This window comes from Curtobacterium sp. UNCCL20 (genome assembly GCF_900101675.1).
Taxonomy (GTDB): Bacteria; Actinomycetota; Actinomycetes; order Actinomycetales; family Microbacteriaceae; genus Curtobacterium.
This window is the reverse complement of the sequence record NZ_FNKG01000001.1, coordinates 833,578-889,322: the sequence shown is the minus strand read 5'-3', so window position 1 is coordinate 889,322 and position 55,745 is coordinate 833,578. Positions and strand designations below refer to the sequence as shown.

Here is a 55,745-nt window from a genome sequence, read left to right as displayed (position 1 = left end):
CGGCTTCGCCGTGCGGCAGCCGCCCGAGCACCCGTCGACTGTCCGGGCGGAGCGCTGCCCACGCCTCGAGTTCGGCCTGCAGCGGCCCGGGACCGACGATCGACAGCCGCGCGCCCGGTAGCGCCGCCTCGACGGTCGACCACGCCGCGGTGAGCCCCCGCAACCCCTTGCGCGGCTCGAGGACCCCGAGGAACACGCACGAGAGCGGCTCACCGCGGACCGGTGCGTCGTGGGCACGTGGGAGCTCGAGGGTCGTGCGCTGTTCGACGCCCGAGAGGAACGGCAGTCGGGCGTAGGCGATCCGAGCGGCATCGCTCGCGAAGCAGATGCGGTCGAGGGTGAGGCGCGCGACACCCCCGATGAGGAGCGCGACGGCCCGGACGACCCACCCGGGAACTCGACGGCGTCCGCCGACCAGGGTCGCGAGGTCGTTGTTCTCCATCGCGTACGTGACGACGCGGTGCCGCCGACGCCGCAGCACGCCGGCCGCCGTGAAGCCCAGCACGAGCGCGACGTGCTTCGGCCAGAAGCGGATCCAGTACGGCTCCGGGACCTCGAGCGTCGTGGCTCCGGTGCGCAGGAACCGTCGCAGCGCCCCCACCATCGTGAAGCGCTGGACGCCCGCGGCGAGCGGCGTGCCCGCGAGGTCGTAGTTCGTGTCGAGGTACAGCAGCTCCGCAGGGGTCCCGAGCCGGTGACGTTCCATGTGCGCAGCCCGGAGTTCCGGGACGATCCGCATGCTCGTCGCCGGAACGGGCCGGAGCCGCTGCTCTCGATCGGTCACGGCTGTCTCCTGTCGATGGTGCTGGTCGATGACATATCTCATGCTATACAATACACTGAACCCGACAGAAGGAGCAGCGATGACCGTGTTGATCACCGGAGCCGGCGGCATGATGGGGTCCCACCTCGCCGAACTCCTCCTGAGCGACGGGGACGACGTGATCCCGACCTCGCTCCACCCCACCATCGACCTCTCGACCGTGGACCCCGCCGTGCGGTTCCGCGAGCTGGACGTCCTCGATCGGCAGGCCGTGACGGCGTCGATCGCAGAGCACCGACCGACGGTCATCCACCACCTCGCTGCGCAGAGCCTGCCGACGGTGTCGTGGTCGGATCCGTGGACGACGATGCGGGTGAACTCCGAGGGCACGATCAACGTGTTCGAAGGGGTCCTCGACGTCCGACGGCAGGACCCCGCGTACGACCCGACCGTCGTGGTGGCGTGCTCGTCGGCGGAGTACGGAGCGAGCCTCACGCCCACGAACGTCCCGGTGACCGAGGACACCCCGCTGCTCCCCCTGCACCCCTACGGCGTCAGCAAGGTCAGTCAGGACCTCCTGGCGTACCAGTACCACGCGAACCACGGGATCCGGGCCGTCCGTGCACGCATCTTCAACTGCACGGGACCCCGGAAACGCAACGACGTCGTCTCGGACTTCGGCCGGGCAGTCGTCCGAGCCCTGCACGAGGGAACGCCGGTCCGCCACGGCAACCTCGAGACCCAGCGCGCGATCATCGACGTGCGCGACATGGTCCGGGCACTCCGCGACCTCTCGCTCGCCGGCCACCCCGGCGAGGTGTACAACATCTGTGCCGACGGCGCCCACCGCATCTCCGAAGTGCTGGAGATGTACTTCCGCGCCGCGGGGCAGACCCTTGCGACAGCGGTCGATCCAGCCCTCCTGCGTCCGTCGGACGAGGCCATCATCTTCGGGGACACGTCGAAGATCCGGTCGCACACCGGCTGGCGTCCGGAGATCGCACTCGAGACGACGGTCGCGGACGTCCTCGCGTTCGAGGAAGACCAGTACGCGCGAGGTGTGCGGTGATCGACCTCCTGTTCTCCGACCCGATCCCGGTCGTGCAGCACCACTACCAGCGACAGCTCCACGACGTCTTCGCGAGCGGTGGGGGCTCCGCGACCCAGGCAGCGTGGTCCCGTCCGGTCGAGGGACTCCCCGGTGCCCTCGGCAAGGCGCGCATGCTCGCGAACGCGGTCCACAACCTCCGGCACCAGCGCGCCGAGCGACAACCGGTCCTCCAGGCGTGGCCGAGCCTCGGCCTCCTCGAGACCCGGCTCTGGTCGTCGCCGAACGGCACTCGCTACGTGATGCTGCACGACCCCGCTCCGCTCCGCCGTCAGTACGGGCACTCCGAGCGGTCTCGTCGCTGGGCAGCCGCCGCCCCCGCGGAACACCGACCGACGGTCCTCGTCTCCAACGACAACGCCTTCGCGATGGCCCGCCGGGCACTTCCGCACCACCGGATCGAGAGCGTCCTGCACCCGATGCTCCGCACGCAGCGCTCCGTCGAGAAGACCGCACGGCCGTCGATCCTCGTCGCCGGTCAGTACAAGCCGGCCCGGAACGTCGAGCTGCTCGCCGCGCTCGGACCGCGCCTCCGCGCCCGCGGGTGGGAGACGTCGATCGTGGGGCGGGGCTGGCCCGAGATCGACGGCTGGAGGGTCGAGGACCGGTTCGTCGCGGAGCACGAGCTCGAGCACCTCCTCGGCCGCTCGTGGGTGCACCTGTTGACGTACCGGCAGTACTTCCAGTCCGGCGTGTCACTGCGAGCCGTCGAGATGGGCACGCCGACGGTCGGCGAGGACACCGACTTCCTCCGCGGGCTCTTCGGGGCCGGGCACCCCGGTCTCGTCTCCACGGGCGGAGACGCCACAGCGTACGAACGTGCGATCGAAGCCGTCATCGACGGCGCGGGCCCGTCCCTCGAGACCGTGCAGGCTGACTACTTCGACCGCTGCAGGGAGAGCTGGCTCGTGGTCCGCTGAGGCTCACGCTCGGTCGACGATCCGCTGCATGGCACGTGCCGCGCCGCTCGCGTCGCCACCGGCGACCGCACGCGCGACGACCAGGTGGAGCCCGACGTCGTGCGCGTCGGGGCGGATGCCCGCGCGCTCGTCGAGCGCCCGGGCGACCACGCGGTGCAGGCGTCCGTACATCGCGTTCCCGGAGAGCTCCAGGACCAGTCGGTGGACTTCGCGGTCTGCCTGGAGGAACGTGGCCGCATCGTCCGGACCGGTGGCGGCGTCGAGACGGTCGGCGGCGGCGAGCAGCGCCTCCAGGCCGTCACGGTGCGACGAGTCGGACGCGCGCCCGGCGGCTGCCGCGGCCGCCACCGGCTCGACGGCGCGCCGGAGCGCGCGCAGTTCGCCGAGGACGACCTCACGCTCCGGACCGGCGAGCCGCCATCCGATCACGCGTGGATCGAGCACGTCCCACTCCGATGCGGGCAGGACCCGGAGCCCGACGCGACGGCCCGCACTGAGCAGGCCGAGCGCGACGAGGACCCGGACCGCCTCGCGGACGATGCTGCGGCTGGAGCCGGTTCGGGAGACGAACCCGTCGATGCTGTCGCGGTGCCCGGCCGGGAGGGACCCGTGGACGATCGCGGAACCGAGTCCGTCGAGCACCCGGTCGAAGATCACCGCTGGGCGACCGGGCTGACCACGAGCTCGTCGACCCGCATGTGCGACGGGGCCCCGAGCACGAAGGCGACCGAGCGCGCGATGTCCTCCGGCTGGAGCATGACCGCGCGCGCGGCCTCGTCCGGCACCGAGGGCCGCTGGTCGAGGAAGTCGGTGGCGACGTCGCCGGGGCACAGGTGGGTCGCTCGGACGCCGTGCCCGGCCTCCTGCTGGTTGAGCGTCCGGACGACGGAGCCGAGCGCGGTCTTCGACGCCGAGTAGGCGACCCCGGCCCCCGGTTGGAATGACCAGCCGGCGTACGAGGACACGACCACGACCACGCCACCGGAGTCGCGCAGGGCCGGCAGTGCCGCATCGACGACCGTGACGACGGCGGTGAGGTTCGTGTCGACGATCGCGCGGAAGTCCGGCAACGTCTGGTCGTCCCACCGACGCTTCGGGCTGTTGCGCCCGGCCGCGAGGACGAGCCCGTCGAGCCGCCCGTGCCGCGCGAGCAGTGTGGCGCGCGCGCCGGCCACGGCGTCCGGATCGTCCACGTCGAGCGCCAGCGTGTCCGCGGAACCGCCGTCCCCGCGGATCGCGTCCGCCACCGAGGTGAGCCGGTCGGCTCGGCGTCCGCTCAGCACCACCGTCCACCCGTCACGGGCGGCCGCGCGGGCGCTCGCCGCCCCCATGCCGCTGCCGCCGCCGGTCACCCAGAGCACTCGTCCGTCCGTCATGCGGGAATGGTATGCCTATTACAGCGCGACCGAGCCGCGGCCGCACCGACGACGGGAGCGACGATGCACCTCGACCTGACTGACCGCGTGGTCGTCGTGACCGGGGCCGCACGCGGCATCGGCGCCACGATCGCAGCGCGGTTCCACGCCGAAGGGTGCCGGGTCGTCGCGCTCGACCTGGCCTTCGACGAGCCAGCTGACGACGACCACCAGCCCACCGCCGAGGAGAGCACCGGTGCGCCGATCGACCGGGTCCGCTGCAACGTCGCCGATCCCGCATCGGTCCGGTCCGCGGTCGCCACCGTCGTTGCGCGGCACGGCACGATCGACGTCCTCGTGAACAACGCCGGCATCAACGTCGACGGCACGGTCGCCGAGCTGCAGTGGGACGCCTGGCGCCGCTGCATGGACGTGAACCTCGGTGGCACGTTCCTGATGAGCCAGGCCGTCGCCCCCGTGATGCAGGCGGCCGGCCGCGGACGGATCATCAACGCAGCCTCGTTCGCAGCGATCGTGCCGAGCGTCGGGAGCGCCGCCTACGCGGCATCGAAAGCCGCCGTCGTGTCCTTCACGCGGGTGCTCGCGTCGGAGCTCGGCCCGTGGGACATCACCGTGAACGCGTACGCGCCCGGGATGGTGCCGACCGCGATGAACGGCTTCGCGACGATGCCCGCCGAGGCCCAGGACCGGCTGCTCGACACCCTGTCCCTGCGGCGGTGGGAGGCGCCCGACGACGTCGCCGACCTGCTCGTCTTCGTCGCGAGCGACGCCGCGGGGTACATCACCGGGACGCTGCTGGACGTGTCCGGGGGCAAGTTGGCGACCCAGATCCCGGCGCGGGCACACGGGCGCTGACCGCCCGGCCACGGTCGAGCACCCCGTGGACGCGCACTGCCCGTCCGGGGTCAGGTCCGCTGTCCGTCCGGGGTCTGGTCAGCTGTCCGTCCGGGGTCAGGTCCGCTGCCCGTCCGGGGTCAGTCGTCCGTCGTCGTCACGACACGACGGGCCCCGTCGCCACTCCGGAACCAGGCGTCGGCGGCACGGAGGTCGTCGGGGACGCCGATGTCGAAGAACGTCCCGAAGCACGCGGTGAACGGCGGCCGCAACTCCGGTACCCGGGGCTCCATGACGTCGCGCTCGAACGACAGGAACGAGTCCGCGGGGAACGACTCGACGAACCGTCGGCGCATCGCGTAGACGCCGGCGTTGATCATCCCCGGACCGCTGGGGCCCTTCTCGCGCAGTGCGGTCACTCGTCCGTGCTCGATCGCGACCCCGCCGAAGCGCCCGACGTCCGGTACCGAAGCGAGGGCCATCGCGAACTCGGCGTCGTCGAGCGCTCCCACGAGGTCCCGGAGCGGAGCGCCGACGAAGGTGTCCCCGTTCATCACGACGAAGCGGTCCTCGAGGAGCGGGAGCGCGTCCCGGACGGCTCCGCCGGTTCCGCTCGGAGCCGCCTCGGTCGCGTAGCGGATCGGCACACCGGAGTACGTCGAACCGAAGTGGTCGCGGATCACGTCGGCGCGGTGCCCGACGAGGAGCACGAAGTCCGTGGCCCCTGCGCGCAGACAGTCGTCGAGGACCCACTCGAGGAACGGTCGCCCGGCCACCGTCGCCATCGGCTTCGGCGTGCCGTCGGGGATCACCCCACGGAGCCGGGTGCCGAGGCCCCCTGCGAGCACCACCACCTGCATCAGCGCACCGCCCTCTTGACCGGCCACGACTCGACACCGTGGTGCGTCACGTGGGCACCCGTCACGGTGCCGCCGCACTCCGACTCGAGTGCACGCGCCACCTCGAGTCGACGTTCCGGGTCGACGACGAGCATCATGAAGCCCCCGCCTCCGGCCCCCGAGACCTTCCCGGCGATCATCCCGTGCCGTGAGGCGACGTCGTGTGCGCGTTCGATGGCGGCGTTGCTGATGCTCGTGGCGGTGCGCTTCTTCGCGAGCCACCCGTCGTTCAGGCTCGCGGCGAACTCCGGGACGTCGCCGACGAGCAGGGCGTTCTTCATCCGCTCGGCCTCGGCCCGGACGGCGTGGGTCGCAGCGAGCGCGTCTTCGCGCCCCGCGACGACGTTCCCCTGCTGTTGCTCGATGACCACGGCGGAGTCACGGGACACCCCACCGAAGTAGAGCAGGAGCGACGCCTCGAGCTCCGCGTGCACGGCACGCCGGATCCGCAGCGGGTTCACGACGACACGGTCCCGGTCGGCCTCCATGTAGTTGAACCCGCCGAAGACCGCGCTGTACTGGTCCTGCCATCCGCCGGCGAGGCCGAGTTCCACCCGCTCGATCTCCCAGGCTGTCCGAGCGAGTTCGTACTGTCCGAGGCTCGCGCCGAGGAACTCCGCCATCGCCTGGACCATCGCGACGACGAGCGCCGAGGACGAGCCCAAGCCGGACCCCGGGGGTGCGTCCACCTCGGTGGCGAGCCGAACCGCCACGTCGCGGCCCCCGTTGTGATCACGGATCATGCGCCGGTACACCGCGACGTGGAGTCCGAACTCGCCCAGCAGCGTGTCGAGGTCCGAGTGCGCTGCGCGGCCGGTGCACTGTCGGTCCGGCGAGTGGAACTCGACACCGGCCGGCGCCGGTGAGACGGTCGCGTAGGCGTACCGGTCGATCGTGACGCTGAGGACACGGCCGCCGAAGTCCTCGGAGTAGGGCGACACATCGGTGCCGCCGCCGCCGAGACCGAGGCGGAGCGGGGCGCGACTGCGGATTGCGTTCATGTGCAGATTCCGTTCGGGTGGCTGTCAGCGATCGACGCGGCGAACGCGGCGAGGGTCGGGAACGAGGAGGAAGCGGACGGATCGTCCGCGCCGATGCGCACCGTGCGGCACGAACCGGTGTAGCGCGCGAGTTCAGCCCCCATCGCGATGTCCGAGTCGGAGTCGCCGACCATGACCGAGCGAGCAGGGTCCACCTCGGGGTGCTCGGCGAGCCAGCGCAGAGCCAGCCCGGGGAGTGGTTTGCGGCACCGGCACGATCCGGACAGGTGCGGGCAGACGAGGACGTCGTCGATGCGTCCGCCGGCGACCGCGACCCGAGTGGTCATCGCGGCGTGGACCGCGTCCACGGCCCCGGCGGTCATGAGTCCGCGGCCGATTCCCTGCTGGTTCGTGACGATGACGATGCGCGGCGCCCACCGCGCGAGTGTGGCGAGTGCACCGAGGACCCCGGGGAGGAACTCGAACTGGTCGACGTCACGGACGTAGTCACCGTCGATCCGGCGGTTGACCACGCCGTCACGGTCAAGGAAGAGCGACCACATCGGCGGACTCGACGGCGCAGGAACGCTCGGCGGGGAGGGAGTACTCGTCGGCGAAGAGCACGTGCTCGACCCGCTCGGAGATCGCGTGGACGAACACGATGTGCGACTCCTGGATGCGGCCGGTCTCGTCCGACGGGACACGGAGCACGATGTCCGCGTGGGTGGCGAGTGCTCCGCCACCGGCTCCGGTCATGGCGACCACGGCGACACCGTTGACGCGTGCGGTCTCCGCGGCGCGGACGATGCTCGGCGAGTTGCCCGACGTGCTGATCGCCACGAGCACGTCACCCGGACGAGCCGAACCCGCCAGTGCGCGTGCGAACACGCTCTCGTAGTCGTAGTCGTTCGCGACCGCCGTCATGTGCGAGGCATTCCCGTGCAGCGCTTCGGCCGCGAGGGGCGGCCGGTCGAAGATGAAGTGGCCGCTCAGTTCCGCGGCGAAGTGCTGCGCGTCTGCCGCACTGCCACCGTTGCCGCAGAAGTAGACGCGGCCGCCGTTGCGGTACGTGGCGACCATCGTCTCCGCCACGGCGTCGGCCGCATCGAGCAGGGCCCGGTCCTCGAGCACTCGCTCCTTCACCGCGATGGTGTCGCGGAAGATCCGTTCCATGCTGCGCATCGGGTTGCCTCTCGTTCGCGCACCGGGAGTGGGTGCAGAACGATGCTACCGCTTCGCAATATCACATGCAAGTATTTCACATCACAGGTGGTAGGAGAGCATTCGCTCCAGGAGCGCTCCGAGCGCCCGGCGGTCGGCCGCCGGCAGCCGGTCGGTGAGCGGCAGGAGGGCGTAGCGGATGGCGGCCTCGAGTGAGCGGGCGACGTCGTGCCCCGCGGGCGTGAGCACGACGTCGACCGCGCGGGCGTCCTCGGCGTTCGGCTCCCGCGCGAGCAACCCCTTCGCCGACGCGCGTGCGACGAGCCCGGTCATCGTCGACTTCTCGAGCCCGAGGTACTCCGCGAGGTCCCCGATCCGCAGGCGACGGTCCCGCAGGATCGCAAGCACGCGCAGCTGGGTCAGCGACAGCCCGGCGTCGGCGGCGATGCCGGTCAGTGCCCCCATGGTCCGGAACGCCGTCTCGCCCAGCGCATCGACCAGCCGCGCGTCCTCGCTCATCTCCTGCATGCACCGAGCCTAGTTGACGAACTTCGTAGTGCGAACTAGTTTGGTTCGTACTACGAAACAACTGGAGGACACCATGCACGCAGCAGTCGTCACCACGTTCGGCGAGGCACCGACCTGGCAGCCCTTCGCGGACCCGACGCCGACGGACGGCGAGGTGGTCGTCGACGTCATCGCGGCCGGCCTCCACCCCCGGGTCCGCTCGCAGGCAGACGGGTCCCACTACACGAGCGAGGGTGCGCTCCCCCTGATCCCCGGCGTCGACGCGGTCGGACGCTTCCCGGACGGGTCCCTGCGGTACTTCGCCGTCGCGAGCGACTCCCGCGGCACGATGGCCGAGCGCGTCGCCGTCGACCCGCGCGCGAGCGTGGTGCTGCCCGACGGCGCCGACCCGGTAGCGGTCGCCGCGGGCGCCAACCCGGTGATGTCCTCGTGGGTGGCACTCCGTCGGCGGATCACGTTCCGACCCGGCAGTCGCGTCCTCGTGCTCGGGGCCACCGGCGCCTCCGGGACGGCAGCCGTGCAGGTCGCGAAGCACCTCGGTGCCGGGCACGTCGTCGCGAGCGGACGTGACGTCACCCGCCTCGACGCACTCACCGGGCTCGGCGCGGACGTCGTCGTCCCGCTCGGCGACGTCGAGGCCCTCGGGCGAGCGGCGGCCGACGTCGACGTGGTCATCGACTACGTCTGGGGCCAGCCCGCCGCGGACGTCATGCGGTCGATCGTCACGGCCCGGTCCGATCGCGGTCGACGGCTCGACTGGATCGCGATCGGTTCGACGGCCGGCCAGGAGGCACGGATCCCCTCCGCCGCGCTGCGTGCGTCCGGCCTCACCATCGTGGGGAGCGGCCAGGGATCCGTCGGTCGCTCCGCGTTCGTCGCGGAGCTGCCCGGGATCGTCACGGCGATCGCGGACGGGACGATCCGGGTGGACGCGACCGCCGTGCGGATGGCGGACGTCGCGTCGGCGTGGGCCGGACAGGGCGGGCAGGGCGCGGGCAGAGTGGTGCTCGCAGCCTGAGGCCAAGCGGCTTCCCTGTTCGGCTGTTCAGGTTCTGCACACCGGCCGCTCCGTAGGCTGTGAGGGCCCAGTGAGCCGGACTGCAGCCCGACCCCGAGGAGGTGCCCGATGGTCACCGTCCTCGTCGTGTTCGCGGTCATCGCACTGATCGTCCCCGCCCTGACCCCCGTCCTCGGCCGCCGCGTCTTCTTCGTGGCGGCCCTCGCACCAGCAGCGGCGGCGGTCCTCACCGTCGTCCAGACCGGTCCCGCCCTGCACGACGGCGTGACCGAGCGGTTCGGGTGGGTGCCGCAGCTCGACCTCGCGATCGCCCTGCGGATGGACGCCCTGTCGTGGGTGCTCGCCCTGGTGGTCTCCGTGGTCGGCGCCCTCGTGCTCGTGTACTGCGCGTCGTACTTCGCCCCGGACGAGCCCGGACTCGGTCGCTTCGCGGGCGTCCTCACTGCCTTCGCCGGTTCGATGTACGGGCTCGTGGTCGCGGACGACGTCATCGTGCTGTTCGTCCTGTGGGAAGCGACGACGGTCTTCTCCTACCTGCTCATCGGCCACGACGCCGCGAAGCGTGCGAGTCGCGCCGCGGCGATGCAGGCACTCGTCGTCACCACTGCCGGCGGTCTGGCGATGCTCGCCGGGCTCGTCCTGCTCTCCGTCACGGCGGGGACGACCTCCCTCTCCGGGATCATCGCGAACCCGCCTTCGGGGACGATCGTCTCGGTCTCCGTCGTCCTCGTGCTGCTCAGCGCCCTGACGAAGTCCGCGATCGTCCCCTTCCACTTCTGGCTCCCCGCCGCGATGGCCGCACCGACTCCGGTGAGCGCGTACCTGCACGCCGCGGCGATGGTCAAGGCGGGCATCTACCTGATCGCCCGACTCGCCCCCGCGTTCGCGCTGCTCGAGGGGTGGCGCGAGACCATCACCCTGCTCGGCGTCCTCGGCATGGTCATCGGCGGGTACCGGGCGCTCCGGCAGACGGACATCAAGCTGCTGCTCGCGTACGGCACGGTCGCGCAGCTCGGGTTCCTCGTGCTCGCAGCCGGCTGGGGAGCACCGGCAGTGGCGCTCGGCGGGGTCGTCCTGCTCGTGGCGCACGCGGCCTTCAAGTCGACGCTGTTCCTGGTCGTCGGGGCCATCGACCACGTGACGGGCACGCGCGACCTGGCGAAGCTGAGCGGTCTCGGGCGGAAGGCGCCCTGGCTCGCCGTGGTCGCCGCCCTCGCACTGCTGTCGATGGCCGGCATCCCACCGACGATCGGGTTCGTCGCGAAGGAGGCCGTGCTCACCGGGTTCATCGAGTCCCTGCACGGTCCGGACTCCGGCTGGGCGTGGTTCGCACTCGTCGGCGTGACCGTGGGCTCGGTCCTCACGGTGGCCTACTCGCTCCGCTTCTTCTGGGGCGCGTTCGCGCGGAAGCCCGGCGTCGCACCGACCGAGCCGCACGCCCTGCACGGCCTCGGCGTCGTCCCCTCGGTGCTGGCCCTGACCGGTCTCGCGCTCGGACTCCTCACACCGCTCGTCGCCCACGGCCTCGAGCCCGCGGCGAGCGCCGCCGCCCTCCCCGGCGAGGACGTCCCGCACCTCGCCCTCTGGCACGGACTCGAACCGGCGCTCGGTCTGTCCGCGATCACGCTTGTCGGTGGCGTCGCGCTGTTCGCGCTGCGTCGGCCGGTCGAGGCGCTGCAGCACCGGCTCGCCGGGTTCCCGAGTGCGTCCGGCACCTACCGTCACCTCATGCGCGGACTGGACCGTGTCGCGACCGGACTGACCGCGAGCCTGCAGCGCGGTTCGCTCCCCTACTACCTGACGGTGATCCTGTCGGTGTTCGTCGCCGGGGCGCTCGTCAACCTGGTGGTCGGCGGCCCGTGGGCGTTCCGGGTGCGGTTCGCGGACTCGTGGGGGCAGATCCCGGTGGTGATCGTGATGTCGGTCGCCGCGATCGCCGTCCTCACCGCGAAGACCCGGTTCGCCGCAGCCGTCCTCGTCGGGGTGACGGGGTACGGCATGTCCGTGCTCTTCGTCCTGCACGGCGCCGTCGACCTCGCCCTGACCCAGCTCGTCGTCGAGACCGTGACGCTCATCGCGTTCGTGCTCGTCCTCCGCCGGCTGCCCCCGCGGATCGCGACCGCGAACCCGTCGCGCTTCCGGGTGGTCCGGGCGTTGTTCGCCGGCCTCGCCGGACTCACGCTCGCGATCGTCGTGGTGGTCGCCGCGTCGGCCCGCACGGCCCGGCCGATCTGGCTCGACATCCCTGCGCTGACGAGTTCGTTCGGACACGGACTGAACGTGGTGAACGTCGCACTGGTGGACCTGCGCGGCTGGGACACGCTCGGTGAGCTGACCGTCGTGGTCGCCGCGGCCACCGGCGTCGCGAGCCTCATCTTCGTCAACTCGCGCGAGGACACCCTCCCCCGGCTCCGTGACCTCCCCCAGACGGTCACGAGCGACAAGCACCGGCCCGACGGTGAACCCCGCGCCTGGCTGCCGACGAGTGCAGCGATCCCGACCGGACGCTCGGCCCTGCTCGACGTCGTGGTCCGGCTGCTGTTCCACGGCCTCATCGTCCTGTCCGTGTACCTGCTGTTCGCCGGGCACAACGCGGCGGGCGGCGGGTTCGCGGGCGGCCTCGTCGCGGGCATCGCCCTCGCGGCCCGGTACCTCGCCGGCGGTCCGGCGGAGCTCGGTGCCGCGGCCCCGGTCCGTGCCGGTCGTCTGCTCGGCCTCGGCGTCGCGACGGCGGCGGTCACCGCGATCGTGCCGATGTTCTTCGGCAAGGACGCGCTCTACTCCGAGTTCTTCGAGGCGACCCTGCCGGTGCTCGGACACGTCGAGTTCGTCACCGCCACGTTCTTCGACATCGGCGTGTACCTCGTCGTCCTCGGCCTGGTGCTCGACGTCCTCCGGAGCCTCGGGGCCGAGGTCGACCGACAGCGGCTCGAGGACGCGTCCACCCCCACCCGCGACACCACGGAGCCCGGCGACACCGCTCGGGCACCCACCCCGGAAGGGAGCGCCACGTGACCGTCACCCTGGTCCTCGTCATCGCGATGGCGGTGCTGTTCTCGTGCGGCGTGTACCTGCTGCTCGAACGTTCCCTGACGCGCATGCTGCTCGGGTTCCTGCTGCTCGGCAACGCACTGAACCTGCTGCTCCTCACGATGTCCGGTGCCGCGGGGAACCCGCCGATCGGGAAGTCGTCCGAGGGCATCACCGACCCGCTGCCCCAGGCGTTCGCCCTCACCGCCATCGTCATCACCTTCGCGGTGAGCGCGTTCCTGCTGGCGCTCATCCACCGCTCCTGGAAGCTCTCCCGCGCGGACGAGGTCGAGGTGGACGAGGCCGACGTGGCGATCGGCCGTGAACGCGACGAACCGGACGACGACACCGACACCGACACCGACACCGACGCCGACGCCGACGCCGACGGAACCGAGACCACCACCGACGCCGAACAGGAGGCGACCCGATGACCTGGCTCGTCCCGCTCCTCGTCCTCGTCCCGCTGCTCGGCGCCGCCGTCGCACTCGGACTCCTCCGCCACCAGAAGCTGCAGCGCGCGATCACCGTCGTGGTCCTGGTGGTCGCACTCGCCGTCGCCGCGACCCTGATGGTGCTCGTCGACCAGCACGGCACGATCGTCGTGCAGGTCGGCGGCTGGGAGGCCCCGTACGGCATCTCGCTCGTCGTCGACCGGCTGAGCGCCCTGCTCCTCACCGTGAGCGCGAGCGTGCTCCTCATCGTCCTGCTGTTCTCGATCGGCCAGGGCCTGGCGGCGGACGACGGTGAGGCCCCGGTCACGATCTTCTACCCGACGTACCTCGTGCTCGCCGCCGGGGTCCTCGACTCGTTCATCGCCGGGGACCTGTTCAACCTCTACGTCGCGTTCGAGATGCTGCTGGTGGCGAGCTACGTGCTCATCACCCTCGGCGGCAGTGAGCAGCGCGTCCGGGCCGGCACGACGTACATCGTGACGAGCCTCATCGCGTCGGCGATCTTCCTCGCCGCGATCGGCCTCGTGTACGGCGCCACCGGCACGGTGAACATCGCACAGATCAGCGAGCGGGTGGCCGACCTGCCCGAGCACGTGCAACTCCTGCTCCACACGATGCTGCTCATCGGGTTCGGCATCAAGGCCGCCGTGTTCCCGCTCGCCTTCTGGCTGCCGGACTCGTACCCGACCGCGCCGGCCCCGGTGACGGCGGTGTTCGCGGGCCTGCTGACGAAGGTCGGCATCTACGCGATCATCCGGCTCGAGACGATCATCTTCCCGAGACCGCAGCTCAACACGGTGCTGCTGGTCGTGGCGGTGCTGACGATGGTGGTCGGCGTGCTCGGCGCCGTGTCCCAGACGGACGTGAAACGGCTGCTGTCCTTCACGCTCATCAGCCACATCGGCTTCATGGTGATGGGTGTCGGCCTCGGCTCGGTGGCGGGGACGGCGGCCGCGGTGTTCTACACGGTGCACCACATCGTCGTGCAGACCACGCTGTTCCTGGTCTCGGGGTTGATGGAACGGGTCGGTGGGACCACCTCGACGAGGTCGCTCGGCGGGCTGCTCAAGGCGGCGCCGCTCCTCGCCGCGCTCTACCTCGTGCCGGCGTTCAACCTGGGCGGCATCCCGCCGTTCTCGGGCTTCATCGGCAAGCTCGGGCTGTTCCGGGCCGCCGCCGAGGACGGCTCGCCGCTGGCGTACGTCACGATCGGCGCCGGTGTCGTGACGAGCCTCCTCACCCTCTACGCGCTGATGCGCGTGTGGGACGCCGCGTTCTGGCGGCCGAAGCCGGCCGCCGAGGCGGCGGCGCCGCACGTCAGCGTCGCCGAGCCGCACGCGCACCTGCGGTCGCCGGAACCCGCGCCCCTGACGGTCTCCGAGGAGAGCGGCAGGGCGTACCACCCGGGCGGCTCGACGACCGTCACCGACGCACCCCACGCGAGCCGCGCCTCCAGTCCGAACACCGCCCCCGTCTCGACCACGGACGGCGGCGTCGGCGACGCTCCCCGGAAGGTCCGCCTGCCACGGATGCTCGTCGGCGTGACGACCGTCGCGGTCCTCGGGTCCGTCGCGCTGACCGTCGTCGCCGGCCCGCTCTACGGCTACGCGACCCGGGCGGCGGAGTCCCTCGAATCACCCGATCGCTACGTGCAGGCCGTGCTCGGGGGTGACCGATGAGCTCCGACAGCACCCGCCGGTTCACGAACGCCCGTCGGATCGCCGTCGCGTGGCGGTACGACGTGCCGCTCGTCGCCGGGCTGACGGTGCTGTGGGCGATGCTCTGGGGATCGTGGACCCCGCTGACGCTGCTGTGCGGGATCGTCGTCGCGCTCCTCGTGACGCAGGCGCTCCCGCTGCCGCCGGTGCCGCTGTCCGCGCGGTTCTCGATCCCGCACTTCCTGTGGTTCCTGGTGGTGTGGTCCGGGCTCGTGGTCGTCGCGTCGTTCCGGGTCGCCTGGGTGGCGTTGCGTCCGCGCGGGGTCCGGCGCAGCTCGATCTCCCTCGTGCAGCTGCACACCACCTCGGAGATGACCTTCACGCTGGCGACCCTCGCGATCTCGCTCGTTCCCGGCTCCTACGTGGCCGACGTCGACCTCCGTCGCCGACGACTGCTGCTCCACGTGCTCGACACCGAACGCATCGAGCAGGTCGACGCGGCTCGGCGGGAAGCACTCGGCATCGAGACCCTCGTCATCCGCGCGCTCGGGTCGAAGCAGGACGTCTCCGAGCTCGCCGGCCCCGTCCCGGAGGTGACCCGGTGAGCGCCGCGGTGATCGTCATGGCGATCGGCATCGCCCTCGTGCTCACGCTCCTCGGCGCGACGCTCGCCCTCGCGGTGTTCCGGATCGTCCGTGGCCCGACGATCCTCGACCGGATGATCGGGTCGGACATGGTCCTGACGACCGCGCTCATCGTGATCGCTGCCGCGATGGTCGTCCGGCAGGACCTGACCGGGATCCCCGTGCTCGTGGTCATCGCGGCGACCAGCGTGTTCGCCACGATCGCCGTCGCCCGGGCCGTCACCCCGTCGTCGGACCCGTCGGACGAGGGCCTCACCGCGAGCACACCGGAACGGGCCGCAGCCAGCGAGCAGGAGGACGGTTCGTGATCGAGATCATGCAGGGCTTCATCGACGCCGCGGGCGTCCGGGCGTGGGTCGCGCTCGGTCTGCTGCTCGTCGGGTCCGTGCTGTCGCTCGGCGCAGGCGTCGGGATCGTCCGGTTCCCGGACCCCCTCGTGCGCCTGCACGCGATGGCGAAGCCGCAGGTGCTCGGGCTGGCCTTCGCCCTCGCGGCGATCGTCGTGGCGGTGTGGACGTGGACGGCCCTGTGGGTCGTCCTGCCGATCATGGTCTTCCAGCTGTTCCTGGTGCCGGTGTCGACCCACATGATCGCCCGGGCCGGGCTGCGGTCCGACGACCTGCGGCACGAGGACCTGCTGGTCGACGGCACCGAGTAGGTTTAGATGTCTTATTCGACTTTATGAACGTCCGGTAAAGCGGACACAAGTCGCTCAGGTGCAGGTGCGGACAGCGTCAGGAACCCGTACACGCCCAATCCCGGAGCGACACCGGAGATCGTCGCCGGCCGGGCGGAACACACCCGCGCGTTCGAGGTCCTCCTCCAACGGCTCATGCGGGGCCGCACCGAGCAGTCGATGATCATGACGGGCCTCCGCGGAGTCGGGAAGACCGTGCTGCTCAACGAGTTCGCCGACCTCGCACGGACCGCCCGGTGGGAGGTCGTGGAACTCGAAGCGAGCAAACACGACGACGGCCAGTTCCGGCAGACGATTGCCTCGCTTCTCCGCTCGGCGCTCTTGCAGATCTCGCCACGCAAACGCTGGAGCGACCGTGCACGTCGAGCAGCGGAGGTTCTGACGTCGTTCGGGATGACCATGACGCCCGGGGGAACGGTGTCCCTGACGTGGGATGTGGAGCCAGCGGAGGGACTCGCCGACCACGGTGATCTGGCGCTCGACCTCACAGACGTCCTCGTCGCCCTCGGCCAGGCGGTTCAGGAACACGGGCGCGGCGTCGCGATCCTCATCGACGAAGTCCAGTTCCTCCGCTCGGTCCAGTTGGAGGCGCTCATCCAGGCGCTCCACAAGACCGTGCAACGGCGGCTCCCGATCACCTTCGTGGGGGCTGGGCTCCCCCAGATCGCCGAGCTCGCCGGCGATGCCAAGTCGTACGCGGAACGGCTCTTCCGGTTCCCGGAGATCGGGTCGCTCGGTCCTGACGACGCCAGAGAGGCACTGATCCGTCCCGCCGAACACGAAGACGCGGCCTTCACTCCCGACGCGGTCGAGATGGCCCTCCAGGTCACGAAGGGCTATCCGTACTTCATCCAGGAGCTCGGCTACCAGGCCTGGGAGATCTCCGATGGCCCGGTCATCACAGCGGACGACATCGACGCCGCGAGGGACGGGTACCTCGCGAAGCTCGATCGGTCGTTCTTCCGGGTCCGTCTCGACCGAGCGACGACGCTGCAGACCGCGTACCTCCGTGCCATGGCCGAGCTCGGCCCTGCCGCCCAGAAGGCTGCCGATGTCGCTCGGGTCCTGGAGCGAGAGTCCACCCAACTCGGACCGACTCGCGCCGAACTGATCGACATGGGGCTGCTCTACACGCCGGAGCACGGCTACGCAGCGTTCACTGTGCCGGACTTCGATCAGTTCATGCTGCGCGCGGTGCCGCAGTTGGTCGTGCCGGAAGTCCGCCGCCGACCGCGACGCAGCACACCATGACGACCGTCACGAGCGGACTGGAGGCGCGGGACGGGCTCGCCACGCGCCTCCGGTCCGTCATCCGGTGACCACCAGGGCGCCGGTCGGGCGCGCTCCGTCAGGCGCGGTCCGTCGGGCGCGGTCCGTCAGGCTCCGGTCCGTCAGGCTCCGGTCGAGGGCGCCGCGCCGCGACGCGGCAGGAGCAGGTTCGCCACCGCGGCGAGGACGACGACGGCTGCGGACGCGGCGGGCAGCAGCATCGCGGCCGCTGCGCCGTGCTGCTCGGCGACGTCCCCGGTGACGGCCGACGCGATCGACTGCCCGACGATCACCGCGGAGCCGAGGATCGTCATGGTCGTCGCCGAGCGTCCGACGGGCGACCGGTCGGACCCGAGGCTGTACTGCGCGACCAGGGTCGGCCCGATGCCGACGCCCATCACCGCGAGGACGATCCCGACGGCGAGGACGGACCCGGCCTGGGCGAACGCGATCGCGCCGCCGAGCAGGACGACGCCGAAGACGAGCCATCGCCAGCCGAGCGCGAACCCGCGCGGGAACGCCGCCGAACCGAGCGCCAGGCCGGCGGAACCGATGCCCATCAGGCCGTACAGGAGCCCCGCCTGCGAGGACTCCCCGTGGATCTCCATGAACGCCGTCAGCGAGGTCAGGGTCGCTCCGAAGAACAGCCCCACACCGAGGATCCCGAGCACCACGACGACGAGCCGGGCGCGGAGGAGCTCGCGGGCGGGAGCCTGCACGACCTCCTCGTGGTGGCCGAGCACGAGCTTCCCGGTGGGGTGCAGGGCGAAGGCGGTGACGAACACGAAGGTCAGGGCCGAGGCACCGGCGACGGCGACCCACGGGGCGATCGCGCTCGCCAGGATCCCGACGAGGAACGGTCCGATGATGAAGACGGTCTCGTCGGCGGCCGACTCGTACGCCATGGTGCCGCTGGTGACCTTCTCGCGGCGCGCCGGTGCCATGCGCTGCCGGATGATCGCGACGAGACGTGTCCGGGACATCGGGGCGACCTGCGGGGCCGAGGCACCGATGAGGAACGCCATCGCGAGGACGGCGAGGTCGGGCGCGCTGCCGGTGACGACGAGCGGGAAGAGCCCGAGCAGGACGGCGTTGACGAGGCCGACGGGGACGAGCACCCTCCGCTGGCCGAACCGGTCCGCAGCGGCGCCGACCATCGGACCGAACACGGCCGCCCCGATGCCGACGGACGCCGAGTTCACGCCGCCGAGGGCGACCGAGTCGCGGGCGGAGACGACGAGCGTCAGGACGCCGACGACCATCATGGCGAAGGGGAGCCGCGCGATGAACGCGACCGGGAAGTACCAGCGTCCGGCGAGTGCGACCAGCGAGCGGTCGTCGGGCTTCGGGGGCGCGGTGGAGGTGCTGTGGAGCATGGGGTGTGCCTTCTCGGCCCGGCCCGGAACGGTGGGGGCGGACCCATCGGGTGCCGCCGTTGTCCGCCGGGGTGCCGGCGGCCGGTAGATACACACTGCGTGTTGGTGGTGCTCGCCCAGGCTACCAGGGGCCCCGCGCGCCGACGGGGGTAACGGTTCGTCACCCGGGCCCGAGGGCGCACCCGTCCTCCTATCGTGGCGCGCATGGAACAGCGACGCATGGGGAGGACGGGCGCCCCGGTCAGCGCGTTGACCCTCGGCACCCGGGCCATCGCCGCGGTGGCCGAGCGGGACGTCGAGGACGCTGTGCGGCTCGTGCACGATGCGCTGGACCGCGGGATCACCGCCGTGGACGTCTCGGACGCGGACGGCGCCGGACTCGCCGAGGACGTCGTCGGGGCGGCGCTCGGGGCAGCGCTCGGGGCGGCGCTCGGGCCGGCGCTCGGGGACCGGCGCGACGACGTCTTCCTGACGGTGCGGTTCGGGGACGCGGCCGACCGGGACCCGCCGCACCACGGCAACGGCCGGCGCTGGATGTTCCGTGCCGTCGAGCGGAGCCTGCAACGGCTCGGCACGGACGTCATCGACCTCTACCAGCCCGCGCACCCGGACCCGGCGACCTCGCTCGACGAGACGCTCGACGCGCTGGCCGACCTCGTCACGCAGGGCAAGATCCGGGCCTTCGGGATCCCGGGGTTCCCGGCGGAGGAACTCGTCGAGGCGCAGTGGCTCCGGTCCGGCGGCAAGAGCGCGTCCGCGACGCACGTGCCGTACTCGATCACGACGCGGACGGCGGAGCGCACGACGTTCCCGGTCGCCCGCCGGTTCGGGCTCGGGGTGCTCGCGGCAGCACCGCTCGCGGGCGGGTGGCTCGCGGGCGCGTACCGGAACGGCACCGTGCAGCCGCGGTCACCGAGGGCGCTCGAGGCGCCGCACGCGTACGACATCGGCGCACCGGCCAACCGCCGGAAGCTCGACGTCGCGGACCGGCTGGGACGCCTGGCCGACGAGTCCGGACTGACCCTGCTCGAACTGGCGGTGGGGTTCGCGCTGACGCACCCGGACGTGTCGTCGGTGGTGATCGGCCCGCGGACGGTGTCGCACGTCGACGCGTACGTGCAGGCCTCCGAGGTGGTGCTCGACGACGAACTGCTCGACGCGATCGACGGGATCGTGCCGCCCGGGACCCACGTCCTCGAAGGGGACACCGGGGTGGCGCTGCCGGGGCTCAGCCGCGAGCGGTTGCGCGGCCGGGTGCTCGCGCGCTGACGTCGGCTGCGCGACCCGGCATCGCAGACGTCGAGCAGGATCGGAGAAGCACCCGCCGGCTCTGCGCGGCACGATGGAGCCACACGGACCGAGAGGAACGACACGATGGCCACCACGACGAAGACCGGCGCAGCCTTCACCGACGAGGAGCGCGCCGCGATGCGGGAGCACGCCGCCGAGGTGAAGCGCTCGCGCAGCGCGAAGGGCACGGGAGCGGAGAAGGCGGCGGCGGACGCCGCGGCGGTGGCCCAGAAGATCGCCGAGATGCCCGAGCCCGACCGAGGTCTCGCCGAGCGCATCCACCGGATCGCCCTCGAGGCGGCACCGGAGCTCGCGCCGCGGCTCTGGTACGGCATGCCCGCCTACGCGAAGGACGGCAAGGTCGTGTTCTTCTTCCAGGATGCCGCGAAGTTCAAGGCCCGCTACGCGACGCTCGGGTTCCAGGACCCGGCCCGGCTCGACGACGGCACGTTCTGGCCGACGTCGTGGGCGGTGACGCCGGAGTTCTCGGCCGAGGACGAGGTGACGGTCGCCGAGCTCGTGCGACGCGCGGTCGCCTGACGCCCGGACCCGTCCGGTGGGGGCCGCCGGGCGTTCGGTCGTCGACGTCGTCCCGTCTCCGGGTCAGCGGTGCGCGAGCCCGCTGAGCGCCGCGTGCGCCAGCAGGACGGGCAGCGCGAGCGGGTACGGCAGGCGTGCGCCCGCGCGTTCGAGCCCGCCGAGCAGTGCGTCGAGGACCGGGTTGTCGGTCGGTGCCGGCCAGTTCGTCGGGACCGGACGGGATGTGTGCTGCTGGATGATCGTGGTCATCGGGAAACCTCCGGTTCGAGAGCCACACCCTGTGGCTCGTAGTACGCAACATATTGCGTATTGCATCTCATGTCAACTGTGATGTGATCATCGACACCGGGATCCCGCACCGTAGGATCACAACGATGGTCGAGATCAAGCGCCCCACCGACCTCCTCACGATCGGCGAAGTGGTCGAACGGACCGGCGTCGCCGCGTCAGCGCTGCACTTCTACGAGCGCAAGGGCCTCATCCACCCGGAGCGCACCGCCGGCGGCACCCGCCTGTACCCGCGGCACGTCGAGCGTCGCATCGCGATCATCCAGGTCGCCAAACGCCTCGGCATCCCGCTCAGCGAGGTCGCGGAGCAGTTCGAGGCGCTCCCGACCGACCGGATGCCGTCCCTGCGGGACTGGAACCGGCTCAACGAGCGGTGGCGGGCACGACTCCGCGCGCGACAGCTCGAGCTCGAGCGCCTCCAGCGGGAGATGAACCAGTGCATCGGCTGCGGGTGCGTCTCGTTGAACGCGTGCCTGGTGATGAACCCCGGCGACCAGCTGGCCGAAGAGGGTCGCGGGGCCAGGCGGTTGCTGCCGATCGGCGACGAGGTGCCGGACACGACCGAGTGAGGCCTGGAGGCGCGGGGCGGCGCCGCCACGCGCCTCCAGGCCGTCGTCCACACCGCCCGCGATCAGCGCGGCGCGGCGCGCAGGCCGTCGTCGATGCGCGTCAGCACGCTGATCGTCCGCACGAGGTCGCCCTCGTCAGCGCCGAGCGCCTGCCGGAGCATGCCGGCCCAGTGCGTGTGCAGCTTCTCGACGCTGCGCTTCGCGAGCTCCGTCGAGAAGAGCTGCACCGTGCGCGCGTCCTCGGGATCGGGGCGGCGCTCCACCATGCCCTTCTTCACGAGCGACCCGAGCGCGACGCTGAGGTTGCTCCGCTGCAGGGCGATCGCGTCCGCCACCGAGCTCGGCGTCGAGCCGGGGTTCCGGTCGACCCAGCGCATCACGAGCGCCTCGGTGCCGGTGAGCGGCGGGATGTCGATGGCCCGCGCGCCGTTCGGGTCGATCTCCCGCGAGATCCGGAGCAGCACGTCGGCGAGCTCGGCGAAGAGGCTGTCCGACGCCGCTGACTCCATGCCGTCACTGTACCGGCGCCCGTTCGGCGTACCGGCGCTCGTTCGGCCTCAGGCCCGGCGGAGGGGGCCGCGGAGGAACGGGATCCGCGGCATCAGCCAGTCGACCCAGACGACCCGGACCCCGGGCGCGATGAGGAGCGACCAGGCGATCGAGGCGATCGCGTCAGTCGGGTAGTGCACGGCGTCGATCGTCACGGCGAAGAACACCACGACGATCGCCACCACGCCGAGGACCTGCGCGAGCCGGTGCCAGCGAGTGTCGGCGAGCACCCAGACCAGGGCGATCACGAACGCGGTGATGTACACGGTGTGCCCGCTCGGGTAGCCGGGATCCGGCTGCACCGGGTACGGGTGCGGCAGCACGGCGACGTCCGGGCGGGCCCGGTGCACGATCTCCTTGACGATGGCGGACGGCACCCAGGTGATCGCGATCGTGCCGCCGAAGGCCAGCGCCGGGCGGACGTCGCGGGCACGCCACCAGATCACCGCGACGACGACGACCGTGATGCCGATCGCCGGACCGGGACTGATGACGTGGTAGATCGCGGTGGAGACGGCGCCGACGGCCCCGGTGTGCAGGCCGTTCAGCGCCTTCGACAGCCCCAGGTCCGCGGTGCCCAGCGTGAACCCGACGATCGTGACGACGATGACCGCGGCGAGCGCGATGGCGATCCAGGCGAGCGGGTACGGGCTCCGGACGAGGATGCCGTTCAGCTCGGACTCGCGTCGGCGGGGGCGGAGCGCTGCATCGGACATCCGCTCATCGTCGCAGGTGGGAGGCTCCGACAGCCCTGATTTCCGTGACGATCGATCAGAGGTCGTTCAGCGAGCGGCGGGCAACCAGCCGGTCGGACTAGGAACGGACCCATGACAACCGTTGCCGAGAACATCGTCGCCACCCTCCGCGAGAACCAGGTCCGACGGGTCTACGGCCTCCCCGGGGACTCCCTCAACGGCTTCACGGACGCGCTCCGGAAGGACGGGTCGATCCGGTGGGAGCACGTCCGACACGAGGAGGCAGCGGCGTTCGCCGCATCGGCCGAGGCCGCGCTGACCGGGGAGCTCGCGGTGTGCGCGGGCAGCTGCGGGCCGGGCAACCTGCACCTGGTCAACGGCCTCTACGACGCGAACCGGTCACGGGTGCCCGTCCTCGCGATCGCCGCGCACATCCCGACCGCCGAGATCGGTTCCGGGTACTTCCAGGAGACCCACCCCCAGGAACTGTTCCGCGAGTGCTCCGTCTACGTCGAGTACGTGGCCGACCCCTCGCAGATGCCACGCCTGCTCGAGATCGCGATGCGCGAGGCCGTCGAGAAGCGCGGCGTCGCGGTGCTCGTCATCCCCGGGGACGTCCTGCTCGCCGAGGCCGTCGCACCCCGGGTCACCCGCATCGAGCACGCCGAGCCGCGCATCATCCCGTCCGAGGCCGAGCTGCGGCGGACCGCCGAGCTCCTGAACGGTGCCGACAGGGTCACGATCCTCGCCGGGGCCGGGGTCGCCGGCGCCCACGACGAGGTGGTCGCCCTCGCCGAACGGCTGCAGGCGCCGATCGTGCACGCCCTCCGCGGCAAGGAGCACATCGAGTGGGACAACCCGTACGACGTCGGGATGACCGGACTCCTCGGCTTCGCGTCCGGGTACCGCGCGATGGAGGACGCCGACGTGGTGCTCATGCTCGGGACCGACTTCCCGTACCAGCAGTTCTTCCCCGCGAAGGCGAAGCACGTGCAGGTCGACATCCGCGGGTCCCAGCTGGGACGGCGGCACCCGGTGGACATCGGGCTCGTCGGAACCGTCAAGGACACCGCCCTCGCGCTCATCCCGCTGCTCACCGGGTCGCACCCGACGAAGCACCTCGAGGACGCCCGGAAGCACTACGCGAAGACCCGGGCGAAGCTCGACGACCTCGCCGTGCCGGCCGGCAAGCACAAGGCGCTGCACCCGCAGTACGTCGCACGCACGCTGGACCGGCTCGCCGACCAGGACGCCGTGTTCATCCCGGACGTCGGTTCGCCCGTCGTGTGGGCGTCGCGGTACCTCACGATGAACGGTGACCGGCGGCTGATCGGCTCGTTCGTGCACGGCACCATGGCGAACGCCGTCCCGCAGGCGATCGGCGCGCAGGCGGCGTTCCCGGACCGGCAGGTGATCGCCCTCGCCGGTGACGGTGGCCTGACGATGCTGCTCGGGGAGCTCATCACGATCGTGCAGAACAAGCTGCCCGTGAAGATCGTCGTGTTCGACAACTCGTCGCTGAACTTCGTGGAGCTCGAGATGAAGGCGGCCGGGTTCGTCACGTACGGCACGGAGCTGCAGAACCCGGACTTCGCCAAGGTCGCCGAGGCCATCGGCATCACGGGGTTCCGGGTCGACGAGTCGGACCAGCTCGAGGACGCCCTCGCCGCGGCGCTCGCGCACGACGGGCCCGCGCTGGTGTCGGTGAAGGCGGACCGGCAGGAATTGTCGATGCCGCCGGCGGTGACGCTCGAGCAGGCGAAGGGCTTCACGCTCTACGCGATCCGCACCGTGCTGTCCGGGCGTGGGGACGAGCTGCTCGACCTGGCCTCGACGAACTTCCGCCAGTTCATCTGACGCGCGACCCCACCACGGACGGGAGGCGCGGTGCCGGCCGGCACCGCGCCTCCCGTCCGTCAGCTGGTCACCGCACCCGCCGTCCGGACGCTGGTCACGCGTGTCCGGCGAGCGCCTCGGCGGTCTCCTCCGCCACCTCGGCCGGAGCGTGGTGCGAACGGTCACGGACGAAGACCGCGGCGAGCACCCCGATCACGATCGCGACGACCGCCGCGACCACGAAGGCGGTGTGCATCCCGCCGAGGAACGCGTCCCGCGCGGTCGCCGACGCCGCGGCACCGAGCCCGCTCGGCACGATGCCCTGGGCCAGCCCCTGGCGCGCGGCGACGTCGAGCCCGAGGCCCGCGGTGCCGGACAGGACCCCGGCGCTGACGACGGCCGACAGGACCGACGTGCCGAGGGCACCGCCGAGCTGCAGCGACGTCGCCTGGAACCCGCCGGCGACCCCGGCGAGCTGGACGGGTGCGCCGCCCACGACGGCCTCGGCACCCGCGGTCATCGTGAAACCGGACCCGAGCGCGAAGACGACGAACGGGATCGCCATGCCGATGTACGGCGAGTCCTCGGTGGTCGCAGTCAGGGCGAGCAGGGCGATGCCGACGAGCAGCAGCCCGAGCGTCAGGGTCCGCCGCACACCGAACCGGCTCACCAGCGCGGCCCCGATCGGCGACGCGATGATCGAGACGCCGCTGAGGGGCAGCTGCATCAGACCGGCCTCGACCCCGGTCACGCCGCGCAGGTTGAGCATGTAGAGCGACAGGAAGAACGTCACGCCCAGCATCGCGAAGAAGTTCGCGCCGACGCCGAGACCGCCGATCGACAGCGACGACGAGCGGAACAGCGACATGGGGAGCAGCGGGTCGGTGACGCGGAGCTCGACGACGACGAACACGACGAGCAGGACGACACCGGCGGCGAGCACCCCGAGGGTCAGCGGGCTCCCCCAACCCCACGACTCGGACTGCACGACGGCGAGCACGATACCGAACAGCCCCGCGGCGAGGAGCACCACGCCGGCGACGTCGAAGCGGCCCCGGTGCGGAGCGGTCGACTCGCGGAGGACGAGCCCGCCGATGACGAGGCCGATCACCGCGATCGGGGCGTTCACGAAGAACACCGACTCCCAGCCGGCGCTCGCGACGAGGATGCCGGCGACGATCGGTCCGGCGGCGATGGCGACGGACGAGGCGCCGCCCCACACGCCGACGGCGACGCCGAACTTCTCGCGGGGGAAGGTCGCACGGAGGAGCGCGAGGGTCTGCGGCATCAGCAGTGCGGCGCTGAGGCCCTGCACGGCACGGAACGTGATCACGCCCGACGCCGTGCCGACCAGGCCGATGGCGACCGAGGACAGCGCGAACGCGACGACGCCGATGAGGTACATCCGCCGACGGCCGAAGCGGTCCCCGAGCTTTCCGCCGAGGATGAGGAACACGGCGAGCGCGAGCAGGTACGCATTGGTGATCCACTGCAGCTCGGTGAACGAGGTGCCGAGGTCGGCGGCGATGGCCGGGTTCGCGATGGAGACGACCGTCGCGTCGAGGCCGACCATGAACAAGCCGAAGCAGACGGCGACGAGGGTGGCGACCGGGTTGCCGCGGAGTCGTCCACGGCGGGTCTCGGGCATGGCTGTGGACAAGGGGGCTCCTTCGGTGGGCACGGATCGCGCTCCGGCGGCAGGGCCGCACGGCGAGAGGCACGAGGGTGCGAACCAGAGGACGCGTGGGCGACACCGCGTGGCGGTGCACGAGCCGGCGTCGTTCCCGCGCGACGACCGGCCCCCTTGGTTCTGAATTCATAACTATAACACCCACCGGGCCCGCTCGCGACGGCGTGCGCCGTCAGCGGCCGGTCAGGACTCGGCGCCGCCCTGTTCGACGATGTCGGCCGCGGGGTCGATCGACGCGCGGACCACCGCGTCGAGTGCTGCGACGATCTGCTCCAGCTCGAGCGACGGGCCGTCACCGGCGATGTCCGGCGTCGCGGGGACGTGCACGAAGCCGGCGCGGAAGCCCTCACGCTCGGCGAAGGACATCAGCTCGTAGAACACCTGGTTGCAGGTGAAGGTCCCCGCGGTGTTCGACACGGCCGCGGGGACACCTGCAGCCAGCACATCCCGCACGATCCGCTTGATCGGCAGGCCGGAGAAGGCAGCGGGAGCACCGCACGGGTCGATCGGTTCGTCGATCGGCTGCGCCCCGGCGTTGTCCGGGATCCGGGCGTCCATCACGTTGATCGCGACGCGCTCGGGCGTGACAGCGGAGCGTCCGGCAGCGAGGCCCGTCGCGACGACGACGGTCGGGCGGTGCTTCGCGATGAGGGCGGCGAGACGAGCCCGCTCCTCGGCGAACACGACGGGGAGCTGCTCGACGACGAGGGTCGCCGGGCCGTCCCACGCCGCCGCGAGCTGCTGCGCAGCGTCCCACGACGGGTTCCGCGCGTCACCGCTGAAGGGCTCGAAGGCGGTCAGCAGGACGGTCGGTTCAGTCGTGTCGGCCACGGCTCAATACTACGAACGCGACGGCCGGGAGGCGCGTGGCGGGCCCGCCACGCGCCTCCCGTTCGTCCGATGGTCACCATCGCGACCCGCTGCCAGCGACGCCAGCAGGCGCAGCTTCTCCGCGCTGTCGCCGTCCACCTCCGGGTGGTAGACCACCAGCACCAGCCCGTCGACGGGCAGCTTCTCGCGGTGCATCCGCATCGTGCCCACGGACGGGTGGTGGACGACGGCCGAGTTCCCCGAGAGCTCCCGGACGTCCTGGCGCGCCCAGAGGGTCCGGAACCGCGCGCTCGCCAACGACAGCTCCCCCACCAGCTCGATCGCACGGACGTCCGTGACGTCGTCGCCGACCAGGTGCCGGAAGGACGCGACCGCGTCCGCCGTCGCCCGCTCCCACTCCGACTGGAACGCGCGCTCCTCGGGGTCGAGCAGGAGCGACCGGAGGCGGTTGTGCCCCGGTGCGAGCCGCGGTGAGAACGCCCGGGCGATCGCGTTCGACGCGAGGACGTCGAAGTGGCGTCCCTCGATGAACGCCGGGACCTCGAGCGTCGCGAGGAGCTGGTGCAGGCGCGCGGGCACCCGTTCCACCGTCCGGTTGCGTCGGGCGCGGGGACGGTGGTCACCGAGACCGAGCAGGTACTCCTTCTCGACGTCGTCGAGCTGGAGCACGCCCGCGAGCGACTCGAGCACCTGTGGCGACGGGTGGTCGTCCCGACCGCGTTCGAGGCGCATGTAGTAGTCGAGACTGATCCCGGCCAGCAGGGCGACCTCCTCGCGCCGGAGCCCGGGGACCCGCCGGTTCGGGCCGGACGGGAGGCCGACCCGCTCCGGGGTGACGAGCCCCCGACGGGCGATCAGGTACTCGCCGAGCCGGTTCGCCGCGGGTGGTCGCTCCATGCGGCTCACGCTACTGCTCGACGCCCGCGGCGTGAGGTGCCCTGCCACACCCCCGGATCACCGAGGTCCTTCCTGCCCGGAGCGACCGGAAGCACCATCGTGGTGCACCGTCCACCACACAGAACCAGGAACCTGACATGGACATCTCCCACCGCACCGTCCTCGTCGTCGGCGGCACGTCCGGCATCGGCCGCGGCCTGGCCCGTCGCTTCGCGGACGCCGGCTCCACGGTCGTCGTCGGCGGCCGCGACACCAGCCGGGTCGACGACCTCGAGACCGTCACGATCGACGTCACCGACCCCGACTCGGTCCTCCGCGCGCGGGACTCGGTCCTCGCCGGCCACCCCGACCTCGACCTCGTCGTGACGATGTCGGGCGTGATGCTCCTCGAGGACCTCCGCGACCCGGCGCACTTCGCGCAGGCAGCGACCACGATCGACACGAACCTCCTCGGCACGATCCGCGTGCTCGACGCCTTCACGCCGCACCTCATCGCGCAGGGCCACGGCGACTTCCTCACGGTCACGTCCGGCATCGCCTTCACGCCCTTCCCGCTGATGGCGACGTACGGCGCATCGAAGGCCGCGGTGCACGCCTACAGCGAGTCGCTCCGCGCCCACCTCGCCGGCACCGGCGTCGGCGTCACCGAGCTCGTCCCGCCCGCCGTCGCCACGGCCGGCCAGGAGCAGGTGAACCCCAACGCCCTGCCGCTCGACGCGTTCCTCGACGAGGTCATCGGGCTGCTGACGCGCACGCCGACGCCGCACGAGATCGTCGTCGAACGGGCGCAGCCACTCCGCTGGGCCGAGCGGGACGGCCACTACGCCGAACTGCTCGAGCAGCGGTCCCAGCCGCTGAGCACCCTCCCCGGCCGCTGACCCGGGATCAGGCGCCGGCGCCGCCGTCGACCGGCACCATCGCGCCCGTGACCATCGAGGCCCGGTCGCTCAGCAGCCAGGCCGCCACCTCGGCCACCTCGCTCGGCTCCGCCATGCGTCCGAGCGGGACGGTCGCGTTGATCTGCGCGGTGATCCCCGGCGTCGCCGCCTCCCACGCGTCGATCATCTCGGTGGCCGTGCCGCCCGGGGTGATCCCGTTCACCCGGATGCCGTCGGCCGCCCAGGTCACGGCCGCGGTCTCGGTGATGCTGTTGAGCGCCCGCTTCATCGCGCCGTAGGCAGGCAGTGCCGGGTTCGCGCGGCGGCTCCCGATGCTCGAGGTGTTCACGATCGCACCGGCTCCGGAGCGACGCATCAGTTCGGCCTCGGCGGTCATGGCGACCCAGTGGCCACGGAAGTTGACGGCGAACTGGGTGTCGATGTCCTCGTCCGTGGTGGTGTCGAGCGGTCCGGGCTGCTGGATCGCAGCACCGTTGTTGAACGCCACGTCGAGTCGTCCGTGCAGTTCGTCGACCCGTGCCACGGCGGCGCGGATGCTCGCGGGGTCCGCCAGGTCGAGGGCGACCGCGTCGGCCGTCCCGCCCGCTGCGCGGACGTCGGCGACGACCGCGTCGAGTGCGTCGGCGCTCCGTGCGGCCAGCACGACGGCGGCACCCTCGCGGGCGAAGAGCCGGGCTGCGGCGGCACCGATACCGCGGCTGGCGCCGGTGATGAAGGCGACCTTGCCGGAGAGCAGGCCGATGGGGGTGGAGGGGTTCTCGTTCGTCATGCCGCCAGCGTCGCCGGTGTCCGGGGATGCGATCCAGGTACACCCGGTACCAGGATCCGGGTGCGCGGAAGGCGCAGACTCGGGGCATGGACAAGCAGGAGCTCGCCGCGTTCCTCCGCACCCGACGCGAACGCGTACGACCGGAGGACGTCGGTCTGCCGTCGGGTCCGCGGCGCCGGACCCCGGGCCTCCGGCGCGAGGAGGTGGCGGTCCTCGCGCACATCTCCACCGAGTACTACGTGCGACTCGAACAGGGCCGGGCGCCCCGACCGTCCGCCGAGGTGCTCGCCGGCGTCGCCGGGGCGCTCCGGCTGAGCGGGGCCGAGTCGGAGCACCTGCACCTCCTCGCCGGCACGGCACCGCTGCACGACGGCACGCTGCGGCGGGACGTCCGACCGAGCATCCTCGCCGTCATCGACCGGCTGCCCCAGACCGCGGCGATCGTGCTCTCCGCCGCGTTCGAGGTCCTCGCGTGGAACGACCTCGCGGCAGCGCTGATGGAGGACTTCGCCCTGCAGGACGGCGACGGACGGAACCTCGCCCGGCGGGCGTTCCCGACTTCCGGGTCCGCACCGGAGGAGCCGCCGTACGGGATCTCGGACGGCGCGGAGTTCCAGCGACACGTGGTCATGCAGCTCCGCTCCACGCTCGCCCGGTACCCGTCGGACCCGACCGTGGTGGGGCTGGTGGACGACCTCCGGACGGGCAACGACACGTTCGCCCGGCTCTGGGAACGGCACGACGTCCAGCCGGCACGCGTGCTCACGAAGACCTTCCGGCACCCGGAGGTCGGTCCGGTCACGGTCGACTGCGACAGCCTGGCGCTGACCGACCAGGACCAGTTCCTCGTGCTCTACACGGCGCCGCCCGGATCACCGGACGCGGACGCCCTCGCGCTCCTCGGCGTCCTCGGAGCGGAGCGCCCGCGGGTCCGCTGACCGTGTCGGTGCGTCGAGTGCGTCGGCGCCGCGTCAGTCCTCGACGTCGAAGACGACGACGCGCGCGCTCGCCGCACCGATGAACTCGGCGACCGGCCGGTGCTCCGGGTGCGGCAGGTACCCGGCGAGCGCCTCGCGGTCGCGGAAGCGGACGACGAGCATCCAGTCGAACCCGCCCTCCAGTCCCTCGGTGCTCATGCTGGTCCCGGAGCGGACCGACTCGACGCCGTCGACCCGGCCGAGGTGCTGACCCACGAGCGCATCGGCTTCTGCGGACCGGTCCGTCTGCGGTTCCCACTCCACCAGGACCACGTGCGTCACGCCTGCCATGTACTGCTCCCGTCATCGTCCGGACCGCCGTCGGCCCGGAACCGATCGTGCCACCGCCGCGTGTCCGAGGTGCTCAGACACCCACACTGGGTCCGGGCAAGGAGCTGCGGATCGCGGCAGGACCGACGCGACCCCACGACGGCCTGGAGGCGCGTGGCGGACCCGCCACGCGCCTCCAGGCCGTCAGCCGTTCCGTCTAGAACGCGGGCGTCCCGCCCGCGACGGTGACGGTCGAACCGGACTGGTAGCTCGACTCCGGGCTGACAAGGTGCACGTACGCGGCAGCGAGCTCGGCGGGCTGCCCCGGGCGACCGAACGGCGAGGACTCACCGAAGTGCGACACCGTCTCGGCGTCGTCGGAACCCGGCTGCAGCGGCGTCCACACCGGTCCCGGCGCGACCGAGTTGACGCGGATGCCCTTCGGCGCGAGCTGCTGGGCGACGGCTTCGGTGAAGAGCTTGATCGCCCCCTTCGAGACGGCGTAGTCGATCTTGTCCGGCGACGGCGTCGAGGCCTGGATGGACCCGGTCGTGACGATCGTCGAACCGGGCTCCATGTGCGGCACGGCGGCCTTCGTCAGCCAGAACAGCGAGTAGATGTTCGTCTTGAACGTGGAGTCGAACATCGCGGTGTCGAGGGTGAGGATGTCTTCGTTGCTGTCCATCCGGCCGGCGACCATGACGAGGGTGTCGAGCCCGCCGAACTCGTCCACGGCCCGCTGCACGAGCTCCCCGCAGTACTGCTCGTCGGAGATGTCCCCGGGGACGAGCACGACACGGCGTCCCTCGCCCTCGAACAGGTCGCGCACCTGCTCGGCGTCCTCCTGCTCGTCGGGCAGGTAGGAGAGGACGAGGTCGGCGCCCTCACGGGAGAGGGCGATGGCGGCGGCACGGCCGATGCCGGAGTCCGCGCCGGTGACGATCCCGCGGTAGCCCGTCAGCCGTTCCCTGCCGACGTAGCTCTGCTCGCCGTGGTCGGGTTCCGGGTCCATCTTCCACGCGGCTCCGGGCAGGGACTGCTCCTGCTTCGGGAACGGTGGCTTCGGGTAGAGGGTGTTCGGGTCGCGCTTCTCGTACTGGCTCATGGGCCCACAGTGCTCGCGGACCGCTCCCGACCGGCTCAGGCCGACTGCGCGGACCGGACACCCGAGGTCTGCTGCAAACCGGCAGGAGAACTGCTCCGAATGTGCTGTGGGCGTCATCAGCGCCCGATCCGGTGCAGGGGCACCGGACCCGTCGAGAGAGAGGTCGCACCATGACCAGCAACGCAGCCACCAACCGGATCGGGTACGGCTCGACCTGGACCCAGAAGGGCGCCTTCGTCTTCGGCGTCGTGTTCCTCCTCGTCGGCATCGCCGGCTTCGTCCCCGGCCTGACGATGGACATGGGCACGATGTCCGTGGCCGGCCACGGTTCGATGGCGATGCTCGTCGGCCTGTTCCAGGTGTCCGTCCTGCACAACATCGTGCACCTGCTGTTCGGCGTCGTCGGACTGCTCGCCGCCCGCAGCGCCCGCGGAGCACGGCTCTACCTGGTCGTCGGCGGCATCGTCTACGCGGTCCTGTTCGTCTACGGCCTGTTCACCGCGGGCATGGCCGACCCGGCGAACTTCGTCCCGCTGAACAGCGCCGACAACGTCCTGCACCTCGTGCTCGCCGTCGCGATGATCGTGCTCGGGCTGCTGCTGCCGCGCGTCGGAGCACGTCGGGCATAGCGTCCGCGGCGCTCCAGGGCGCACAGCCCGTACGAGCCGAGCCGGCCCGAACCACGAGATCAGGTGGTTCGGACCGGCTCTGGTCGTGTGCGCGGACCGAGGACGTCCGGCACGAGGAGAGCGTTCACCGAACGGCGCTCGTCCACCCGCGTCGTTTCGCGTTGGCGGCCACGGCGTCCGCCAGCTCGCGTGCGAACGACTCGGACACGCCGTGTGCTGCTTGGGAGAACGCATCCGCGACCGCGGACGTGATGCGGCGGTAGCGGTCGGTCGCTTCGTCGGACGTGATGTCGAAGGACCGCGCCAGGTCGCGGAACTGTGGCTCGCCGATCGCGTCGAAGCGGTACTCGCCGCCGATCGACATGGCTCCGCGGAGCGCCGAGCCGTCGGCAGACGGGTAGGCGGCGTGCGACCCGAGGTCGTACAGCGGCGCGAGGCCGACTGACCGGCCGTCGAGGACGAGCGAGTAGTTCTTGGCGTGCGCATCGGTACCGAGCATCGCCACGGTGAGCACGAGCGCGTCGAAGAACTGTCGCTGCGCCGCTCTTCGTTCGTCAGGCTCCCCGATGGACCGCCGGAGGAGCGCGGCGACCTGCTTCGCGGACGGACCCCCTTCCTCCTGGTACTTCCGCGCCGGGTACACGGACAAGGCCTGACAGGTGTCCTCCTGGTGCAGGCGGTGCCAGGTGCCGTCGTCAGCCCGCACCCGGTCGTAGCGCCTGCTGACGAAGACGCGCTCCCCCGTCGAAGTACGAAGGAGTTCGTGGTCCGCGACTGAGAAACCGAGGAGTCGCGCCGCTTCCATCGAGACGAACTCGTTCACGTCGTGGTCCGGCATCGTCGCCACGACCGGCTTCAGGATGTGCGTCGTCGGCGTCGAGTCGTGCGGGACACCCCACGTCCCGTCGTCGAACCGGAACAGCGCGACCTTGCTCTGGGCACCTGCGAGCGACCAACGACCACCGTTCTTCGTCCCGCCCCATGTCCCCGGGTTGCGAGCGAGGTCGCGCAGCATCGTCGAGAGGTCGTGGTCGGTCAGCCGCTGCACGTCCCCCCGTCGGACTGCGCTGTCCGTCGATGCTTCCCCCGGAGGAAGCAGCTGCACCGCGCCGGCCGCATCACGACCGATGCGTTCGAGCAACCGGAACGGGTTCTCGGTGACCTGGAACTCGGTGGCGAGCTCCCGCAGCCGTCCGGGGCTGTCCGGCAGGAGCCCGGCGAGCCACGGCCCCGCAACCCCCGCTCTCCACCCACTCCGGCTGGTTCGCATGGACAACGACAACGGTGTGGCCGTCGGAAGAGATCGGTACCCGTCGTCGTAGGTGAAGGTGGTGTTGCCAGCGGCGCTCATCTCGAACGCGCCGACCAGCACGCCGTCAAGGAAGGCTCGCAGCTCACTCATCAGGCTCATCTCGCACTTCGAGTACCACACCGAGCACGGTCAGCGCGTCGAACGCGAGCCGGAGTTGCGCCGAGCCCTTGCCGCTCTCGAACTCGTTGACCCACCGCCGACTCACGCCCATTCGTTGCGCCAGGTCCCCTTGGGACCAGCCGCGCGCCGTCCGGCGCTCGTGGACCAGATCACCGAGCACCAGCGCACTGTCGACGACCATCGGCACCCCTTTTGTAAGCGAACGGTTACAGTCTAGTGCTGTAACCGATCGCTTACAACTGCGGCCTGTAACCGCTCGCTTACAAAGGAAAAGGTGTCATCGATCGTTGACGACCGCACCGCCGAGCACGAGGTCCCGCACCTGGGCAGCCGCCCCGAGCGCGACGGCGTCGGACCCGAGCGTCGACTGCGCCAGGCGGATCGGCGCACCCGACACCGGGGGTTCGAGCGCGATGGCGGCGGTGATGGCGGGCTCGAGCAGGTCCCACGACCGGGCGATCCCGCCGCCGATGACGACGGTGGTCACGTCGAGGATCCCCGCCGTCAGCAGGGCAGCCCGAGCGAGCCCCCACCCGGCCGACTCGAAGACCGCGGCCGCGTCGGTGTCCCCTGCCCGCGCCGCTTCGGCGATCTCGCGCACGGACGCCCGACGGCCGGACCGTTCGGCGTAGCGGTCGGCGATGCCCCGGGCACCCGCGATGGTCTCGAGGTGGCCGATCTGCCCGCACGTGCAGAGCGCGTCGCCGAAGCCCGGGACGTGCCCGATCTCCCCCGCCGCACCCCGCGGCCCGGCGAAGAGGGCCCCGCCGAGGACGAACGCTCCGCCGACGCCGGTCCCGAGGGTCATGCCGAGCACGTCGGACTCCCCCGCGACGGCGCCGGTCGCGACCTCGCCGAGCAGGAACGCGTTCACGTCGTTGTCGAGCGTCGCGGGCACGCCGAGTGCCGCGGTGAACGAGTCGGTGACGCCGTGACCGGCCCAGCCGGTGAACGAGTTGCCCGTGACGAGGACCGTCCCCGTGGCCCGGTCGACGACGCCGGCCGCGCCCACCCCGACCCCCGTCAAGGAGGCGCGGTGCCGGTCGAGCAGGTCCGTCACCGCCTCGACGGCTGCCGCCACGATCGCGGCGCCGCCGGCGTGGGCGGGCGTCGGCAGGTCGATCCGGTCGACGACGTCGAGCGTCGGTGTCGCGAGGATGACCTTCGTGTTCGTCCCGCCGACGTCGACACCCGCGACGACGGCACGGCCCCCGTCGGCGATCACGCGGTCACCGCCGCGAGGGTCGCGAGCCGCTCGGCCCGGCGCTGCCGTTGCACGATCGGGTCGGGGACCGGCACCGCGGCGAGCAACCGCCGGGTGTAGTCGGTGGTGGGGTGCAGGAGCGTGGTGCCGGTGGTCCCCTGCTCCTCGACGACGCCCTGGCGCATCACGACGACCCGCTCGGCGAACTGCTGCACGACGGCGAGGTCGTGCGAGACGAACAGGCAGGCGAACCCGAGCTCGCCCTGCAGTTCACCGAGCACCTCGAGGACGGTCTCCTGCACGCTGACGTCGAGCGCGCTGGTCGGTTCGTCGGCGACGAGCAGCCGTGGGGAGAGCACGAGCGCCCGGGCGAGCGAGACCCGCTGGCGCTGGCCGCCCGAGAGCTCCCGGGGTGCTCGGGACGCCAGCGTCCGGGGCAGCCGGACCGCGTCGAGCACCTCGTCGATGCGACGTCGGCGGTCGGCCGAGGACATCCCCCGACGGTGCACGGCGAGCGGTTCCGCGATGCACTCGGCGACCGACATCCGGGCGTCGAGCGAGGCGACCGGGTCCTGCAGCACGACGCCGATCCCGGATCGGAGCGCTCGGCGGTCACGGCCCTTCGCGGTGCGGAGGTCGGACCCGAACAGGTGCACGCTGCCCGAGGTCGGCTTGACGAGGCCGAGTGCGACCCGTGCCGCCGTCGACTTGCCGGAACCGGACTCGCCGACCAGGCCGACCGTCTCGCCGGCGTGGACGGCGATGTCGATGCCCCGCAGGGCGTGCACCGCGCGCGCCCCGCGCCCGAACGTCACCGAGACGTCCCGCAGGTCGACCACCGGGGCCGCGTCGCGCCTCCCGGCTGCGTCGTCCGGAGTCGTGCCGACGGGACCAGCCGCGGTGCCCGCGACCACGGGTGCAGCCGGGGTGCCCGCGACCACGGGTGCAGCCGTCGTGCCCGCGACGGCCAACCGCGGCACCGCCGCGAGCAGCCGCTTCGTGTAGTCGTGCTCGGGCCGGAGCAGCACGTCCTCGACGCCCCCGGTCTCGACGATCTCACCCTGCAGCATCACCGCGACCCGGTCGGCGAAGTCCGCGACGACGCCCATGTTGTGCGTGACGAGCAGGACGCCCGTGCCGGTGTCGGCGGCGAGCTTCCGCAGGAGCTCGAGGATCTCGGCCTGCACGGTGACGTCGAGGGCGGTCGTCGGCTCGTCCGCGATGAGGAGTGCCGGGGAGTTGGCGATGGCCATGGCGATGACGACGCGCTGGCGCTGCCCGCCCGAGAGCTGGAACGGGAAGGCCTTCGCGCGGGACTCGGGCGACGGGATGCCGACCTTGTCGAGCAGCTCCACGGCGAGCGCTGACGCTGCCGACGCGGAGACGCCCCGGTGGTTCCGGATCACCTCGGCGATCTGCGCACCGACACGGGTGAGCGGGTCGAGGGCGGTGGCGGGCTCCTGGAAGACCATCGAGACGGTCTTGCCGCGGAGGCCGCGCAGCGAGTCCTCGCCGGCGCCGACGACCTCGTGGCCGTCGACGATCGCGCTGCCGGTGGCGGTGGCGTTGCCGGAGAGGAGCCCCATCGCGGCGAGCGCGACCGTGGACTTGCCGGAGCCCGACTCGCCGACGAGCGCCAGGGTCTCCCCGGGTTCGACGTGCAGGGACACCCCGCGGACCGCGTCGACGGTCCCGGACTCGGTGCGGAAGGTGACCCCGAGGTCGGTGGTGGTCAGGATGGACATCAGCGGCCCCTCACGTCGAATGCGTCCCGGAGCCCGTCACCCACGGCGTTGAACGCGCAGACGACGAGGATCACGGCGAGACCCGGCGGCACGATCAGCCACCAGCGTCCCGAGTAGGCGGCGGTGAGTCCCGCCGAGAGCATGCCACCCCAGTCCGTCGCCGGTGCCTGTACGCCGAGGCCGAGGTAGGAGACGTAGGCGACGAGGAGGATCGCGTCGGCGACCTGGAACGTGGCGGCGACGACGATCGTGGACACCGAGTTCGGCAGCAGGTGCTTGCCGATGGCACGGGCGTGCGAGCCGCCGATCGCGCGGAGGGTGAGCACGTAGTCGCGGTTCTTCAGCGTCAGCGTCTCGGCGCGGATGAGGCGGGAGGGCACGAGCCACGACACGAAGCCGAGGATCACGATGAGGCCCCACACCCCGGGCGTCGTGATCGCCGAGATGACGAGCAGGATGAAGAGGGCCGGGATCGCGATGCCCGCGTCGACCACGCGCATCATCACCGCGTCGACCCAGCCGCCGACGTACCCGGCGACCGAGCCCCACAGCGTGCCGACGACCGTGGCGAGGATGCCCGCCGCGATGCCGACCATCAGCGAGACCTTGCCGCCGAACATCAGGCGACCGAGCACGTCGTGGCCGACGGCGTCGGTGCCGAGCCAGTGCGCGGCGCTCGGCCCGAGGTTCGCCTGGGACAGCTGCGTGTGGGTCTGGTCGGTCGGGTAGAGGAACGGGCCGACGAAGCAGAACAGCACGATGACGACGATGACGACGAGGCCGATCACCGCGAGGGTGTTGTGCCGGAAGCGGCGGACGGCGAGTCTCCACCCGGTCGACGCGACGACGACGGGTGCGCCGGGCGCTTCCGGAGCCAGTTGCACGGCGCTCATGCGCGGACTCCCTTCACGTCGCGAGTGGACGCAGTGTCGATGACGGACGTGACGGTCGTCATGCGCGGCCTGCTTTCACTCGGGGATCGATCACGGACTGCGCGACGTCGGCGAGCAGTGTGCCGACGACCGTCGCGATCGAGATGACGAGGACGCAGCCGAGCAGGGTCGGGTAGTCCGACGTCTGCGCCGCGTTCCAGAACAGCAGTCCCATGCCGGGGTAGTTGAACAGCTGCTCGGTGACGAGCGCGCCGCCGAACAGCACCGGCAGGTAGTACCCGAGCATCGCGACCACCGGGGTGAGCGAGTTCCGGAACACGTGTCGCCGCAGGATCGTCACGGTCGAGGCTCCGCCGGCGCGGGCGGTGCGCACGTAGTCCTCGTGGAGGTTCTCGAGCGTCGAGGCGCGCATGTACCGGCTGAACACGGCGATCATCGCGAGCGCACCGGTGACGACGGGGAGCACCAGCCCGGCCGGGTCCTGGAACACCTCGGCGAGCGTGTTGCCGCTCGGGGCCTGGGACGGCAGCCACGGCAGCTGCTGACTGAACACGATGATGAGGACGAGGCCGAGGAAGAACGCCGGCGTCGAGTAGAAGACGAACGCGAGGGCGGTGGCGGTGTAGTCGACCGCGCCGTTGCGGCGGACCGCCTGCCACATGCCGACCGGGATCGCGATGACGAGGCCGAGCACGGCGGACATCCCGGTGAGGACGAGGGTCTTCGGCAGGCGCTCGGCTATGAGCTGCGAGACCGGCTCGTTGAGCGTGTAGGAGGTGCCGAGGTCACCGGTGAGCAGGCGTCCGAGGAACCGGAGGTACTGCACGGGGAGCGCCTGGTCGAGCCCCTGCGCCTGGTTGAACGCGGTGATCTGCGCGGGCGTCGCGGAGACCCCGAGGACGCCGCGGGCGGGACCGCCCGGCAGGGCGTGCAGCAGGCAGAACACGACGATCGTGACGATGAGGATCACCGCGAGCGCCTGCAGGACGCGCCTGGTGAGGTAGAAGACTGTGGTCATGCGGCTTCCGATGGTCGGGGTGGAGACGTGGGAGGGACTGGAGGCGCGGTGCGCGTGGGACGCGCGCCGCGCCTCCAGTCCGTGGTCACGTGGCTACTTGCTCCACTTCCACTGGGCCGGGTGGAAGTTGGCGAGCGAGTCCTGGTCGAACCCGGTCAGACCCTTCTTGACGACCGAGATCTGGTAGTCCGGGCTCGGCAGCCAGATCACCGGCAGGTCCTTCGCGACCGCGGCGCTGTAGTCCTGCACCGCGCTGGCGTCGGGCGAGGTGGTCGTCGCGTCGATGAGCGCGTCCACCTGCTTGTTCGAGTAGCTGCCGAAGTTCGCCGAACCGCCGGTCGAGAAGAGCGACTCACCGGTCGGGTAGGCCGGGAAGTACCAGCTGCCCGCGGTGCCGAAGAACGACAGGTCCCACTTGCAGCTGTCCTCGTCGGCGGTGCAGGTCGGGGTCTGCGAGAGGACGCTCGACACCGGTGCGGTCTTGATGGTGAAGCCGATGCCGGTCTTCTGGAGCGAGGACTGGATGGCGCTCATCATGTTGTCGGTGACGGTCGAGCCGGACTGCGAGAGGACCTGCATGGTGAACTTCGTGCCCTTGTCGACGCCCTCGCCGCACTGGCTGCTCGAGGTGCCCGGGTCGGTGCAGACCATCGTGCCGCCCTGCTCGGTCCAGCCGTGGCTGGTGAGGAGGCCCTTGGCCTTCGAGGTGCTGAACGGGTACGGGTTCGACTTCTGCACGTCGGAGACGTAGTCGGACTCCTGCGCCTGCGGGATGGGCCCGTAGGTCGAGGTGGCGGTGCCGTTGAAGACGACCTTCGACAGGCTCTTCTGGTCGATCGACATCTGGACGGCCTGGCGGGCGTACAGCTGCTTGAAGACGGCGCCCATGGTGGGGTTGTTGAAGTTGTACGGCATGTACGTGATCGCCCAGCCGGTCCACGGCTCGACGTCGTAGCCCTTCGAGGTGAAGGACGACTTCTGGTCCATGTCGGTGGCGTTGATGTAGCCGTAGTCGACCTCGCCGGAGCGGACCGCGTTGACCTCGGCGTCGGCCGTGGTGAACGGCAGCAGGTTGACCGTCTTGATCGAGGGCTTCTCGCCGCCGTCGTACTTCGTGTTGGCCGTCAGCGTGACCTTGCCGGCCGTGGTGAACGACTTGACGCCGTACGGGCCGGAGATCGTCTTCCACAGGTCGTCGCTCGCGTAGTCCGAGATCTTGCCGGCCGCGGTGTTGAGGTACTTCCACACCTGCTTGGCACCCGAGGCGGTCTCGTCGGCGTCGGACACCTTCGCGCTCGCGCTGGTCTTGTCCCACGTGTGCTGGGGCAGCGGGATGATGTGGCTCAGCTGGTTGGCGAGCATCCAGTCGGAGTTGTACGCCTTGTCGAACGTGATCGTGAAGTGCGTGTCGTCGACGGTCTTGAACGAGGTCCAGTTGTCCGGCGCCTTGCCCTCGGAGTAGGAGCCCCACTGGTCCTTGTTCGCCTTGATCAGGTTGAACCAGAACTCGACGTCGCGACTCGTGATCGGCTTGCCGTCCGACCAGTGCCGGTCCCCGAGGGTCACCGTGGCGCTCTTCGAGTCGGCGGCGAAGGAGACGTCCGTGGCGACCGACCCGTCCTTGTTCCACGCGATCTTGCCGGTGGAGCCGTCGTACGCGATCAGCGGCTCGTACAGCGACTGCGCGATGGAGCCGTTGTTCGTGTTGAGGTGGGCCGCGGTGCCGATCGGGAGGATCCAGTTCGGCGTGAAGTTGGCGGGCAGCGCGTAGTTGATCTCGTCGGACGATCCCTGCGAGGCGTTGCCGCCTCCGGAACAGCCGGCGAGCAGGGCGCTCACGGCGAGCGCCGCTCCGGTGAGGAGCGCCCAGCGACGGGGCTTGGACATGCGGTGTCTCCTTGCGGTCACGCCGGTTCGGCGTCGGGGGTTCGGGGAGGTGGAGCACGTGCGCCTCGCGGCACGAGGACAGTCAAGGACCAAAGCGATTGGAAAAACAAACATCTCGATGTAAAAACTGCGTTACTGCGGAACGGACGAAAGGGTCGACCGCCGGTTCTGCCCCGTAGGCTCGCCGCAGATCGGGTCCCCCGGTCGCCTTCCGCCCGGATTGGAGAAAGTTGTGCCGGACCTCAGTGCCCGAGTCCTGGAACTCGTCGCCTCCGGGCAGGCGGCCAGCCGGACCGAGATCGCAGCCCTGCTCGGTGCCGCGCCCTCGACCGTCTCCCACGTCGTCTCGCAGCTCCTGTCCCACGGACTGCTCGCCGAGGAGGGCACCGACGTCTCCACCGGCGGACGCCCCCGCAAGGTGCTCCGGATCGGCGGCGTCGACGAGTACGCGGTCGCCGCCGACGTCGGTGGCGGTCACGCACGGATCGGCATCGTGCTGCCTGGAGGCGCGCTCGAGTCCGTCGCGAACGTCCCGTTCGCGCTCTCCGACGGTCCGACCGCGGGGCTCGGCCGCCTGGCCGCGCTGCTCGAGCGGCTCGCCGACGAGCGTGGTCGCGACGGCCTCCGCGGGGTCGGGCTGAGCCTGCCCGGTCCCGTCGACGTCGAGGCCGGCGTCGTCGACCTGCCGAGCCGGATGCCGGGGTGGAACGGGTTCCCGGTCGCGTCCTGGCTCTCCGAGCGGTTCGGACTGCCGGCGATCGTCGACAACGACGCGAACTGCATGGCTGCGGGTGAGCAGACCGTGCACGACCCGGGTCGACGGCAGACCATCACCATCAAGGCCGGTTCCGCCATCGGTGCCGGGATCGTCATCGACGGCCGGCTCTACCGCGGCTCCACGGGTGCGGCCGGGGACATCACGCACGTCCGGATCGACGCCGCCGGGGACACCCCGTGCTCGTGCGGGAACACCGGGTGCCTCGAGACCGTGGCGTCCGGCGCCGCCCTCGTCCGGATCCTGTCCACCGCCGGGGTCGACGTCTCCTCCACCGCCGACGTGGTGCGCCTCGCGCTCGACGCGCACCCCGAGACGACCCGTGCGGTGCGGATGGCCGGGCGGTACCTCGGCGAGGTCCTCGCCGCCAACGTGAACTTCTTCAACCCGGATGCCGTGTACCTCGGCGGCATCCTGTCCACCCTCGACCCGTTCATCGCCGCCGTGCGGAGCCAGCTGTACGAGAGCTGCCACCCGCTCATGACGCAGCACCTCGCCATCGAGCCGGTGTCGCTCGGCGCCGACGCGGGTCTGGTCGGGGCCGGGCAGTTCGCCCTGCAGCGGGGCCTCGCCGCCTCGCTCGAGGAGCTGTCCGCGCCGATCCCGCAGTCCACCACCAGGAACAGGAGCGTCCGTGTCTGACACCGTGCCCGCCACCCCCGCCGTCCGCCGCCCGGTCATCGCGATCGCCGGGCTCGCCATCGAGACGTCGACGTTCACGCCGACCCGGACCCTCGCCGCGGCGTTCCACCCGGACCGCGGCGACGAGGTCGTCGCCCGGTACGACTTCCTCGGGCCACTGTCGGAGCGCGCGGACTTCCGTGGGGCGCTCATCGGGCACGCGCTGCCCGGCGGGGTCGTCGCCCGGGACGCGTACGAGTCGCTGGCGTCGGAGATCGTGGCGAGGCTGCGCGACCTGGGTCCGGTGGACGGGCTCTGGTACGACATCCACGGCGCCATGGTGGTCGAGGGGCTCGACGACGCCGAAGCCGACCTGCTCGGGCGCATCCGCGCGGTCGTCGGTCCGGACGTCATCGTGTCGGCGTCGATGGACCTGCACGGCAACGTGACCGCGGAGCTCGCCCACCAGGTCGACCTCGTCACCTGCTACCGGATGGCACCGCACGAGGACGCCCTCGAGACGAAGGAGCGCGCCGTCCGGAACCTGGTCGACGTGCTCACCACCCGCCCCGTCGGCTCGCAGCGACCGGTGAAGGCCTGGGTCCCGATCCCCGTGCTGCTGCCCGGCGAGCAGACCTCCACCCGCATCGAGCCGGCAGCGTCCCTGTACGCCCAGGTACCCGCGGTGGAAGCGACCGAGGGTGTCCTCGACGCCGCGATCTGGGTCGGGTACGCCTGGGCGGACCAGCCGCGCGACCGTGCCGTCACGGTCGTGACCGGATGGGACGCCGCCGCGGTCGCCGCCGGGGCCGAACGGCTGGCGCAGGCGTTCTGGGACGTCCGCGAGGACTTCGTGTTCGTCGCACCCACCGGCTCCTTCGACGAGTGCCTCGCCGCCGCGCTCGCCTCCGGCGCTCGGAAGCCGTACTTCATCTCCGACTCCGGCGACAACCCGACGGCCGGCGGCTCGGGCGACATGACGTGGGGCCTCACCCAGGTGCTCGCCCGCCCCGAGTTCCAGGACCCGACCGGCCCGGTCGTCATCTACGCCAGCGTGCCCGGTGCCGCAGCCGTCGCCGCCGCCGTCGACGCCGGGGTCGGAGCGACCGTCACCGTGACGGCCGGAGCCTCCGTCGATGCCGTCCACGCCGGCCCGATCACCATGACCGGACGGGTGCACGCGATCAAGCACGGCGACCGCGATGCCGAGACCGAGGTCGTGCTGCAGGTCGGCAGCGTGTTCGCGATCCTCACGGAGCTCCGGAAGCCGTACCACCACGAGCACGACTTCACCGACCTCGACCTCACCCCGAGGGAGGCCGACGTGGTGATCGTCAAGATCGGATACCTCGAGCCCGAGCTCTTCGACATGTCCGCCGACTGGATGCTCGCGCTCACCCCGGGCGGTGTCGACCAGGACCTCGAGCGCCTCGGGCACCACCGGATCGAGCGGCCGATGTTCCCCTACGATCGAGTGTTCCCCGAAGCCCCGGACCTGACCGCCAGGATCATCCCGGCCTCGGACCAGCCACTCGGAGTCGTTCGATGACCGTTGCCCTCGAAATCGCCGTCACCTCGCCCGCCGGCGCGATCGTCGCTCGTGACGGCGGGGCCGACCGCGTCGAACTCTGCGTCGGCCTCGAGCTCGGCGGGCTCACCCCGTCGCAGGCCCTCGTCGAGTCGACCCACGAGACCGGGATCCCCGCGCACGCCCTCGTCCGCTGCCGCCCGGGCGGGTTCGTGCACGACCGTGACGAAGTCGAGCTCATGGTGCGCGAGGTCCGCACGGTCCTCCGCTCCGGCGCCGCCGGCGTCGTGGTCGGAGCACTGCGTCCGGACGGCACGCTCGACGAGGACTCCCTCCGCCGCTTCGTGGACGCCGCCCGCTCGGTCAGCCCCACCGTCGAGGTCACCCTGCACCGGGCGATCGACCACGCGGCGGACCCGGTCGCAGCCGCGGCGACGCTCGAGGGCCTCGGGTTCACCCGTGTCCTGACCTCCGGCGCTGCGCCGACGGCAGGCGCCGGTGCCGCCACCATCGCCCGCATGGTCGCCGCGGCCGGGCCGGTGCAGGTCATGGCCGGCGCCGGGGTCACCCCCGCGGACCTCCCGGCGCTCATCGCCACCGGGGTGGCCGCCGTGCACCTCTCGGCGAAGCGTCCCGCCCCGGACAGCGCGCACGCGGGCGTCCCGATGGGTGGTGCCGACGACGGTTCGGCGCACTTCGTCACCGACGCCGAGGTCGTCACCGCCGCACGGCACGCCCTCGACGCCTGACCCACCCCCTTCCCGGGGTGTCTCACTCGACGGGGTGGGACACCTCGTACCGGAACACCCGGTGCACCTCGTCCGGGCCGATCGGCCCGCCCGGCAGCGGATGCCGCACTCCGTCGGCGCGCAGCCCGTCGAGGACGATCCCGACCTGCCGTCCGATGATCCGGTCGGCGTCGTCCGGCGGCAGGTTCGAGTAGCTGCCGATCCGGAACGCCGCGAACGTGACGTCGTTCGCGTTCGCGTCCGGACGGAGCATCCCCTCGGCCTGTGCGGCGACGATCAGCGCGTCGAGCTGGTCGGCCCAGCGTGCGCTGAACTGCTGGTCGTCGTCGAGCGCCACCATCTTCCGGTTGAGCCGCGGGATCGCGGGGTGCTCCTGCAGGACGTCGATGATCGCGGTGACGAGGGCCACCACGCCGTCCCACGCCGTCGGTTGTGCGGCGACCGCGGCCTCGACCCTGCCGAACTCCGCGACGAGGCGACCGTGGAGCGCCCGGATCACGTCGTCGATGCTCGGGAACCGTCGGTAGAGCGTCGCCGTCCCGACGTTCGCCAGGTGCGCGAGCTGCGCCATGGTGGGGTCGGCGTCGTGCACCGCGTAGTGTCGTTCGGCTGCGGCGAGGATGGCATCGCGGCTCCGACGCACCTCCACTCGCTCGGCGCGGACACGCTCGGCAGCACACATGAGAGAACCCTAATCGTCCGGATTAAGTGGTCGCTTGACTCCACATAACGATTTCCCTAGGTTCGAGGGAGCGTCTGAGAGGCGCGCGCGCCGGCCTGCACCCTAGGCAGACCGACCGCAGTGCGGTGATGCCGCCGAACCCGAACGGCGGCATCACCCGCACGACCCGCAACGCCTCGGTCGTCGCGCGGGAATGGCTCCGCGGTCCCGACGCTTGTGCAGCGCATGACCTCGTCAGCAGAGCGCCGCGGGTGGCTCAGCGTCACGTCCGTCGCACTCGGATCGTTCGTCCTCGTCCTGTCCGAGTTCCTCCCGATCGGGCTCCTCCCGGCGATCGCCTCCGATCTCGACGTCGGGATCGGCACCGCCGGCCTGATGGTGGTCGCCACCGGCCTCGTCGGAGCCGTCGCCGCCCCCGTCGTCACCGTGCTCACGTCGCGGGTCGACCGCCGGGTCGTCCTGGTCTCCCTGACCGTGCTGCTCGTCGTCGCCGACGGTCTCGCCGCCATCGCCCCGTCGTTCGGGGTCCTGCTCGTCGCGCGGATGCTCCTCGGGGTCGGCATCGGCGGTTTCTGGGCCATCGGCGCCGGGATCGCGGGCCGCCTCGTCCGGTCCGACGCCGTGATCCGCGCCACGTCCCTCATCACCGCGGGTGTCTCCGTCGCGACCGTCGTGAGCCTGCCGCTCGGCGCACTCGTCTCGTCCCTGGCGACCTGGCGTCTCGCGTTCGTCATCGGCGGCGCACTCGGTCTCGTCGCGCTCGGCCTGCAGCTCGCCATGCTCCCGAAGATCCCCGCGCTGCAGCAGGTGCGGTTCGCCACGCTCGGCTCGCTGCTGCGCGTGCCGCGTGCCCGCGTCGGCCTCATCGCCGCGGCGTTCCTGTTCGCCGCGCAGTTCGCCGCCTACACCTACATCGCGCCGTACCTGCAGGACCTCGTCGGGGTCAGCCCGGACACCATCACGGTCGCGCTCCTGGTGTTCGGCATCGCGGGCATCGTCGGCAACTTCGCCGCCGGCTTCACCCTCGGCCGGAGCGTTCTCGGCACCATCGGGTCGGCGAAGTTCGTCCTGGCCGGAGCCGTCGTCCTGCTCCCGCTCCTCGCGCACTCGGTGGTCGGGGTGTTCATCGTGCTCGTCGTGTGGGGTCTGGTCTGGGGCGCGCTGCCGCTCGGGATGCAGACCTGGATGTCCACGGCGTCGCCGAGCGGCTCGGAGACCGGGCTCGCCCTGTTCGTCACCACCATCCAGCTCGCGATCGCCGCGGGATCGGTGCTCGGCGGTGCCGCGGTGTCGTCCTTCGGGCTGGCGGCCGACTTCTGGCTCTCCGGTGCGGTCGCCGTGGTCGGCGCGGTCGTGCTGGTGTCGATGGGGCTGCGCCGGTCGAACGCCGCGCCGACCGGCGAGCCCGTCGCGGTCGAGACGCCGTCGACCGGTTCCGTCGCGGTCGCCTGCCCCTGACGACGAACCGGCCGTCGGCGGTCGCCGCGGATGGCCCCGGCGCCGCTGGCAGGAAGGTCAGCGCCCCGCCGCCGCGTGGTTCGCGACCTGCGTCGCCGACAGCACCGTGCTGTACACGGCTGCGTACCGCATCGACCCCGTGAAGGCGAAGTTCGACGGCTGCCCCGGCCACCCGGAGACGGTGTCGTACCCGATGCGGAAGTAGCCGGTGTACGGCTCCGGCGCGGTGTACGCCGTGTTCGAGGCGACGAGGACCCCGTCGGCGTACAGGCGCATCCCGGTGCCGGCGGACATGGTCGCGACCACGTGGTGCCAGGCGCCGTCCGTGTAGGCCTTCGGCGAGGTCACCACCTGGGTCGTCCCGTTGTAGGTGCCGAACACGAGCTGGCCGCCGGTGTTGATGTACACCTGCCGGTCGTGCTGCCCCGAGGCCTGCACCTGGTTGCTCCCGAAGCCGATGAGCATGCCGCCCGCGACCGTGGTCCTGAACCAGACCTCTTCACTGAAGGTGGTGGGGTTCGCGGACGACCTCGGCGTGGACACGAAGCTCGTCGAGCCGTTCAGGACGTAGGAGCTCCCGGCGTCGCGGGGGCAGGCGTTCGGGCTCGGGGTCGTGGCCGCCATGGAGCCCTGGTAGGTGCCGTTCGCGCCCTTGCCGGACCAGTCCGTGGCCGTCGAGGCGTTCGAGGCTTCGGTCAGCCGGTACGCGAAGAGGGCGTTCGCAGTGTCGGCCCCGACGGCTGCGGTGCACGTGAAGTACGGGGCGGTGGCAGCGGTGTTGCCGGAGTTCGTGACGACCGCACTGAACGCGGAGCGGGTCGGCGAGAAGGCGTTCAGGAGCACGACGACCACGAGGCCGAGGACCAGGACGACGGCGGCGAGGCGGCCGTTGCGGAGGTGCAGCAGGTTCACGAGGCGCGCACCGCTTCGACGCGGCCGACGGCCAGGCAGAGGACGAGCGGGATGAGACAGGCGGCGACGAGGAGCGCCCAGCCGACCGGGCCGAGGTCGATGCTCGAGGCCAGCTGGTAGTGCCCGTTCTTCGTGAGCTCGTGGATGACCATGTGCCCGACCTGCCCGTCGACGAGGTGCACGCTCTCGGCGCCGGGCGCCTGGACCCGGACGGGGAACATGCCGGACGACACGATGGTGGCGTCGACGCCGGTCGGGCTCGCGGTGTTCGTGATGGTCGTCACGTTGACGAACGGCTTGAGGATGAACGCGGCGTAGGAGACGGTGAGCGCACCGCCCGCGATGCGGAGCGAGCTGCGGGTGACCCGGTCAGTGAAGACGCTGGTGAGCGTCCAGATGACGAGGGTGCCGATGAGGAGGAGCGGGGCAGCGCGGAACAGCCAGCCCAGGTTCGGGACGAGGAGCGCCGGCGTGCCGATGACATTCTCCTGGGTGAGCGTCCACGGGTCGGTCGCGCCGTTGATGTCGCCCCGGGTGTGCAGCCCGCCGTCGGCGTCGACGTCGATGATGCGGTGCGTGTAGACGACGCCCGGGTTCGCGTCGGTCTCGAAGGACACGACGTCGCCGACGTGCAGTGTCGACACGTCGACGGGGAGGTCGAGGACGAGCGTGCCGACGGGGGCGGTTTCGCCCATGGACGGGGTCTCGACGACGAACCAGCGGCCGCCGGCGGAGAGGAACAGGACGGCGGCGGCGAGGAGGACGGCGGCGACCAGGGCGACCGACCAGGCGAGGACGATCTCGAAGCGGGTGGCGGTGTGGCCGCCGAGCAGGGGGCGGTCGAGGGTGCCGCTCAGCGGGATGGCTGCTGTCTGGCTCATCGGCTGCTCCGCTCTGCTCGGTGGTCGGGACGTACGGGGGGAAGTGCGGGGTGGGGCGGGGGTGGCGACGCTCGGCCGGAAGGGGGTCGGCCGAGCGTCGCCGGTCTGGGGGCGGGGCTAGGCCGTGAAGGTCCAGGTCATCGGCACCGAGGCGGCGAGGCCCTGGTAGGTGTTGCCGGCCGACGAGTCGAGCGTCACCGCGAAGTTGAACGGCACGCTGGCACCGGCGGCGGGGGCGGCGGGCATCGTGAAGGCCGAGGCGGCGGCGCCCTTGAAGCTGGCGAGCGTGCCGTTGAAGACCGTGGTGGAGCCGGACGTGATGACGAGGTTCATCTTGGCGCAGAGGTCGGCCGCGGTGCCGTTCGCCGAACCGTTCGCCGACTGGGTGCAGGTCGCGCCCGGGGTGAGCGTGAAGGTCGCGGCGTTCGCGGTGCCGGTGTTCTTGATCGAGATCGCGGTGTTGACCGTGTTGCCCGGCGTCATCGTGGTGCTGCCGCCGAACTTGTTGATGGTCGAGCAGGTCGCGGCGTTCGTGGAGACCGAACCGCCGTCGGTGCTGAGGCAGGTGACGGTCGCGCCGGCGTTCTGCTCCTGCATGATCAGCGTGCCGCTCGCGGCCGAGTTCGCGCTGTTGGTGATGCTCGCGGCGAACCCGGAGAGGGTGCCGGTGAGGGAGAGGGAGAGCAGGACGGCCGCGAAGATGCCCGCCAGGAGTGCGACGGGGGCGAAGCGGATCCGCTTCAGTGCGGAGGTGCGGAGCTTGTCGGACACGGGGTACCTCTTCGATCAGGGAGTCTGGATGTGGGGGGGTGGAGCAGGGGGTTCGGGCTCTCTTGCTTCAATGATCAAGATAGTTAATGCTTGACCAAGTTGACCACTCGTATACTTACCCCAGTGCGAGGGACACCCCTCCCCGACGACACGGAAGGACTGCCTGTGACCCGGACAGGTACGACCGACGCCGCGGACATGCTCACGGCGTTCGACGCGGTCGTGCGCGCGAACGCGAGCTTCGTGCGGCAGCTGAGTGCGCGCGCCGGCGTGCACGAGAACGCGCTGCGTGCGCTCGTGCTCGTGAGCGACACCGGCTACTCCACCCCGACGGAGGTCGCCGGGTTCCTCGGCCTGACCTCCGGCGCCGTGACGAACATGATCGACCGGATGACGAGCGCCGGACTGCTCGAGCGCGCGCCGAATCCGAACGACCGCCGCGGCTCGCTGCTGCGCCTCCTGCCCGACGGTGAGTCGGTGGTCGAGGACTACCGGCAGCGGTACACGGCGGTGCTCCGCGCGGTCGACAGCGCACACGGCGGCGACCTGGTCGCGGTCCTCGGCGAGCTCGCGACGGGCCTCTACGGCTCCGCCGGCGAGGCGATGGACTGACGCGGGTGCGGCTCTCGGAGCCGACGGCAGAACGGACTGGAGGCGCGGTGCCAGCCGGCACCGCGCCTCCAGTCCGTGGATGGTCGCCTCGTCAGACGCCCGGCGTCAGCCCTTCACCGGGATCGACTGCGCCTTGAGCGCTGCGACGGTCTTGGACTGCCCGGACTCGAGCGCCTCGGTGAGCGTGCCCTGCCCGGACGCCGCCTGCCCGAACCCGTCGGAGACGTCCGAGTAGGTCTGGGTCATGGTCGGACCCCACGTGAACGGCTGGATGTCCTTCGCGGCGCTGGCGAACTCCTCGTAGATCTTCTGGTCACCGTAGAACGGCAGCCCCTCGGTCAGCGCCGGCAGCTGGGCACCGGTGCTCGACGCCGGGTAGAGGTTGGCTTCCTTGTTGAGCGCAGAGAGCGCCTCGGTCGAGGTGTTCAGCCAGACCAGGAACTTCGACGCCTCGGCAGGGTGCTTGCTGCCGGCGAAGACCACGTTCGACGAACCGCCCCACGCGGCCGACTTCGACTCGCCCGCCTTCCACTGCGGCATCGGGGCGACGGCCCACTTGCCCGAGGTGGACGGCGCACCGCTCGAGATGGTGTTCGCACCCCAGACGGCGGACACCCAGGTCCAGTCCTGGCCCTTGTCGTAGGCGCTGTTCCACTGGTCGGTGAAGCTCGGCAGCGTGCTCACGAGCTTCTTGTCGATCAGGCCCTGCCAGTAGTCGGCGACCTTCTTCGAGGCGCTGTCGGTCAGGTCGACCTTCCAGTCGGAACCCGAGTTCTGGAACCACTGGCCGCCGGCCTGCGAGACGAGTCCGGCGAACTGGTTGACGTCGCTCTTCGAGAAGTTCGTGATCTGTCCGCCGAGCGCCTTGATCTTCTCGGCGTCCTGCGCGTACTCCTCCCAGGTCTTCGGGGCGTCGAGGCCGGCCTTCTCGAACAGGTCCTTGCGGTAGTAGAGCGCCATCGGGCCGGAGTCCTGCGGCACCGCGTAGACCGACTTCGACTCGCCGAACGTCACCTGGTTCCACAGGCCGTCGGAGAAGTCCTTCTTCGCGGTGCTGATGCCGGAGCAGGCGCCGATGTCCTCGAGGCCGCCCTGCACGCGGAACGCCGGCAGGGTGTCGTACTCGACCTGCCCGATGTCCGGAGCCTGCTTCGCCTTCAGCTGGTTGAAGAAGTTCTGGTAGGTACCGCTGTTGCCGTTCGCGACGATCGAGACCTTGACCTGGATGTCCGGGTTGGCCTTGTTCCAGATCGCGACGACCTTGTCCATGTTGGGCACCCAGGTCGTGAAGTCGAGGGTGACCTTGCCGCTCGAGGGCTTGCAGCTGGCGGCGGTCGTGCCGGAGGAACCGCCGCTGCTGCCGCTGCCGCCGGCACTGCAGCCGGCGAGGGCCACGGTGGCGGCGACGGCGATCGCGGCGACGCTGAGGAACTTCGTTGTCTTCATGCTGTTTCCGTTCGGGATGTGGTGTGGGGAAGGGGTGCTGGGTACGGGGGTGGGGTGGTTGCCGCGCGGCTCACTTGAGACCGCCGGACCCGAGGCCGGAGCGCCAGAAGCGCTGCAGGCTCAGGAAGGCGACGAGCAGCGGGATGATCGAGACGAACGACCCGATGAGCACGAGGGTGCGGAGATCCGGGTACTGGTTCACGCTCGAGTTCCACGTGTAGAGGCCGAGGGTGACGGGGAACAGCGACGAGTCGCGGAGCATCACGAGCGGCAGGAAGAAGTTGTTCCACACGGCGACGAACTGGAACAGGAAGATCGTCACGAGCGCGGGCGACATCAGGCGGACGGCGACGGTGAAGAACGTCCGGACCTCGCCGGAGCCGTCGATCCGAGCTGCCTCGATGATCTCGTCGGGGACGCTCGACGCCGCGAACAGCCGCGACAGGTAGACGCCGAACGGGCTGACGATGCTCGGCAGGAACACCGACCAGAACGTGTCGGTCAGGTTCACCTGGCTGAAGATGAGGAACAGCGGCAGTGCGAGCGCGGTCGCCGGGACGAGGACGCCGCCGAGGAACACGTTGAACAGCGCCTCGCGGCCGCGGAAACGGTACTTCGCCAGCGCGTAGCCGCACATCGCGGAGAGCACGGTGCCGAGCAGTCCGGCGACACCGGCGTACGCGATGCTGTTGACCATCCAGCGCACGTAGATGCCGTCCTGGCGCGTGAAGAGCTCGCCGAGGTTCGTCACGAAGTCCTGCACGGACGTGGCGCTGAACCACAGCGAGAACGTCGTGTTGAAGTTCGCGGCCGTCTTCGTCGACGACACCAGCAGCCAGAAGATCGGCAGCAGGAAGTACAGGGTGAAGACACCCATGACGAGCATCGCGGCGCTGCGCGAGATGACGCTCTCCCGCGGTCCGCGGGCACCCCGCTGGTGCGGCCGGGAGGCACGGTTCGGCTCGAGCGGTCGGCCCACCTCGCCGATGGGGTCGCGTCGGGACGGGGCGTTGACGGTCACTGGGCGGCCTTCCGCTGGGTCAGTCGGAGGAATCCGATCGACAGGACGAACGTGGCGACGGCGAGGACGACCGAGAACGCCGCGGCGAGGTTGAAGTTGGGCACCGAGGACGTCGAGTAGACGAGCATGTTCGGCGTGAAGGTCGACGAGATCGTCGAGGTGAACTGCCGGAACACGGTCGGTTCGGTGAGCAGCTGCAGGGTGCCGATCACGGAGAACACCGCGGTGAGGACGATCGCCGGCACCACCATCGGGATCTTGATCGACAGCGCGATCCGCAGCTGGGACGCCCCGTCGAGCTTCGCGGCCTCGTAGATCTCGGTCGGGATCGCCAGGAGCGACGAGTAGATGATGAGCATGTTGTAGCCGACGAAGACCCACGTCACGACGTTCGCGACGGCCCAGAGGACGGTGCCCGAGCCGAGCAGGTCGACCCGTGACGTCACGGCGGAGAACGGCGACAGGTCGGGGGCGTAGAGGTAACCCCACATGATCGCCGCGATGACGCCGGGGACCGCGTACGGCGCGAAGAACGCCAGGCGGAAGAACCTTTTGCCGCCCAGCAGCGGGGAGTCGAGCAGCAGGGCGAAGACGAGCGCGAGCCCGAGCATCACCGGCACCTGCACGACGCCGAACAGGAGCACCCGGAGCACCGACTCCCAGAACGCGCTGTTCTGGAACACGAGCACGTACTGGCTCAGGCCGCCGAACACCTGCGTCGGGGCGCCGAACGTGCCCTGGCGCTCGATCTTCTGCAGCGACTGCCACACGGCGTACAGGATCGGGACGAGGTAGAACGCCGTGAACAGGACGGCGAACGGCAGGACGAAGATCGCGATGGCGCGGCGGTAGCGGAAGCCACCGCTCCGGCGTCGTGTCACGCGGGGCGACTGTGCGGAGGTGGTCATGGGCGGTTCCTGTCGGTGCGGATGATCTGGGTCCCACCCGGGCCGATGGCGGTGACGCCGTCGACGGGGCGGTCGGTGACGAGCTCGTGGCCCGACTCGTGGTGCTCGACGGTGCGGTCCGAGTGGTTGAGCAGGAACACCCACTCGTGGGCGTCGTCGCGGCGGCGCACCACCTCGAGACCGGGCGCTGCGGCGGGGTCGGACTGCACGCCGGCCTCGTCGAGCACCCGGCGCACGAACGCGCCGAGTGCGGCGGCGTCGAGCACCGTGGACGTGTACCAGGCGGTCCCCGCGCCGTGCTCGTTGCGGGTGACGGCGGGCTGCCCGGCGAGGGGACCCTCGGCGTAGTCGGTGACGCTCGTGGCGCCGCGGAGCTCGACCGGCTCGGACCAGACGCTGCCGGTCGTGCCGTCGGACAGCGCGATCGTGGTGTCCGCCGCCAGGGGCATGAACTCGTCGACCCGCACGCCGAGCAGGTCGCGGAAGGCGCCGGGGTAGCCGCCGGTCCGGACCCGGTCGCGCTCGTCGACGATCCCGCTGAAGCACGTGACGACGGCGTGACCGCCGGCGGCGACGTGGTCGGCGATGACGGCGGCGTGCTCGTCGCGGACGAGGTAGAGCTCGGGGACGACGACGAGCGCGTACCCGTCGAGCGGGGCGCCCGGGGCGACGACGTCGACGGTCACGCCGAGGTCCCACAGGGCGGCGTGGAACGCGTGTACCTGCTCGAGGGAGCGGAGCGCGGTGGTGGGGTGCGCCTCCAGGTCGGCGGCCCACTGGTTCTCCCAGCTGAACACGATCGCGACGTCGGCGACGACGCGGGAGCCGCGGAGCTCGCCGAGCCGCTCGGTCAGCGCGCCGAGCGCCACCACGTCACGCCAGGTGCGCGACTCGGTGCCGGCGTGCGGCAGCAGCGCGGAGTGGAACTTCTCGCTGCCCTGCACGGACGCCCGCCACTGGAAGAAGCACACCCCGTCGGCACCGCGGGCGATGTGGGCCGCGGTGTTCCGGAGCATCTCCCCCGGGGCCTTCGCGACGTTGTGCGGCTGCCAGTTCACGGCACCGGTCGAGTGCTCCATGAGGAGCCACGGCGCTCCGCCGGCGAGCCCGCGGGTGGTGTCGGCGGCGAAGGCGAGCTCGACGTGCGGCCGAGGCAGGCGGTGGTCGAGGTAGTGGTCGTTCGCGATGACGTCCATGTCGCCGGCCCACGACCAGTAGTCGAGCGCCGTGATGTGCGCGGCGACCATGAAGTTCGTCGTGACGGGCTTGTCGCTCAGTTCGCGGAGGACGGCGGCCTCGGCGCGGTGGTGGCCGAGGAGCTCGTCGGACGAGAAGCGGTCGAAGTCGATGGTCTGTGCGGGGTTCGTGAACGACAGGGTCGCCCGGGGCGGGAGGACCTGCTCCCACGCCGAGTAACGCTGGCTCCAGAACGAGGTGCCCCACGCGGCGTTGAGCTCCTCGACGGTGCCGTACCGGTTCCGGAGCCAGTCGCGGAAGGCGTCCGCGGAGACGTCGCAGTAGCAGTGCGCGTTGTGGCAGCCGAGCTCGTTCGACACGTGCCAGAGCCGGACCGCGGGGTGGTCGCCGTAGCGCTCGGCGGTTGCCCGGACCAGGGCGAGGGCGTGCTCGCGGTAGACCGGGGAGCTCGGGCAGAACGCCTGGCGCCCACCGGGCCAGCGCGTGGTGCCGTCCGCGACGACGGGGAGGACCTCGGGGTGCGCGGTGGTGAGCCACGGCGGGGTCGAGGCGGTGCCGGTGCCGAGGTCGACGCCGATACCGGCACCGTGAAGCAGCTCGATGACGGTGTCGAGCGCGGCGAAGTCGTACTCGCCCTGTCGGGGCTCGACGTGCGACCAGCCGAAGACGTTGATCGCGACGAGGTTCACGCCGGCCTCGCGCATCAGCCGGACGTCCTCGACCCAGACCTCGGGGTCCCACTGCTCGGGGTTGTAGTCGCACCCGAACGCGAGGCCCGTCGAGCCGAGGCCGAGTGCGCCGGTGGCGGTCGTCGGCAGGGTGGTGGTGGTCACGGTGGTCCTCGCTGATCGGGGCGGTCCGCGCCGTCCGGTCGCGTGCGACCCCTTCGACGGCGAAGGTCACCCAGTGTTCTGGGAGCGCTCCCAGTTCGGACTGGTCGATCGGGATCGAACAGTTCTGGGAGCGCTCCCAGAGTTTGGGACAGAACACGGTCGATGTCAAGCGCGAGGGATGACAGGGCCGATATGGTTGCCGGATGTCCGAGGTCCGAGCCGCCCGCCCACGCGCGACGATCCAGGACGTCGCGGACGAGGCCGGGCTCTCCCGCGGCACCGTCTCGCGCGTGCTCAACGACGAGCCGTACGTCTCCCCGAAGGCCCGCGAAGCCGTGCAGGAAGCCGTCCGCCGCGTCGGCTACGTCCGCAGCGCCGCCGCCCGGAGCCTGGTCACCCGGCGCTCCGGAGCCATCGCGCTCATCGTGCACGAACCGTCCGTCCAGGTCCTCGACGACCCGAACATCGGCAACATCCTGATCGGCACGAACACCGTGCTCTCCGAAGCCGACCAGCAGCTCGTGACGATCATGGTCGACTCCGCCCGCGACAACGAACGCGTGGTCGAGTACCTGCGCGGCGGGTTCGTCGACGGCGCCATCGTGCTCTCCGCCCGCGACGG

The 55,745-nt window shown here is 71.2% G+C and carries 57 protein-coding genes (2 of these 57 only partly in view); 24 read left to right on the top strand and 33 right to left on the bottom strand.

What is annotated here, in order from left to right:
* Positions 1-784: the 5' portion of a glycosyltransferase family 4 protein gene (locus tag BLT36_RS04420; RefSeq protein WP_139166361.1), read on the bottom strand. Its footprint begins 365 nt before the window's first position; only the first 784 of its 1,149 coding nucleotides appear in the window; the start codon lies at positions 782-784; its stop codon lies off the left edge, out of view.
* Between the two features lie 79 nt (positions 785-863).
* Between BLT36_RS04420 and BLT36_RS04415 the strand changes: the two genes are divergently transcribed.
* Positions 864-1,832, top strand: coding sequence for a GDP-mannose 4,6-dehydratase (locus BLT36_RS04415; protein WP_092092268.1), 969 nt, complete (start codon positions 864-866; stop codon positions 1,830-1,832).
* Positions 1,829-2,791 carry a glycosyltransferase gene (locus BLT36_RS04410; RefSeq protein WP_092092266.1) on the top strand — a complete coding sequence of 321 codons (963 nt, stop codon included), beginning with the start codon at positions 1,829-1,831 and terminating at the stop codon, positions 2,789-2,791. Before BLT36_RS04415 ends, BLT36_RS04410 begins: the two co-directional genes overlap by 4 nt.
* 3 nt (positions 2,792-2,794) lie before the next feature.
* On the opposite strand, the gene BLT36_RS04405 is transcribed toward BLT36_RS04410, so the two are convergent.
* On the bottom strand, positions 2,795-3,448 hold the full coding sequence (locus BLT36_RS04405; protein ID WP_092092264.1) for a FadR/GntR family transcriptional regulator: 654 nt from the start codon (positions 3,446-3,448) through the stop codon (positions 2,795-2,797).
* Complete coding sequence (locus BLT36_RS04400) at positions 3,445-4,167, bottom strand: SDR family oxidoreductase (RefSeq protein ID WP_175529481.1); 723 nt, start codon at positions 4,165-4,167, stop codon at positions 3,445-3,447. The genes BLT36_RS04405 and BLT36_RS04400 overlap by 4 nt, the downstream gene beginning before the upstream one ends.
* Before the next feature lie 63 nt (positions 4,168-4,230).
* On the opposite strand from BLT36_RS04400, the gene BLT36_RS04395 reads away from it, so the two are divergent.
* On the top strand, positions 4,231-5,022 hold the full coding sequence (locus BLT36_RS04395) for an SDR family NAD(P)-dependent oxidoreductase (RefSeq protein ID WP_092092260.1): 792 nt from the start codon (positions 4,231-4,233) through the stop codon (positions 5,020-5,022).
* A 119-nt stretch (positions 5,023-5,141) separates the two neighbouring features.
* Here the strand turns inward: BLT36_RS04395 and BLT36_RS04390 are convergent, their stop codons facing one another.
* The 5 genes from BLT36_RS04390 to BLT36_RS04370 all read right to left on the bottom strand — a co-directional run bounded on the left by BLT36_RS04390 (position 5,142) and on the right by BLT36_RS04370 (position 8,569).
* A complete protein-coding gene (locus BLT36_RS04390; protein WP_092092258.1) occupies positions 5,142-5,888 on the bottom strand; it encodes a sugar phosphate nucleotidyltransferase in 747 nt (248 codons plus the stop codon).
* Entirely contained in the window at positions 5,861-6,901 is a 1,041-nt protein-coding gene (locus BLT36_RS04385; RefSeq protein WP_092092256.1) for a GHMP family kinase ATP-binding protein, read from the bottom strand. The genes BLT36_RS04390 and BLT36_RS04385 overlap by 28 nt, the downstream gene beginning before the upstream one ends.
* Complete coding sequence (locus tag BLT36_RS04380) at positions 6,898-7,413, bottom strand: D-glycero-alpha-D-manno-heptose-1,7-bisphosphate 7-phosphatase (RefSeq protein WP_217638259.1); 516 nt, start codon at positions 7,411-7,413, stop codon at positions 6,898-6,900. The genes BLT36_RS04385 and BLT36_RS04380 overlap by 4 nt, the downstream gene beginning before the upstream one ends.
* A gap of 10 nt (positions 7,414-7,423) precedes the next feature.
* A complete protein-coding gene (locus BLT36_RS04375; protein ID WP_217638258.1) occupies positions 7,424-8,053 on the bottom strand; it encodes a D-sedoheptulose-7-phosphate isomerase in 630 nt (209 codons plus the stop codon).
* A 90-nt stretch (positions 8,054-8,143) separates the two neighbouring features.
* Positions 8,144-8,569: a MarR family winged helix-turn-helix transcriptional regulator gene (locus tag BLT36_RS04370; protein WP_092092250.1), complete on the bottom strand. Its 426-nt coding sequence runs from the start codon at positions 8,567-8,569 to the stop codon at positions 8,144-8,146.
* Between the two features lie 73 nt (positions 8,570-8,642).
* On the opposite strand from BLT36_RS04370, the gene BLT36_RS04365 reads away from it, so the two are divergent.
* From BLT36_RS04365 to BLT36_RS04330, 8 genes are all read left to right on the top strand, one after another.
* A complete protein-coding gene (locus BLT36_RS04365) occupies positions 8,643-9,587 on the top strand; it encodes a quinone oxidoreductase family protein (protein WP_092092248.1) in 945 nt (314 codons plus the stop codon).
* Between the two features lie 108 nt (positions 9,588-9,695).
* Positions 9,696-12,602: a Na+/H+ antiporter subunit A gene (locus BLT36_RS04360; RefSeq protein ID WP_092092246.1), complete on the top strand. Its 2,907-nt coding sequence runs from the start codon at positions 9,696-9,698 to the stop codon at positions 12,600-12,602.
* The gene (locus BLT36_RS04355; protein WP_092092244.1) at positions 12,599-13,051 is read left to right on the top strand and encodes a Na(+)/H(+) antiporter subunit C; all 453 of its coding nucleotides are present in this window, start codon (positions 12,599-12,601) and stop codon (positions 13,049-13,051) included. Before BLT36_RS04360 ends, BLT36_RS04355 begins: the two co-directional genes overlap by 4 nt.
* Positions 13,048-14,751, top strand: coding sequence for a Na+/H+ antiporter subunit D (locus tag BLT36_RS04350; RefSeq protein WP_092092242.1), 1,704 nt, complete (start codon positions 13,048-13,050; stop codon positions 14,749-14,751). Before BLT36_RS04355 ends, BLT36_RS04350 begins: the two co-directional genes overlap by 4 nt.
* Positions 14,748-15,335: a Na+/H+ antiporter subunit E gene (locus tag BLT36_RS04345; RefSeq protein ID WP_092092240.1), complete on the top strand. Its 588-nt coding sequence runs from the start codon at positions 14,748-14,750 to the stop codon at positions 15,333-15,335. Before BLT36_RS04350 ends, BLT36_RS04345 begins: the two co-directional genes overlap by 4 nt.
* Complete coding sequence (locus tag BLT36_RS04340) at positions 15,332-15,682, top strand: MrpF/PhaF family protein (RefSeq protein ID WP_175529480.1); 351 nt, start codon at positions 15,332-15,334, stop codon at positions 15,680-15,682. Before BLT36_RS04345 ends, BLT36_RS04340 begins: the two co-directional genes overlap by 4 nt.
* Positions 15,679-16,032 carry a monovalent cation/H(+) antiporter subunit G gene (mnhG, locus tag BLT36_RS04335; RefSeq protein WP_092092238.1) on the top strand — a complete coding sequence of 118 codons (354 nt, stop codon included), beginning with the start codon at positions 15,679-15,681 and terminating at the stop codon, positions 16,030-16,032. The genes BLT36_RS04340 and mnhG overlap by 4 nt, the downstream gene beginning before the upstream one ends.
* 117 nt (positions 16,033-16,149) lie before the next feature.
* On the top strand, positions 16,150-17,322 hold the full coding sequence (locus tag BLT36_RS04330; protein WP_092092236.1) for an ATP-binding protein: 1,173 nt from the start codon (positions 16,150-16,152) through the stop codon (positions 17,320-17,322).
* A gap of 140 nt (positions 17,323-17,462) precedes the next feature.
* Here the strand turns inward: BLT36_RS04330 and BLT36_RS04325 are convergent, their stop codons facing one another.
* Positions 17,463-18,716 (bottom strand): MFS transporter, encoded by a 1,254-nt coding sequence (locus BLT36_RS04325; protein WP_092092234.1) that lies wholly within the window; start codon positions 18,714-18,716, stop codon positions 17,463-17,465.
* A 204-nt stretch (positions 18,717-18,920) separates the two neighbouring features.
* Between BLT36_RS04325 and BLT36_RS04320 the strand changes: the two genes are divergently transcribed.
* Both BLT36_RS04320 and BLT36_RS04315 read left to right on the top strand, forming a co-directional pair.
* Positions 18,921-19,985 (top strand): aldo/keto reductase, encoded by a 1,065-nt coding sequence (locus BLT36_RS04320; protein ID WP_092092232.1) that lies wholly within the window; start codon positions 18,921-18,923, stop codon positions 19,983-19,985.
* Positions 19,986-20,090: 105 nt separating this feature from the next.
* Positions 20,091-20,546, top strand: coding sequence for an iron chaperone (locus tag BLT36_RS04315; RefSeq protein WP_092092231.1), 456 nt, complete (start codon positions 20,091-20,093; stop codon positions 20,544-20,546).
* Positions 20,547-20,609: 63 nt separating this feature from the next.
* Here BLT36_RS04315 and BLT36_RS04310 read toward each other — a convergent pair whose 3' ends face one another.
* A complete protein-coding gene (locus BLT36_RS04310) occupies positions 20,610-20,795 on the bottom strand; it encodes a hypothetical protein (RefSeq protein ID WP_092092229.1) in 186 nt (61 codons plus the stop codon).
* A gap of 125 nt (positions 20,796-20,920) precedes the next feature.
* On the opposite strand from BLT36_RS04310, the gene soxR reads away from it, so the two are divergent.
* Entirely contained in the window at positions 20,921-21,403 is a 483-nt protein-coding gene (gene soxR, locus BLT36_RS04305; RefSeq protein ID WP_092092227.1) for a redox-sensitive transcriptional activator SoxR, read from the top strand.
* A gap of 62 nt (positions 21,404-21,465) precedes the next feature.
* On the opposite strand, the gene BLT36_RS04300 is transcribed toward soxR, so the two are convergent.
* Complete coding sequence (locus tag BLT36_RS04300) at positions 21,466-21,912, bottom strand: MarR family winged helix-turn-helix transcriptional regulator (RefSeq protein WP_092092225.1); 447 nt, start codon at positions 21,910-21,912, stop codon at positions 21,466-21,468.
* Positions 21,913-21,960: 48 nt separating this feature from the next.
* Complete coding sequence (locus tag BLT36_RS04295) at positions 21,961-22,668, bottom strand: phosphatase PAP2 family protein (protein ID WP_092092223.1); 708 nt, start codon at positions 22,666-22,668, stop codon at positions 21,961-21,963.
* Positions 22,669-22,779: 111 nt separating this feature from the next.
* Here BLT36_RS04295 and poxB point away from each other — a divergent pair, with 111 nt between their 5' ends.
* Positions 22,780-24,504 (top strand): ubiquinone-dependent pyruvate dehydrogenase, encoded by a 1,725-nt coding sequence (poxB, locus tag BLT36_RS04290; RefSeq protein ID WP_092092221.1) that lies wholly within the window; start codon positions 22,780-22,782, stop codon positions 24,502-24,504.
* Positions 24,505-24,598: 94 nt separating this feature from the next.
* On the opposite strand, the gene BLT36_RS04285 is transcribed toward poxB, so the two are convergent.
* From BLT36_RS04285 to BLT36_RS04275, 3 genes are all read right to left on the bottom strand, one after another.
* The gene (locus tag BLT36_RS04285) at positions 24,599-26,143 is read right to left on the bottom strand and encodes an MFS transporter (RefSeq protein WP_217638257.1); all 1,545 of its coding nucleotides are present in this window, start codon (positions 26,141-26,143) and stop codon (positions 24,599-24,601) included.
* Positions 26,144-26,356: 213 nt separating this feature from the next.
* Positions 26,357-27,004: a pyroglutamyl-peptidase I gene (pcp, locus tag BLT36_RS04280; protein ID WP_092092217.1), complete on the bottom strand. Its 648-nt coding sequence runs from the start codon at positions 27,002-27,004 to the stop codon at positions 26,357-26,359.
* Positions 27,005-27,013: 9 nt separating this feature from the next.
* Positions 27,014-27,901: a helix-turn-helix domain-containing protein gene (locus BLT36_RS04275; protein ID WP_092092215.1), complete on the bottom strand. Its 888-nt coding sequence runs from the start codon at positions 27,899-27,901 to the stop codon at positions 27,014-27,016.
* A gap of 137 nt (positions 27,902-28,038) precedes the next feature.
* On the opposite strand from BLT36_RS04275, the gene BLT36_RS04270 reads away from it, so the two are divergent.
* The gene (locus tag BLT36_RS04270) at positions 28,039-28,779 is read left to right on the top strand and encodes an SDR family oxidoreductase (protein WP_092092213.1); all 741 of its coding nucleotides are present in this window, start codon (positions 28,039-28,041) and stop codon (positions 28,777-28,779) included.
* Positions 28,780-28,786: 7 nt separating this feature from the next.
* On the opposite strand, the gene BLT36_RS04265 is transcribed toward BLT36_RS04270, so the two are convergent.
* On the bottom strand, positions 28,787-29,569 hold the full coding sequence (locus BLT36_RS04265; RefSeq protein ID WP_092092211.1) for an SDR family NAD(P)-dependent oxidoreductase: 783 nt from the start codon (positions 29,567-29,569) through the stop codon (positions 28,787-28,789).
* Between the two features lie 86 nt (positions 29,570-29,655).
* Here BLT36_RS04265 and BLT36_RS04260 point away from each other — a divergent pair, with 86 nt between their 5' ends.
* Positions 29,656-30,507 (top strand): helix-turn-helix transcriptional regulator, encoded by an 852-nt coding sequence (locus BLT36_RS04260; RefSeq protein WP_092092209.1) that lies wholly within the window; start codon positions 29,656-29,658, stop codon positions 30,505-30,507.
* A gap of 33 nt (positions 30,508-30,540) precedes the next feature.
* Here the strand turns inward: BLT36_RS04260 and BLT36_RS04255 are convergent, their stop codons facing one another.
* A complete protein-coding gene (locus tag BLT36_RS04255; RefSeq protein ID WP_092092207.1) occupies positions 30,541-30,837 on the bottom strand; it encodes a Dabb family protein in 297 nt (98 codons plus the stop codon).
* Between the two features lie 196 nt (positions 30,838-31,033).
* Positions 31,034-31,921, bottom strand: coding sequence for an SDR family oxidoreductase (locus BLT36_RS04250; RefSeq protein ID WP_092092205.1), 888 nt, complete (start codon positions 31,919-31,921; stop codon positions 31,034-31,036).
* 170 nt (positions 31,922-32,091) lie between these two features.
* Here BLT36_RS04250 and BLT36_RS04245 point away from each other — a divergent pair, with 170 nt between their 5' ends.
* Complete coding sequence (locus BLT36_RS04245) at positions 32,092-32,550, top strand: DUF4383 domain-containing protein (RefSeq protein ID WP_092092203.1); 459 nt, start codon at positions 32,092-32,094, stop codon at positions 32,548-32,550.
* A 124-nt stretch (positions 32,551-32,674) separates the two neighbouring features.
* Here the strand turns inward: BLT36_RS04245 and BLT36_RS04240 are convergent, their stop codons facing one another.
* The 7 genes from BLT36_RS04240 to BLT36_RS04210 form a co-directional block, all read right to left on the bottom strand.
* Positions 32,675-33,952, bottom strand: a complete 1,278-nt coding sequence (locus tag BLT36_RS04240; protein WP_175529479.1) for a type II toxin-antitoxin system HipA family toxin — start codon at positions 33,950-33,952, stop codon at positions 32,675-32,677.
* A complete protein-coding gene (locus BLT36_RS04235) occupies positions 33,945-34,163 on the bottom strand; it encodes a helix-turn-helix domain-containing protein (protein ID WP_092092199.1) in 219 nt (72 codons plus the stop codon). Before BLT36_RS04235 ends, BLT36_RS04240 begins: the two co-directional genes overlap by 8 nt.
* A gap of 96 nt (positions 34,164-34,259) precedes the next feature.
* Entirely contained in the window at positions 34,260-35,207 is a 948-nt protein-coding gene (locus BLT36_RS04230) for an ROK family protein (protein ID WP_254787325.1), read from the bottom strand.
* Positions 35,204-36,931: a dipeptide ABC transporter ATP-binding protein gene (locus BLT36_RS04225; RefSeq protein ID WP_092092197.1), complete on the bottom strand. Its 1,728-nt coding sequence runs from the start codon at positions 36,929-36,931 to the stop codon at positions 35,204-35,206. The genes BLT36_RS04230 and BLT36_RS04225 overlap by 4 nt, the downstream gene beginning before the upstream one ends.
* Positions 36,931-37,824, bottom strand: coding sequence for an ABC transporter permease (locus BLT36_RS04220; protein WP_092092195.1), 894 nt, complete (start codon positions 37,822-37,824; stop codon positions 36,931-36,933). The genes BLT36_RS04225 and BLT36_RS04220 overlap by 1 nt, the downstream gene beginning before the upstream one ends.
* Before the next feature lie 58 nt (positions 37,825-37,882).
* Positions 37,883-38,842 (bottom strand): ABC transporter permease, encoded by a 960-nt coding sequence (locus BLT36_RS04215; RefSeq protein ID WP_092092193.1) that lies wholly within the window; start codon positions 38,840-38,842, stop codon positions 37,883-37,885.
* A 93-nt stretch (positions 38,843-38,935) separates the two neighbouring features.
* On the bottom strand, positions 38,936-40,729 hold the full coding sequence (locus BLT36_RS04210; protein ID WP_092092191.1) for a peptide ABC transporter substrate-binding protein: 1,794 nt from the start codon (positions 40,727-40,729) through the stop codon (positions 38,936-38,938).
* Positions 40,730-40,961: 232 nt separating this feature from the next.
* Here BLT36_RS04210 and BLT36_RS04205 point away from each other — a divergent pair, with 232 nt between their 5' ends.
* Genes BLT36_RS04205 through BLT36_RS04195 form a run of 3 tightly spaced genes read left to right on the top strand, consistent with a single transcriptional unit; the run spans position 40,962 to position 44,402 of the window.
* Positions 40,962-42,146, top strand: a complete 1,185-nt coding sequence (locus BLT36_RS04205) for an ROK family protein (protein WP_092092189.1) — start codon at positions 40,962-40,964, stop codon at positions 42,144-42,146.
* Positions 42,139-43,674 carry a M81 family metallopeptidase gene (locus tag BLT36_RS04200; RefSeq protein ID WP_217638256.1) on the top strand — a complete coding sequence of 512 codons (1,536 nt, stop codon included), beginning with the start codon at positions 42,139-42,141 and terminating at the stop codon, positions 43,672-43,674. The genes BLT36_RS04205 and BLT36_RS04200 overlap by 8 nt, the downstream gene beginning before the upstream one ends.
* On the top strand, positions 43,671-44,402 hold the full coding sequence (locus BLT36_RS04195) for a copper homeostasis protein CutC (RefSeq protein WP_092092187.1): 732 nt from the start codon (positions 43,671-43,673) through the stop codon (positions 44,400-44,402). Before BLT36_RS04200 ends, BLT36_RS04195 begins: the two co-directional genes overlap by 4 nt.
* 22 nt (positions 44,403-44,424) lie before the next feature.
* Here the strand turns inward: BLT36_RS04195 and BLT36_RS04190 are convergent, their stop codons facing one another.
* Positions 44,425-45,084 (bottom strand): TetR/AcrR family transcriptional regulator, encoded by a 660-nt coding sequence (locus BLT36_RS04190; protein WP_092092185.1) that lies wholly within the window; start codon positions 45,082-45,084, stop codon positions 44,425-44,427.
* A 225-nt stretch (positions 45,085-45,309) separates the two neighbouring features.
* On the opposite strand from BLT36_RS04190, the gene BLT36_RS04185 reads away from it, so the two are divergent.
* On the top strand, positions 45,310-46,542 hold the full coding sequence (locus BLT36_RS04185; protein WP_092092183.1) for an MFS transporter: 1,233 nt from the start codon (positions 45,310-45,312) through the stop codon (positions 46,540-46,542).
* A gap of 57 nt (positions 46,543-46,599) precedes the next feature.
* Here BLT36_RS04185 and BLT36_RS04180 read toward each other — a convergent pair whose 3' ends face one another.
* The 3 genes from BLT36_RS04180 to BLT36_RS04170 all read right to left on the bottom strand — a co-directional run bounded on the left by BLT36_RS04180 (position 46,600) and on the right by BLT36_RS04170 (position 49,106).
* Positions 46,600-47,454, bottom strand: a complete 855-nt coding sequence (locus BLT36_RS04180; RefSeq protein WP_092092181.1) for a LamG domain-containing protein — start codon at positions 47,452-47,454, stop codon at positions 46,600-46,602.
* Positions 47,451-48,335, bottom strand: a complete 885-nt coding sequence (locus BLT36_RS04175) for a S26 family signal peptidase (protein WP_092092179.1) — start codon at positions 48,333-48,335, stop codon at positions 47,451-47,453. Before BLT36_RS04175 ends, BLT36_RS04180 begins: the two co-directional genes overlap by 4 nt.
* 117 nt (positions 48,336-48,452) lie before the next feature.
* Positions 48,453-49,106: a COG1361 family protein gene (locus tag BLT36_RS04170; protein ID WP_092092177.1), complete on the bottom strand. Its 654-nt coding sequence runs from the start codon at positions 49,104-49,106 to the stop codon at positions 48,453-48,455.
* Positions 49,107-49,271: 165 nt separating this feature from the next.
* Between BLT36_RS04170 and BLT36_RS04165 the strand changes: the two genes are divergently transcribed.
* Complete coding sequence (locus BLT36_RS04165; RefSeq protein ID WP_092092175.1) at positions 49,272-49,718, top strand: MarR family winged helix-turn-helix transcriptional regulator; 447 nt, start codon at positions 49,272-49,274, stop codon at positions 49,716-49,718.
* 105 nt (positions 49,719-49,823) lie between these two features.
* Here BLT36_RS04165 and BLT36_RS04160 read toward each other — a convergent pair whose 3' ends face one another.
* The 4 genes from BLT36_RS04160 to BLT36_RS04145 form a co-directional block, all read right to left on the bottom strand.
* Positions 49,824-51,164 (bottom strand): ABC transporter substrate-binding protein, encoded by a 1,341-nt coding sequence (locus BLT36_RS04160; protein WP_092092173.1) that lies wholly within the window; start codon positions 51,162-51,164, stop codon positions 49,824-49,826.
* Positions 51,165-51,234: 70 nt separating this feature from the next.
* Positions 51,235-52,185, bottom strand: a complete 951-nt coding sequence (locus BLT36_RS04155; protein ID WP_254787324.1) for a carbohydrate ABC transporter permease — start codon at positions 52,183-52,185, stop codon at positions 51,235-51,237.
* Positions 52,182-53,093, bottom strand: a complete 912-nt coding sequence (locus BLT36_RS04150) for a carbohydrate ABC transporter permease (protein WP_092092171.1) — start codon at positions 53,091-53,093, stop codon at positions 52,182-52,184. Before BLT36_RS04150 ends, BLT36_RS04155 begins: the two co-directional genes overlap by 4 nt.
* Positions 53,090-55,123 (bottom strand): beta-galactosidase, encoded by a 2,034-nt coding sequence (locus BLT36_RS04145; RefSeq protein WP_092092169.1) that lies wholly within the window; start codon positions 55,121-55,123, stop codon positions 53,090-53,092. The genes BLT36_RS04150 and BLT36_RS04145 overlap by 4 nt, the downstream gene beginning before the upstream one ends.
* A 203-nt stretch (positions 55,124-55,326) precedes the next feature.
* Here BLT36_RS04145 and BLT36_RS04140 point away from each other — a divergent pair, with 203 nt between their 5' ends.
* On the top strand, positions 55,327-55,745 hold the start of the coding sequence (locus BLT36_RS04140) for a LacI family DNA-binding transcriptional regulator (RefSeq protein ID WP_092092167.1). It continues 604 nt past the right edge of the window; only the first 419 of its 1,023 coding nucleotides appear in the window; its start codon is at positions 55,327-55,329; its stop codon lies beyond the right edge, outside the window.

Bases quoted from the DNA above. Each gene is read 5' to 3' on its own strand.
- BLT36_RS04185 (WP_092092183.1), top strand. From the start codon at position 45,310: ATGACCTCGTCAGCAGAGCGCCGCGGGTGGCTCAGCGTCACGTCCGTC.
- BLT36_RS04415 (WP_092092268.1), top strand. From the start codon at position 864: ATGACCGTGTTGATCACCGGAGCCGGCGGCATGATGGGGTCCCACCTC.
- BLT36_RS04255 (WP_092092207.1), bottom strand. From the start codon at position 30,837: ATGGCAGGCGTGACGCACGTGGTCCTGGTGGAGTGGGAACCGCAGACG.
- BLT36_RS04365 (WP_092092248.1), top strand. From the start codon at position 8,643: ATGCACGCAGCAGTCGTCACCACGTTCGGCGAGGCACCGACCTGGCAG.
- BLT36_RS04245 (WP_092092203.1), top strand. From the start codon at position 32,092: ATGACCAGCAACGCAGCCACCAACCGGATCGGGTACGGCTCGACCTGG.
- BLT36_RS04160 (WP_092092173.1), bottom strand. From the start codon at position 51,164: ATGAAGACAACGAAGTTCCTCAGCGTCGCCGCGATCGCCGTCGCCGCC.
- BLT36_RS04210 (WP_092092191.1), bottom strand. From the start codon at position 40,729: ATGTCCAAGCCCCGTCGCTGGGCGCTCCTCACCGGAGCGGCGCTCGCC.
- BLT36_RS04175 (WP_092092179.1), bottom strand. From the start codon at position 48,335: ATGAGCCAGACAGCAGCCATCCCGCTGAGCGGCACCCTCGACCGCCCC.
- BLT36_RS04270 (WP_092092213.1), top strand. From the start codon at position 28,039: ATGGACATCTCCCACCGCACCGTCCTCGTCGTCGGCGGCACGTCCGGC.
- BLT36_RS04370 (WP_092092250.1), bottom strand. From the start codon at position 8,569: ATGCAGGAGATGAGCGAGGACGCGCGGCTGGTCGATGCGCTGGGCGAG.
- BLT36_RS04400 (WP_175529481.1), bottom strand. From the start codon at position 4,167: ATGACGGACGGACGAGTGCTCTGGGTGACCGGCGGCGGCAGCGGCATG.
- BLT36_RS04240 (WP_175529479.1), bottom strand. From the start codon at position 33,952: ATGAGTGAGCTGCGAGCCTTCCTTGACGGCGTGCTGGTCGGCGCGTTC.
- BLT36_RS04350 (WP_092092242.1), top strand. From the start codon at position 13,048: ATGACCTGGCTCGTCCCGCTCCTCGTCCTCGTCCCGCTGCTCGGCGCC.
- BLT36_RS04190 (WP_092092185.1), bottom strand. From the start codon at position 45,084: ATGTGTGCTGCCGAGCGTGTCCGCGCCGAGCGAGTGGAGGTGCGTCGG.
- BLT36_RS04235 (WP_092092199.1), bottom strand. From the start codon at position 34,163: ATGGTCGTCGACAGTGCGCTGGTGCTCGGTGATCTGGTCCACGAGCGC.
- BLT36_RS04310 (WP_092092229.1), bottom strand. From the start codon at position 20,795: ATGACCACGATCATCCAGCAGCACACATCCCGTCCGGTCCCGACGAAC.
- BLT36_RS04215 (WP_092092193.1), bottom strand. From the start codon at position 38,842: ATGACCACAGTCTTCTACCTCACCAGGCGCGTCCTGCAGGCGCTCGCG.
- BLT36_RS04385 (WP_092092256.1), bottom strand. From the start codon at position 6,901: ATGAACGCAATCCGCAGTCGCGCCCCGCTCCGCCTCGGTCTCGGCGGC.
- BLT36_RS04300 (WP_092092225.1), bottom strand. From the start codon at position 21,912: ATGGAGTCAGCGGCGTCGGACAGCCTCTTCGCCGAGCTCGCCGACGTG.
- BLT36_RS04360 (WP_092092246.1), top strand. From the start codon at position 9,696: ATGGTCACCGTCCTCGTCGTGTTCGCGGTCATCGCACTGATCGTCCCC.
- soxR (WP_092092227.1), top strand. From the start codon at position 20,921: ATGGTCGAGATCAAGCGCCCCACCGACCTCCTCACGATCGGCGAAGTG.
- BLT36_RS04260 (WP_092092209.1), top strand. From the start codon at position 29,656: ATGGACAAGCAGGAGCTCGCCGCGTTCCTCCGCACCCGACGCGAACGC.
- BLT36_RS04225 (WP_092092197.1), bottom strand. From the start codon at position 36,931: ATGTCCATCCTGACCACCACCGACCTCGGGGTCACCTTCCGCACCGAG.
- BLT36_RS04195 (WP_092092187.1), top strand. From the start codon at position 43,671: ATGACCGTTGCCCTCGAAATCGCCGTCACCTCGCCCGCCGGCGCGATC.
- BLT36_RS04275 (WP_092092215.1), bottom strand. From the start codon at position 27,901: ATGGAGCGACCACCCGCGGCGAACCGGCTCGGCGAGTACCTGATCGCC.
- BLT36_RS04395 (WP_092092260.1), top strand. From the start codon at position 4,231: ATGCACCTCGACCTGACTGACCGCGTGGTCGTCGTGACCGGGGCCGCA.
- BLT36_RS04320 (WP_092092232.1), top strand. From the start codon at position 18,921: ATGGAACAGCGACGCATGGGGAGGACGGGCGCCCCGGTCAGCGCGTTG.
- BLT36_RS04375 (WP_217638258.1), bottom strand. From the start codon at position 8,053: ATGGAACGGATCTTCCGCGACACCATCGCGGTGAAGGAGCGAGTGCTC.
- poxB (WP_092092221.1), top strand. From the start codon at position 22,780: ATGACAACCGTTGCCGAGAACATCGTCGCCACCCTCCGCGAGAACCAG.
- BLT36_RS04315 (WP_092092231.1), top strand. From the start codon at position 20,091: ATGGCCACCACGACGAAGACCGGCGCAGCCTTCACCGACGAGGAGCGC.
- BLT36_RS04325 (WP_092092234.1), bottom strand. From the start codon at position 18,716: ATGCTCCACAGCACCTCCACCGCGCCCCCGAAGCCCGACGACCGCTCG.
- BLT36_RS04250 (WP_092092205.1), bottom strand. From the start codon at position 31,921: ATGAGCCAGTACGAGAAGCGCGACCCGAACACCCTCTACCCGAAGCCA.
- BLT36_RS04265 (WP_092092211.1), bottom strand. From the start codon at position 29,569: ATGACGAACGAGAACCCCTCCACCCCCATCGGCCTGCTCTCCGGCAAG.
- BLT36_RS04345 (WP_092092240.1), top strand. From the start codon at position 14,748: ATGAGCTCCGACAGCACCCGCCGGTTCACGAACGCCCGTCGGATCGCC.
- BLT36_RS04150 (WP_092092171.1), bottom strand. From the start codon at position 53,093: ATGACCACCTCCGCACAGTCGCCCCGCGTGACACGACGCCGGAGCGGT.
- BLT36_RS04220 (WP_092092195.1), bottom strand. From the start codon at position 37,824: ATGAGCGCCGTGCAACTGGCTCCGGAAGCGCCCGGCGCACCCGTCGTC.
- BLT36_RS04295 (WP_092092223.1), bottom strand. From the start codon at position 22,668: ATGTCCGATGCAGCGCTCCGCCCCCGCCGACGCGAGTCCGAGCTGAAC.